The organism is Streptomyces sp. NPDC002054 (genome assembly GCF_040296685.1).
GTDB lineage: Bacteria > Actinomycetota > Actinomycetes > Streptomycetales > Streptomycetaceae > Streptomyces.
Genome location: NZ_JBEOXT010000022.1, coordinates 57672 through 115342, shown reverse-complemented (window position 1 = coordinate 115342; position 57671 = coordinate 57672). Strand labels below are relative to the sequence as shown.

Here is a 57671-nt window from a genome sequence, read left to right as displayed (position 1 = left end):
GGAGTCCCGCCCGGCCCGGCCCGCCGCGCCCACCTGTTCGGCGCTGATGGGCCGTACGACGAGGGACTCGACGGAGGCCACCGGCGCACCGGTGGTGTCCGCGAGGGCGAGGGACACCGCGCCTCCCGTGCCGGACCGGCTCAGCCGGGCCCGTACCGCCGAGGCGCCCGAGGCGTGCAGCGAGACACCGGTCCAGGAGAACGGGACCCCGGCGCCGCTCGTCTCCCTGGCGTCGCCGTCCAACGAGAACGCGTGCAGGACGGCGTCGAAGAGCGCCGGGTGCAGAGCAAACACCGAACCTTCGACGCCTTCGGGCAGGGCGACCTCCGCGTACACCTCCTCATCGAGCAGCCAGGCCGCGCGCAGGCCCTGGAACACCGGGCCGTACTCGAAGCCGGCCTCGGCGAACCGCTCGTACACCTCCGTCACATCGAGGGCTTGCGCTCCGGCCGGCGGCCAGGCCGCCGCTTCGAGCGGCGCGCCGGAGCGGGCGGGGCCGTCGGCGAGCACACCACTGGCATGGAGCGTCCACGGCTCGTGGGCACCTCCGGCGGCGGGCCGGGAGTGCACGGTGAGCGCTCGCCGCCCCGACGCGTCGGGCGCGGCCACGGCCACCTGCAGCTGCACGGCGCCGCCCTGTTCGGGCAGGACCAGCGGCGCGGCGAGGGTCAGTTCCTCGACGGTGGAGCAGCCGAGCTCGTCGCCCGCCCGGACGGCGAGTTCGAGCAGGGCCGTACCGGGTACCACCACCGAGCCCATGACCAGGTGGTCCCCCAGCCACGGGTGGGTGGCCATCGACAGCCGGCCGGTGAAGAGGAAGCCTTCGGATCCGGCCAGCTCCACCGCCCCCGAGAGCAGCGGGTGTTCGGCGGACCGAAGCCCGAGCGCCTCCGCACCGCCCCGGCCCGCGGGTGTCCCGGTGGGCCAGTAGCGGCGGTGCTGGAAGGCGTATGTCGGCAGATCCACCGACCGGGCACCGGTGCCGGCGAAGAGGGCGGTCCAGTCGACGTGCGCGCCGCTCACGTGGAGCCGGGCGAGGGCCTGGAGAACGGACTCTTCCTCGTCGCGGTTCTTGCGCAGGACGGGGACCAGCACGGTCGCATCGTCCTCGACGGATTCGGCGGCCAGGGCGGACAGGACTCCGTCCGGGCCCAGTTCGAGGAACCGGGTGACGCCGAGGCCGGCGAGGGTGCGGATGCCGTCGGCGAATCGGACCGTGTCGCGGACGTGGCTCACCCAGTACTCCGGGTCGCAGACCACGTCCGTGTCTGCGGTCATCCCGATCCGCGGGGTCTCGAACGACAGCTTCGACACCACGGCGCGGAACTCGTCCAGCATCGGATCCATCAGCGGGGAGTGGAAGGCGTGCGAGACGCGGAGGCGGGTCGTCTTCCGGCCCTGGGCCTCGAAGTGGGCGCCTACGGACTCCACCGCTTCCTCGGCGCCCGAGACCACCACGGCCGAGGGACCGTTGACCGCGGCGATCGACACCGACTCGTTGAGGAGCGGCAGGACTTCGTCCTCTGTCGCCGACACCGCCAGCATCGCGCCGCCCTCGGGCAGCGCCTGCATCAGCCGGCCACGGGCCGCCACCAGCGCGCACGCGTCGGCGAGGGAGAACACTCCGGCCACATGGGCCGCGGCCACCTCGCCGATGGAGTGTCCGGCTACGAAGTCGGCCTTGACACCCCAGGACTCGACGAGCCGGAAGAGCGCCACTTCCACGGCGAACAGCCCGGCCTGGGCGTACATCGTCTGGTTCAGCTCATCAGCGTCCTCACCCCAAATCACCTCCCGGACCGGCAGGTCCAGCTCCGCGCACACGGCATCGAAGGCCGCCGCGAACACCGGGAACCGGGCATACAGCTCACGCCCCATCCCGAGCCGCTGCGAACCCTGACCGGTGAACAGGAACGCGGTCTTGCCGCCCCGCGCCTGGCCCTGGATCACCTGCTCGCCGTTCAGTACGACAGCCCGGTGGGCGAAGACCGACCTGCCGAGGGTGGACAGACCCACATCAACCGGCCGCAGCCCCGACTCGTACACGTACGAGCGCAGGCGCGCGACCTGGTCGTACAGCGCGTCCTCCGTCTTGCCGGACACCAGCCACGGCACCACGGCCGGAGCGATCTCCGCTGCGGGCACGATCTCGGCCGCCTCGAACTGCTCCAGCACCACGTGTGCGTTCGTGCCACTGATACCAAACGAGGACACACCCGCCCGGCGCACCCGGCCCGACTCCGGCCAGCTCCGCTCCTCCGACAGCAGTTCCACATCACCCGCCGCCCAGTCCACGTGCGAGGACGGGGCATCGACGTGCAGCGTCTTCGGCACCATGCCGTGCCGCATGGCCATGACCATCTTGATCACACCGGCCACGCCCGCAGCCGCCTGAGTGTGTCCGATGTTGGACTTCACCGAGCCGAGCAGCAGGGGGAGTTCACGGTCCTGGCCGTAGGTCGCGATCAGGGCCTGTGCCTCGATCGGGTCACCGAGTGTGGTGCCCGTGCCGTGCGCCTCCACCACGTCCACGTCGGACGTGGACAGACCACCGCTGGCAAGCGCCTGCCGGATCACCCGCTGCTGCGAGGGACCGTTCGGGGCGGTCAGGCCGTTGCTCGCGCCGTCCTGGTTGACGGCGGAGCCGCGTACGACGGCCAGCACGCGGTGACCGTTGCGTACCGCGTCGGACAGCCGCTCCAGTACGACCATGCCCACGCCCTCGCCCCAGCCAACACCGTCGGCGGCCTCGGCGAACGCCTTGCACCGGCCGTCGGCCGCGAGGCCGCGCTGGCGGGAGAACTCGATGAACGTGGTCGGGGTCGACATCACCGTCACACCGCCGGCCACAGCGAGGGAGCACTCTCCCGAACGCAGGGCCTGCGCCGCGAGGTGCATCGCCACCAGCGAGGACGAACACGCCGTGTCCACCGTCACCGCCGGGCCTTCGAGGCCCAGGGCGTACGAGACGCGGCCGGAGGCGATGCTGCCCGCGCTGCCGCTGCCCTGGTGGCCTTCGAACTCCCGGCCGCCGAGCAGGTTGGCGTAGTCGCTGTACATGACACCGGCGAACACGCCGGTCTGGCTGCCGCGCAGTGAGACCGGGTCGATGCCGGACCGTTCCACCGCCTCCCAGGTCGTCTCCAGCAGCAGCCGCTGCTGCGCATCCGTGGCCAGCGCCTCACGCGGGCTCATCCCGAAGAAGCCGGGGTCGAAGTCCGCCGCTTCGGCCAGGAAGCCGCCGGAGCGGGTGTAGCTGGTGCCCAGGTGTTCCGGGTCCGGGTGGTAGAGCGACTCCACGTCCCAGCCGCGGTCGGCCGGGAAACCGCCCACGGCGTCCACGCCGTCGGCGACCAGCCGCCACAGGTCCTCGGGCGAGGACACGCCGCCGGGGAACCGGCAGGCCATGCCCACGATGGCGATCGGATCGTCCCCGACCGCTGCCGCTGCCGCCCGTACGGCGGGCAGCTGCTCGGCCGCGGCGGACTCGTTCCCGAACACCTCGTCGAGCAGGAAGCGCACCAGCGCGTCCGCGGTCGGGTAGTCGAACACCAGGGTGGCGGGCAGGCGCAGCCCGGTGGCCGCGTCGAGCCGGTTGCGCAGCTCGACCGCCATCAGGGAGTCGAAGCCCAGGTCCTGGAAGGCCCGGGCCGGGTCCACCTCCGCCACGCCCGCGTGTCCGAGTACGAGAGCGATCTGCGTCCGTACGAGGTCGAGCGCCGCCTCGTGGCGCGCCTGCGGGTCGAGACCCGCAAGCCGCCGGGTCAGTCCGGCGTCCGCACCGGCCGCCGCCGTCGCCGCGCGACGGGCGGGCTTGCGGATCAGGCCGCGCAGCAGCGCCGGGACCTCACCTCGCGCCCGGATGGCCGCCAGGTCCAGGCGGACCGGCAGGACCACCGGGTGCTCGGCCGCGAGAGCGGCGTCGAACAGGGCCAGCCCCTGCTCCGGTGCCAGCGGGGGCATGCCCGCACGCGTCATGCGCTCGGTGCCGGCCTCGGTGAGGGCGCCGGTCATACCGCCGCCCGCGCCGGCCCACGGCCCCCAGGCCAGGGAGGTACCGGGCAAGCCCAGGCCGTCCCGGTGCCGCGCGAGGGCGTCCAGGAAGGAGTTGCCGGCGGCGTAGTTGGCCTGGCCGGCGTTGCCGAAGGTGCCGGCCACCGAGGAGAACAGGACGAAGGCCGCGAGGTTGTGCCCCTTGGTCGCTTCGTGGAGGTTCCAGGCGGCGTCCACCTTGGGACGGAGTACGGCGGCCAGCCGGTCGCCGGTCAGCGAGGCGAGCAGCGCGTCGTCGAGCACACCGGCGGTGTGGACGACGGCGTGGACGCGGTGGCGGGCCAGCAGCCCGTCCACGGCGGTCCGGTCGGTGAGGTCGCACGCCTCCACGACCGCGTCCGCGCCCGCCTCGGCGAGCTGTGCGACGAGCTCCGCCACACCTTCCGCCTCGGCACCCCGTCGGCTGACGAGCAGCAGGCTGCGTACGCCGTGCTCGGCCACCAGGTGCCGGGCCACGGCCCGGCCCAGGCCGCCCGTACCGCCCGTGATCAGGACCGGGCCCTCGCCGTCCCACGCGGGGGCGGACGGGGCGGCGGGCTCTGCGACCCGGGCCAGCCGGGCTGCCAGCACCTGACGGTCACGGACCAGCAGCTGCGGTTCTCCGAGGGTGGCCAAGGACTTCAGTACCTCGTCGTCAGGCTCCTCTCCTGCCACGTCCACGAGGACGAACCGGTCCGGGTACTCCGACTGCGCGGACCGCAGCAGACCCCATACCGCCGCGGCGGCCAGGTCCTCTCCGGACACGGCGCCGCTGGTGACGAGGACCAGGGGCGAGTCGGTCGCGGGCCGCTCCTCCTGTACAAGCTCCAGCGCCTGCGCAGTCAGTGCGTGCACCGATCCGACGACATCGCCGGAGTCGGCCGCCGCATCCAACCGGAGCAGCTCCACGTCCGGCGCCGCGATGCCGGGAACCTCGACCGGTGCCCACTCCACCGCGAACAGCGCATCGCGCACCGCCGCACCCGTCTCGCCCAACTGCCGGTCGGACACGGGCCGTACGGCGAGCGAGCGGACGGAGGCGACGAGCGCGCCCGTGCCGTCCGCGAGTGCCACGGACAGGGACCCGTCACCGCTCGGGGTGAGCCGGGCCCGCAGGGCCGACGCACCGGTCGCGTACAGCGACACGCCGGACCATGCGAACGGCACTCCGCCGCCCGCCGTGTCTCCTGCTCCCGCCGCGGCGGCGTGCAGGCTCGCGTCGAACAGCGCAGGGTGCAGACCGAACACCCCGCCGTCCACGTCCTCGGGCAGGGCGACCTCTGCGTACACCTCCTCGCCGAGCCGCCAGGCCGCCCGCAGGCCCTGGAACACCGGGCCGTACACGAACCCGGCTTCGGCGAAGCGCTCGTACACCTCGGACACGTCCAGGGTCTCGGCGCCCGCGGGCGGCCAGGCCGCCGCGTCGAACACCGGTTCCGGGGCCGGGGCCACGGCGAGGAAGCCCTCGGCGTGGCGCGCCCACAGGGTGTCGGAGCCCGTGTCCGGGCGGGAGTGGACACTGACCGGCCGGCGGCCGGCGTCGTCCGGCTCGCCCACCCAGACCTGCACCTGTACGCCGCCCTCGGCGGGCAGCACCAGCGGCGCGGCCAGCGTCAGCTCCTCCACCGCCGCACAGCCGACCTCGTCGCCCGCCCGTATCACCAGTTCGACCAGTGCGGTGCCGGGCACGAGTACGGCGCCCATGACCGCGTGGTCCGCGAGCCACGGGTGCGACTGCACCGACAGCCGTCCGGTGAACAGGTGTCCGGCAGATCCGGCCAGTTCGACGGTACCGGTGAGCAGGGGGTGTTCCGCGGGCTTGAGGCCCACGGATTCCGCGCTGCCCGCGTAGGCCATGACCGCCGGCCAGAACCGCCGGTGCTGGAAGGGGTAGGTGGGCAGGTCGATGCGCCGGGCGCCCGAGCCCGCGTAGAAGGCGGACCAGTCGACCTTCACGCCGTGCGCGTGGAGGCGGGCCACGGCCTGCCGTACGGCCGACTCCTCGGCAGTGTTCCTGCGCAGTACGGGGACCAGGGCGGCACCGTCGGTGGCCGACTCCTGGGCCATGGCGGTGAGAACACCGTCCGGGCCCAGCTCCAGGAAGCGGGTCACGCCCAGGTCGGCCAGGGTGCGGATGCCGTCCGCGAAGCGGACCGCCTCACGGACATGGCTCACCCAGTACTCCGGGGTGCACAGCCGCTCGCTCTCGGCGAGGTCGCCGGTCAGGTTGGACACGACGGGGATCGAGGGCTTCGAGAAGGACAGCCCGGCCAGGACCGTGCGGAACGCGTCCAGCATCGGGTCCATGAGCGGGGAGTGGAAGGCGTGCGAGACCCGGAGGCGGGTCGTCTTCCGACCCTGCGCCTCGAAGTGGGCACGTACGGCTTCCACCGCTTCCTCGGCGCCGGACACGACCACAGCCGACGGACCGTTGACCGCGGCGATGGACACGGACTCGGACTCGCCCAGCAGCGGGAGGACTTCCTCCTCCGTGGCCTGGACGGCGAGCATCGCGCCGCCCTCGGGGAGCGCCTGCATCAGCCGGCCACGGGCCGCGACCAGCGCGCATGCGTCGGCGAGGGAGAAGACCCCGGCCACGTGGGCCGCGGCCACCTCACCGATGGAGTGACCGGCCACGAAGTCGGGCGTCACACCCCACGACTCGACGAGACGGAACAGCGCCACCTCGACGGCGAACAGGCCGGCCTGGGCGTACATGGTCTGGTTGACCAGATCCGCGTCCTCGCCCCAGACGACCTCCCGGACCGGGAAGTCCCACTCCGCGGACACCGCGTCGAAGGCCTCCGCGAACATCGGGAAGCGCGCGTACAGCTCACGCCCCATCCCGAGCCGCTGCGAGCCCTGCCCCGAGAACAGGAACGCCAAGGGTGCGGTGGTCGCGACGGCCGTGGCCGTCTCGCCGCGCGCCAGGGCTCCGAGGCCGGCCAGGAGCTGGTCCCGGTCCGCCGCGGGGAACGCGGCGCGGTGTTCGAGTGCCGCCCGGGTCGTGGCGAGCGAGTAGCCGAGATCGGCGGGACGGATCCCCTCGGTCTCGCCTACGAGCGCCAGCAGGCGCCCGGCCTGGGCGCGCAGGGCCTCTGCCGTCGCTGCGGACACCACGAGCGAGGCGGGGGCCTCGGGTTCGGACGCGGCGGCGGGGGCCGCCGGGGCCATCGGGGCCTCCTCGACGATCACGTGCGCGTTGGTACCGCTGATCCCGAAGGACGAGACTCCCGCGCGGCGCGTGCGCCGGCCGTCGCCGGCCCAGTCACGGGCCTCGGTGAGCAGCCGTACGTCACCCGCGGTCCAGTCGACCTCGTGGCTCGGCTCGTCCACGTGCAGGGTCGCCGGCAGGGCGTCGTGACGCATGGCCATGACCATCTTGATGACACCGGCCACGCCGGCCGCGGCCTGCGAGTGGCCGATGTTCGACTTGACCGAGCCCAGCCACAGCGGCCGGTCCGCCGGCCGCCCCTGTCCGTACGTCGCCAGCAGCGCCTGCGCCTCGATCGGGTCGCCGAGCGTCGTGCCGGTGCCGTGCGCCTCGACGACGTCGATCTGGTCGGCGGCGAGCCGCGCATTGGCGAGGGCCTGCCGGATCACCCGGCGCTGCGAGGGGCCGTTCGGAGCGGTCAGGCCGTTGGAAGCACCGTCCTGGTTGACGGCGGAGCCGCGGATCACGGCGAGCACCTGGTGCCCGTTGCGGACCGCGTCCGAGAGCCGCTCGACCACGAGGAAGCCCGCGCCCTCGGCGAATCCGGTGCCGTCGGCCGCCGAGGCGAACGACTTGCACCGGCCGTCGGAGGCGAGCCCGCCCTGGCGGCCGAACTCGGCGAACACACCCGGCGTCGCCATCACCGTCACACCGCCGGTCAGCGCCAGCGAGCAGTCTCCCTGCCGCAGCGCCTGCACCGCGAGGTGCAGCGCGACCAGGGAGGACGAGCAGGCGGTGTCGACTGCGACGGCGGGGCCTTCGAGGCCGAGCTTGTAGGAGACGCGGCCCGAGACCACGCTGCCGTTGCCGTCGCTGCCCGGGTAGTCGTGGTACATCACGCCGGCGAACACGCCGGTGCGGCTGCCCCGGAGCGAGGTCGGGTCGATGCCCGCGCGCTCCAGCGCCTCCCAGGCCAGCTCCAGGGTGATCCGCTGCTGCGGGTCCATGGCGAGGGCCTCGCGCGGTGAGATGCCGAAGAAGGCCGGGTCGAAGTCGGCCGCTCCGTCGAGGAATCCGCCGGTGCGCGTGTAGTACGCGTCCGGGCCGGTCCCGTTCGGGTCGCGCAGGGAGGACAGGTCCCAGCCCCGGTCGACGGGGAACGCGGAGATCGCGTCGCCGCCGGAGGTGACGAGCCGCCAGAGGTCCTCGGGGCTGGTCACGCCGCCCGGATAGCGGCAGGCCATGCCGACGATCGCGATGGGCTCGTGCCGATCGGCGGCGAGCTTGCGGTTGTCGGCGCGCAGCTGGGCGGTCTCGCGGCGGGCGGCGGCGAGCGCGGCCCCGTCTGCGTCCTCGGCAGTGTCCTGCTCCTGCTCTTCGGCGAGGTCTGCGGAAGTGATCCGGACCTCCGCGAGTTCCAGGAGGCTCTCCATCAGGCCGGCGTCACGCAGCCGGCTCGTCGGGATGGACCGGAGTGCCTCGCGGACCTCCTCCTCACCCGAGATCTCGCCGGTTCCGTTGCCCCCGAGGAGGGTGAGGAGGAGGTCGGTGACGGAGTCGGCATTGGGGTGGTCGAAGGCGAGGGTGGCGGGCAGTCGCAGGCCGGTCGCCTGGTTCAGGTGGTTGCGGAGCTCGGTCGCGGCGAGCGAGTCGAAGCCCAGCTCCTGGAAGGCCCGGTCCGCGCCGATCGCCTCGGCCGAGGCATGCCCCAGCACCGACGCGACCTGCGCCCGGACCAAGTGCAGCACCGTACGCCGCCGCTCCCCCGCCGACAGGCCGGACAGCCGGTCGTTCAGGGTCGGCTCGGCGCCGGCCGTGCCACTGCCGGCCGCCGCGGCCCGCCGTACGACGGGTGCAAGGCCGCGCAGCAGGGCGGGTACCTCGTCCTTGCGGCTGCGCAGAGCGGCCGTGTCGACCCGTACGGGGACGACGGTGGCGCGCTCGGACCGCAGGGCCGCGTCGAACAGGGCCAGACCGGCCTCGTGGGTCAGCGGCGGTACGCCCTGGGCGGCCATCCGCTTGCGGTCCACGTCGCGCAGGTAGGCGCCGAGTCCGCCGCCGACCTCCCAGAGGCCGAAGGCCATGGAGGTGGCGGGCAGGCCTTCGGCCGCCCGGTGTGCGGCGAGGGCGTCGAGGAAGACGTTCGCCGCCGCGTAGTTGCCCTGCCCGGCGGTCAGTACGAGACCGCCGGCTGAAGAGAACAGTACGAACGCGGCCAGGTCCATCTCCCGCGTCAGCTCGTGCAGATACCACGCGGCATCCGCCTTGGGGGCATAGACCGTGTCCACCTGCTCGTGCGTGAGCGCGGCCATGACGGCGCTGTCGCCGACGCCGGCGGCGTGGATGACGGCGGTCAGCGGACGCTCCGCGACGATCTCGGCGAGGAGTCCCGCGAGCGCCTCCCGGTCCGCCACATCACACGCGGTGATACGGACCACGGCGCCCAGCCCGGCCAGCTCGGCCGCCAACTCCTCAGCACCGGGGGCCTCAAGACCCCGCCGGCTGGTCAGCACCAAGTGCCGGACGCCGTACTCCGTCACCAGCCGACGGGCCACGACCGCACCCAGACCACCGGTACCACCGGTCACCAGCACCGAACCCTCGGCATCGAATGCAGGAACGCGGTCGGCCGCCTCCAGCCGGACCAGACGAGGCACCCACACCTCGCCCGCGCGCACCGCGGACTCCGGCTCACCCGTCGCCAGCGCATACGCCACGTCATCGACAGCCGCGCCCGGCTCCACATCCACCAGCACGAACCGGCCCGGGTTCTCCGCCTGCGCCGCACGCACCAGACCCCACACCGGAGCCTGCACGACGTCGAGCCCAGCATCTTCCGACACCGCGACCGCGCCACGCGTCACCACAACCAGACGGGACGCCGCGAAGCGCTCATCGGCCAGCCACGACCGCACCACGTCCAAGACCCGGTACGACACCACACGCATACCGGAGGGGACATCCGAGGCGACCTCGGCTGCGCAGTCCAGGACCACCACACCAGGCACCGAACCCTCCGCCGGCACCTCGCCCCAACGAACCCACGACTCGTCACGAGCAACCGCCGGAACAACCGACCAGTCGATCCCGAACAGCGGACTCCCGGAGGCCCCCAACTGCTCCGCAGAGACCGGCCGACTCACCATAGAGCCCACCGAGAGCACCGGCGTGCCGGTGACATCGGCGAGCGCCAGCGTCCAGCCGTCCTCGCCGACACGGGTCAGCCGCACCCGCACCTCGGCGGCGCCGACGGCGTGCAGCGCCACGTCGGTCCAGACGAACGGGATCGCGGTCTCGCCCGTGCTCGTCAGGATCGCCGCGTGCATCGCGGCGTCCAGGAGGGCGGGGTGCAGGCCGAACCGGCCTGCCGCGTCCCGCTCCTCCACCGGCAGCGCGACCTCGGCGAACAGCTCCTCGCCACGCCGCCACACCGCCCGCAGCCCACGGAACACCGGACCGTAGCCGAACCCGGCCCCGGCGAAGCCCTCGTAGGCACCGTCGAGGGACACCGGCTCGGCGCCGGCCGGCGGCCAGGCCGCCGCGTCGAACACGGCAGCTTCGACGGCGTCCGCGCTCAGCACGCCACCGGCGTGCCGGACCCACACCCCGTCCTGGTCCTCGTCCGGCCGGGAGTGCACGGTGACCTGGCGGCGCCCGGACTCGTCCGACTCACCGACCCACACCTGTACCTGTACGCCGCCCTCCACCGGCAGCACCAGCGGCGCCGCGAGCGTCAGCTCCTCCACCACCGCACAGCCGACCTCGGCACCCGCCCGCAGGGCGAGTTCGAGCAGCCCGGTGCCGGGCACCAGCACCGCGCCCATCACCGTGTGGTCCGCCAGCCATGGGTGTGTCCGGAGCGACAGCCAGCCCGTGAAGAGGTAGCCGTCGGCGGTGACGAGTTCCATCGCGGCACCCAGCAGCGGGTGATCCGCGGAGGTGACACCGACCGAGTCCAGGTCGGCTGCCCCCAGGGTCCCGTCCAGCCAGTAGCGCTGCCGCTGGAAGGCGTAGGTCGGCAGGTCGACGTGAGCGTTCTTGTCCGTGGCGCCGAAGAACTGCCGCCAGTCCACGGCGATTCCGGCTCCGTGCAGTGCGGCGAGCGCCGCGACCAAGGTGGCGGCCTCGTCCCGGCCCGCGCGCAGCACGGGCAGGGCGGGCGTGCCGTCCGAGCAGTCCCCGGCCATGCCGGAGAGGACGGCGTCGGGGCCCACCTCCAGGAAGCGGGTCACGCCCGCCTCGGTCAGCGTACGGATGCCGTCCGCGAAGCGGACCGCGTCGCGGACATGGCTCACCCAGTACTCCGGGGTGCACAGCCGCTCGGTTTCGGCGATCGCGCCGGTCAGGTTGGAGACGACCGGAAGGGTGGGCGCGGAGAAGGACAGCCCCGACACCACCACACGGAACTCGTCCAGCATCGGGTCCATCAGCGGCGAGTGGAACGCGTGCGAGACCCGAAGGCGGGTCGTCTTGCGGCCCTGCCCCTCGAAGTGCGCCCGTACTGCCTCCACGCCGTCCTCGGCGCCCGAAATGACCACCGAGGAGGGGCCATTGACGGCCGCGATCGAAACGGACTCGCCGAGCAGCGGGAGGACTTCCTCCTCGGTCGCCCGGACGGCGACCATCGCGCCGCCCTCGGGCAGCGCGTCCATCAGCCGGCCACGGGCCGCGACCAGCGCGCACGCGTCGGCCAGCGAGAACACCCCGGCCACATGGGCCGCGGCCACCTCACCGATGGAGTGACCGGCCACGAAGTCCGGCGTCACACCCCAGGACTCGACGAGCCGGAACAGCGCCACCTCGACGGCGAACAGCCCGGCCTGGGCGAACACCGTGCGGTTCAGCGCATCGGCGTCCTCACCCCAGACCACCTCCCGCACCGGCATGTCCAGGCCCGCGCACACCGCGTCGAAGGCTGCCGCGAACACCGGGAAGCGCTCGTACAGTTCACGCCCCATCCCGAGCCGCTGCGAGCCCTGACCCGAGAAGAGGAAGGCACACGTTCCGGCGCCCCGGGCAGATGCCGTGAAGACACCACCCGGCAGCGCAAGGTCTCCCGCGGCCAGTCCGCGCAGTCCCTCGGTCAGTTCCTCGCGTCCGGTGGCGACGACCGCCGCCCGCTGCTCCAGCGCGGTCCGCGTGGTCGCCAGCGCGCCGGCCGTCGCCGCCAGGTCCAGGCCCGGCCGGGATTCGACGTACGCGAGCAGGCGCGCGGCCTGCTCGCGCAGGGCCTCCGGAGTCGCGGCGGACACCAGCCACGGCAGTACGCCGGCCTCCGGTCCCGTCGCGGCCTCGGCCTCTGTCTGCGGGACCGAAGCTTCCGTGGCTGCCTGTTCCAGGATCACGTGCGCATTGGTGCCGCTGATGCCGAACGCCGAGACGCTCGCGCGGCGGGGACGGCCGGTCTCCGGCCACTCCACCGCTTCCCCGAGCAGCGCCACCGCGCCCTCGGTCCACTCCACGTGCGGCGAGGGCTCGTCCACGTGCAGCGTGCGCGGCAGCACGCCCTCCTGCATGGCCATGACCATCTTGATCACTCCCGCGACGCCGGCCGCGGCCTGCGCGTGCCCGATGTTCGACTTGATGGAGCCGAGGAGGAACGGCCGGTCCTCCGGCCGGTCCTGCCCGTACGTCGCGATGAGCGCCTGCGCCTCGATCGGGTCGCCGAGGGTGGTGCCGGTGCCGTGCGCCTCGACCGCGTCCACCTCGGCGGCCGACAGGCCGGCGGAGGCCAGGGCCTGGCGGATGACCCGCTGCTGCGAGGGCCCGTTGGGGGCGGTGAAGCCGTTGCTGGCGCCGTCCTGGTTGACCGCGGAACCGCGGATCACGGCCAGGACCCGGTGTCCGTTGCGCTGTGCGTCGGACAGCCGCTCGACGAGCAGTACGCCGACGCCCTCGGACCAGCCGACCCCGTCGGCGCTGCCCGCGAACGCCTTGCAGCGGCCGTCGACGGACAGGCCGCGCTGGCGGCTGAACTCGATGAACATGCCGGGCGTGGACATGACGGTCGCGCCGCCGGCCAGGGCCAGGGAGCACTCTCCCGCCCGCAGGGCCTGTACCGCGAGGTGCAGGGCCACCAGTGAGGACGAGCACGCGGTGTCCACCGTGACGGCCGGGCCCTCCAGGCCCAGCGTGTACGAGACCCGGCCGGAGACGACGCTGCCGCCGCTGGTGCCGGAAGGGTGCGCGCCGAGCGCGTAGTCGTGGTACATCACGCCGGCGAAGACGCCGGTGCGGCTGCCCTTGAGCGTGGCGGGGTCGATCCCGGCCCGCTCCAGGGCCTCCCAGGAGGTTTCGAGCAGCAGTCGCTGCTGCGGGTCCATGTACAGGGCCTCGCGGGGCGAGATGCCGAAGAAGGCCGGGTCGAAGTCCGCCGCCTCGTGGAGGAAGCTGCCGCGGCGCGTGTAGCTCTTGCCCTCCTTGCCGGGCTCCGGGTCGTACAGGTCCTCGATGTTCCAGCCGCGGTCGGCGGGCAGGTCGGAGACGGTGTCCCCGCCGTCCATCAGCAGTCGCCACAGTTCCTCGGGCGAGGTCACTCCGCCCGGGTAGCGGCAGGCCATGCCGACGATCGCGATCGGGTCGTCGTCGACGGGGCGCCGGTGTTCGGTGCCCCGTACGGCCGCGTCCGAGGTCGCATCGGTGGTGCCGAGGAGGGTGAGGAGGAGGTCGGTGACGGAGTCGGCGTTGGGGTGGTCGAAGGCGAGGGTGGCGGGCAGTCGCAGGCCGGTGGCCTGGTTCAGGTGGTTGCGGAGCTCGGTCGCGGCGAGCGAGTCGAAGCCCAGCTCCTGGAACGCCCGGTCCGCGCCGATCGCCTCGGCCGAGGCATGCCCGAGCACGGACGCGACCTGCGAACGCACCAGGTGCAGCACCGTACGCCGCCGCTCCCCCGCCGACAGGCCGGACAGCCGCTGCGTCAGCGAGGCAGCGGTGGCGCTGCCGGATCCGGCAGCCGCCCGGCGGGCGCGCCGCGGGGCGAGCCCGCGGAGCAGGGCGGGTATCTCGTCGGTACGGGAGCGCAGGGCCGCGGTGTCGACCGTGGCGGGCACGACGAGGGGCCGGGCGGAGCGCAGCGCCGAGTGGAAGAGATCCAGGCCGGTCTCGGCCGACAGGACGGGCAGGCCCTGGGCCGCCATCCGCTTGCGGTCCACATCGGTGAGGAGCGCGCCCATGCCGACTCCCGCATCCCACAGGGCGAAGGCCATGGAGGTGGCGGGGAGGCCTTCGGCCGCCCGCTGCGCGGCGAGGGCGTCCAGGAAGACGTTCGCCGCCGCGTAGTTGCCCTGCCCGGCGGTCAGCACAAGACCACCCGCCGAGGAGAACAGTACGAACGCGGCCAGGTCCATCTCCCGCGTCAGCTCATGCAGATGCCACGCGGCATCCGCCTTGGGGGCGAGGACGGCGTCGAAGCGGTCCTCGGTCAGGGCCCCGACGAGCGCGTTGCTGCTGATACCGGCGGCGTGGAAGACGCCGGTCAGCGGACGCTCCGCCACGGTCTCGGCAAGGAGTCCCGCGAGCGCCTCCCGGTCCGCCACATCACACGCGGCGATACGGACCATGGCACCGAGTCCGGCCAGCTCGGCCGCCAACTCCTCAGCCCCGGGGGCCTCAAGACCCCGCCGACTGGTCAGCACCAAGTGCCGTACGCCGTACTCCGTCACCAGACGACGGGCTACGACCGCACCCAGACCACCGGTACCACCGGTCACCAGCACCGAACCCTCGGCATCGAAGACCGGCACCACATCACCGGAGGAGTCCAGACGCACCAGCCGAGGCACCCACACCTCACCCGCCCGCACCGCGGACTCCGGCTCACCGGTCGCCAGCGCATACGCCACGTCGCCGACAGCCGCCCCCGGCTCCACATCCACCAGCACGAACCGGCCCGGGTTCTCCGCCTGCGCCGCACGCACCAGACCCCACACCGGAGCCTGCACGAGATCCAGCCCAACGCCCTCCGACACCGCGACCGCACCACGCGTCACCACAACCAGACGAGACGCCGCGAAACGCTCATCAGCCAGCCACGACCGCACGGCATCCAGCACCCGGTACGACACCGCACGCACACCGGAGGGAACATCCGACGTCCCGACCCCTGCTGCGCAATCCAGCACCACCACATCCGGCACCGGGCCCTCGGCCGGCACCTCCTCCCAACCAACCCACGACTCGTCACGAGCAACCGCCGGCACAACCGACCAGTCGACCCCGAACAGCGGGCTCCCGGAGGCCCCCAGCTGCTCCGCCGAAACGAGGCGGCTGAGCATCGAGCCCACGGACAGCACGGGCTGTCCGGCCGTGTCCGCCATCTGCAGGGACAGGCCCTCGTCGCCGACGCGGGTCAGCCGCACCCGGACCTCGGAGGCTCCGACGGCGTGCAGCACCACGTCGTTCCACGCGAAGGGCACGACGGTGTCGTCGCCGTCGCCCTCCAGCAGGCCTGCGTGCAGGGAGGCGTCCAGCAGCGCGGGATGCAAGCCGAACCGGCCTGCCGCGTCGCGCTCCTTCTCGGGCAGCGCGACCTCGGCGAACAGCTCCTCGCCGCGCCGCCATACCGCCCGCAGCCCGCGAAAGACCGGACCGTAGCCGAACCCGGCCTCCGCGAACCGCTCGTAGGCACCTTCGACGGGGACGACCTCCGCGTCCGCCGGCGGCCATGCCGCCGCGTCGAATCCGGCCGAGGCGTCCACGGCATCCGTGGTCAGCACACCGCCGGCATGCCGGACCCAGACCCCGCCGCCGGTTCCTTCGGTGCACGAGTACACACCGACCGTACGACGACCGGTCTCCTCCGGTGCCGACACCCGTACCTGCACCTGTACGCCGCCCTGCTCGGGCAGGGAAAGCGGTGCGGCGAGCGTCAGCTCCTCCACCACCTCACAGCCGACCTCGGCACCCGCCCGCAGGGCGAGTTCGAGCAGACCGGTGCCGGGCACCAGCACGGCGCCCTTGACGGTGTGGTCGGCCAGCCACGGGTGGGTCTGCCGCGAGAGACGGCCGGTCAGTACCGTCCCGTCCTCGTCGGCGAGGCTCACGAACGCGCTCAGCATCGGGTGCTCGGCCGCGCCGAGCCCCGCGAACCGCACGTCACCCGCACGCAGCACCACGCCGACGGGCCAGTACCGCTGCCGCTGGAAGGCGTAGGTGGGCAGCTCGACCCGGCGGGCGCCGGTCCCGGCGAACAGGGCGCTCCAGTTCGCACTCACGCCATGGACGTACAGCTCGGCCAGGGCGCGTACGGCCGTCTCCTCCTCGTCGCGGCCCTTGCGCAGGGCGCCGACGAACAGGGCGTCGGGCGCGGCGGACTCCTGGCCCATGGCCGAGAGCACGCTGTCGGGGCCGAGCTCCAGGAAGCGGGTCACGCCCGCCTCGGTGAGGGTACGGATGCCGTCCGCGAAGCGGACCGCGTCGCGGACGTGCCTCACCCAGTACTCCGGGTCACACAGCTCCTCCGCACCCGCCACCAGCGGAATCGCGGGCGAGGAGAAGGACAGACCGGAGACGACGGCACGGAACTCGTCCAGCATCGGGTCCATGAGCGGCGAGTGGAAGGCGTGCGAGACCCGAAGGCGGGTCACCTTGCGGCCGAGCCCCTCGAAGTGGGCCCGGACAGACTCCACCGCGTCCTCGGCACCGGAGACCACCACGGCCGAGGGACCGTTGACGGCGGCGATCGACACGGACTCACCCAGCAGCGGAAGGACTTCCTCCTCCGTCGCCGCCACCGCCAGCATCGCGCCACCCTCGGGCAGCGCCTGCATCAGCCGGCCACGGGCCGCGACCAGCGCACATGCGTCCTTGAGGGTGAACACTCCGGCCACGTGGGCCGCGGCCACCTCACCGATGGAGTGCCCGGCCAGGAAATCGGCCTTGACACCCCACGACTCGACGAGGCGGTACAGCGCCACCTCCACGGCGAACAGACCCGCCTGCGCGAACATCGTCTGGTTCAACGCATCCGCGTCCTCACCCCAGACCACATCCTGCACCGGCATGTCCAGGCCCGCGCACACCTCGTCAAAGGTCGCGGCGAACACCGGGAAGCGGGCGTACAGCTCACGACCCATCCCGAGCCGCTGCGAACCCTGACCAGTGAACAGGAACGCGGTCTTGCCGCCCCGCGCCTGGCCCTGGATCACCTGCTCGCCGTTCAGTACGACAGCCCGGTGGGCGAAGACCGACCGGCCGAGGGCGGACAGGCCCACGTCCACCGGCCGCAGCTCCGACTCCTCCGCGTACGCGCGCAGCCGCACGACCTGATCCTGAAGCGCGTCCTCCGTCTTGCCGGACACCAGCCACGGCACCACACCCGGAACGACGTCCGCAGCCGGCACGACACCGGTCGACGCGAACTGCTCAAGCACCACGTGTGCGTTCGTTCCGCTGATGCCGAACGAGGACACACCCGCCCGACGCACCCGGCCCGACTCCGGCCAGGCACGCTCCTGCGACAGCAGCTGCACATCACCCGCCGCCCAGTCGACATGCGAGGACGGCGCGTCCACGTGCAGCGTGCGCGGCAGCACACCGTGCCGCATCGCCATGATCATCTTGATGACGCCCGCCACACCGGCCGCAGCCTGCGCGTGCCCAATGTTCGACTTCAGCGAGCCCAGCCACAGCGGCCGGCCCTCCGGGCGGTCCTGGCCGTAGGTCGCGATCAGCGCCTGCGCCTCGATCGGGTCACCCAGCGTCGTACCCGTACCGTGCGCCTCCACCACGTCCACATCGGACGTCGACAGACCGCCACTCGCCAGCGCCTGGCGGATCACCCGCTGCTGCGAGGGACCGTTCGGGGCCGTCAGACCATTGCTCGCACCGTCCTGGTTCACCGCCGAGCCACGTACGACCGCCAGCACCCGGTGACCGTTCCGCACCGCATCCGACAGCCGCTCCAGCACGACCATGCCGACGCCCTCGCCCCAGCCGACACCATCGGCGGAATCCGAGAACGAACGGCACCGGCCGTCGGACGACAGACCACCCTGACGCGCAAACTCCACAAACGTCGTCGGCGTCGACATCACCGTCACACCGCCGGCCACGGCGAGGGAACACTCCCCCGAACGCAGCGCCTGTGCCGCGAGGTGCATCGCCACCAGCGAGGACGAACACGCCGTGTCCACCGTCACCGCCGGACCCTCCAGGCCCAGCGCGTACGAGACGCGGCCGGAGGCGATGCTGCCCGCGCTCCCGCTGCCCTGCTGGCCCTCGAACTCCCGGCCGCCGAGCAGGTTGGCGTAGTCGCTGTACATGACACCCGCGAACACACCGGTCTGCGAGCCGCGCAGCGACACCGGATCGATGCCGGACCGCTCCACCGCCTCCCACGTCGTCTCCAGCAGCAGCCGCTGCTGCGCATCCGTGGCCAGCGCCTCACGCGGACTCATCCCGAAGAACTCCGGATCGAACTCGGCAGCGTCGTAGAGGAAACCACCCGCCCGCGCGAACGACTCGCCCTCCACATCCCAACCCCGGTCCCCCGGGAAGGAGCCAACGGCATCCACGCCATCAGCCACCAGCCGCCACAGATCCTCCGGCGAGGTCACCCCACCCGGATAACGGCACGCCATACCCACGATCACAACCGGATCGTGGGCCGTCACGGCCTGGCGCACGGCCACCGGAGCGGCCTCGACCTCCTCCCCGAGGATCTCGTCGCGGACGAATCCGGCGAGCGCGTCCGCCGACGGGTAGTCGAAGACCACCGTGGCGGGCAGCCGCAGCCCCGTCACCGAACCCAGCCGGTTGCGCAGCTCAACCGCCGTCAGGGAGTCGAAGCCCAGGTCCTGGAAAGCCCGCGCCGGATCGACATCGGCCGCGCCTCCGTGCCCGAGCACCAGCGCGATCTGTGCGCGCACCAGGTCGAGCACGGCCCCGTGCCGCTCACCCTCGGCGAGGCCGGACAGTCTCGTCCGCAGTCCGGCCGCGTCGGCCGACCCCGTACGTATGGTGCGGCGCGCCCGGGTCCGGATCAGGCCGCGGAGCAGCGCCGGCACCTCGCCCAGCGCGCGGATCGCGGCCAGGTCCAGCCGGACCGGCAGGATCGCCGGCCGCTCGGCCGACAGCGCGGCGTCGAACAGCGCCAGGCCGTCCGCCACGGACAGCGGCGGCATGCCCAGCCGGGTGATGCGCTCGACCTCGGCGTCGGTCAGCGAACCGGTCATTCCGCCGGTCCGCGCCCAGGGGCCCCAAGCGAGGGAAACCCCGCGCAGGCCCGCGGCCCGCCGGTGCGCGGCAAGGGTGTCGAGGAAGGCGTTGCCGGCGGCGTAGTTCGCCTGCCCCGCGCTGCCGAATGCGGCGGCGACTGAGGAGAACACGACGAACGCCTCAAGGTCGCGTTCCTTCGTCGCCTCGTGCAGGTTCCAGGCCGCGTCCACCTTCGGCCGCAGCACGGCCGAGAGCCGCTCGCCCGTCAGCGAGCCGATCACCCCGTCATCGATCACGCCGGCGGTGTGGATCACTGCCCGTACGTCGTACCGGGCGAACAGGTCGTGTACGGCAGCGGGCTCGGCGACGTCACAGGCCTCGACCGCGACCCGTACGTCCTGCTGCTCCAGCTCGGCGACGAGATCCGCCGCACCGTCGGCGGCGTGGCCGCTGCGGCTGACAAGCAACAGGCTGCGTACGCCGTGTTCGGCCACCAGGTGCCGGGCGATCTCCCGGCCCAGGCCACCCGTACCGCCGGTGATCAGGACGGCACCCTCACCCGCCCAGGCGGGAGCGGTCTCCTGTGCGGCCTCGACCCGGGCCAGCCGCGCGGCGAGGAACCGGCTCTCCCGGACCAAGACCTGCGGTTCGTCGAGCGCCAGTACGGACTCCAGCAGACCGGCGGGCTCCTCGCCCTCCACGTCCACCAGCACGAACCGGCCCGGCTGCTCCGACTGCGCCGAACGCACCAAACCCCACACCGCAGCAGCCGCAAGATCCTCACCCGCGACCGCGCCACGGGTCACCAGCACCAGCCGCGACTCCTCCGGCAACTCCTGCACCAGAGCCAGCACCCGCGCCGACAGCGCATGCACCGACTCCACGACATCGCCATCGCCATCACCGGCCAGCCGGTGCACCACCACATCCGGCGACACCGCCACCGGCGCCGGCACCCGGACCGGCACCCACTCCACCCCGAACAGCCCATCGTGCGGCTGCTCGGCGGAGACCGGACGCACCGTGAGCGCCGTCACCGAAGCGACCGGCTCTCCCGCGGCGTCCGCCAGCGCCGCCGAGATCGCCCCGTCGGGCGTACGGGACAGTCGTACCCGCAGAGCAGACGCGCCTGAGGCGTGCAACGACACGCCGGACCAGGAGAAGGGCACGCCGCGTTCCCCGTCACCGACGAGCACGGCCGCGTGCAGGCCTGCGTCGAACAGGGCAGGGTGCAGTCCGAATCCGGTCAGGTCCGTGTCTTCCGGCAGCGCGACCTCGGCGTAGACCTCGTCGTCGAGCCGCCAGGCTGCTCGCAGGCCCTGGAACACCGGCCCGTACTCGAACCCGGCCTCGGCAAACCGCTCGTACAGCTCCGACACGTCCAGCGCCTCCGCGCCGGCCGGCGGCCAGACCGCCGTGTCGACGGCCGGGTGCGGAGCGGTGGCGGGCGCGAGCACGCCGGTGGCGTGCTGGATCCAGAGGGAGTCGTCCGCGCCGTCCGGGCGGGAGTGCACCGTCACCGTACGGCGGCCGAACTCGTCGAGCGCGCCCACCGCGACCTGCACGCGTACGCCGCCCTGAGCGGGCAGGGTGAGCGGCGCGGCGAGCGTCAGTTCCTCCACTGCCGGACACCCGGCTTCGTCACCGGCGCGGACGACCAGTTCGACCAGGGCCGTCCCCGGGACCAGCACCGCACCCATGACCATGTGATCCGCGAGCCACGGGTGGGTGGCCACCGACAGCCGTCCGGTGAAGAGGAAGGTGTCCGAGTCCGCCAGCTCCACGGCTGCGCCCAGCAGCGGGTGTTCGGCCGACTCCAGGCCTGCGAGCCGTACGTCACCGCCGCGTGCGAAACCGCCGCCCGTGGGCCAGTAGCGCTGGTGCTGGAAGGCGTAGGTGGGCAGCTCGACGGTGCGGGCGCCGGTGCCGGTGAAGAGGGCCGACCAATCCGTGGCGGCGCCGTTCACATGGAGCTCGGCGAGGGCCTGGAGGGCGGACGTCTCCTCGTCACGGTTCTTGCGCAGGAGAGGAACGAGGACGGCCGAGCCGTCCTCCGGCAGGGATGCGGTGGCCATGGCGGACAGGACCCCATCGGGGCCCAGCTCCAGGAACCGCGTCACGCCCTGCTCGTGCAGGGCCCGCACACCGTCGGCGAAACGCACCGCCTCGCGGACATGCCGCACCCAGTACTCCGGGTCACAGACCGGCTCGACCAGCGGGATCGTGGGAGTGGAGAACGACAGGCCGGAGACGACCGCGCGGAACTCGTCCAGCATCGGGTCCATCAGCGGCGAGTGGAACGCGTGCGAGACCCGCAACCGCGTGACCTTACGGCCCTGCGCCTCGAAGTGGGCCCGGACAGCCTCCACCGCGCCCTCGGCACCGGAGACCACCACGGCCGACGGACCGTTGACCGCGGCGATCGACACCGTCTCGTCAAGGAGCGGGAGGACTTCCTCCTCGGTCGCCGCCACCGCCAGCATCGCACCACCCTCGGGCAGCGCCTGCATCAGCCGACCACGCGCCGACACCAACGCACACGCGTCGGCGAGGGAGAACACCCCGGCCACATGCGCCGCGGCCACCTCACCGATGGAGTGACCAGCCAGGAAGTCCGGCTTGACACCCCACGACTCGACGAGACGGAACAGCGCCACCTCGACCGCGAACAGACCCGCCTGCGCGTACGTGGTCTGGTTGACCAGTTCCGCGTCCTCGCCCCAGATCACATCCCGGACCGGGACATCCAATTCCGCGCACACGGCGTCGAAGGCTGCCGCGAACACCGGGAAACGGGCATACAGCTCACGCCCCATCCCGAGCCGCTGCGAGCCCTGACCGGTGAACAGGAACGCGGTCTTACCGGCGCGTGCCTGGCCCTGGATCACCTGCTCGCCGTTCAGCACCACGGCCCGGTGGGCAAAGACCGACCGGCCGAGCGTTGACAGACCCACATCCACCGGCCGCAGCCCCGACTCCTCCGTGTACGAACGCAGGCGCGCGACCTGGTCGCGCAGCGCGTCCTCCGTCTTGCCGGACACCAGCCACGGCACCACACCCGGAACGGCGTCTGCAGCAGCCGGCACCACATCCGCCGACGCGAACTGCTCCAGCACCACATGCGCGTTCGTCCCACTGATACCGAACGAGGACACACCCGCCCGCCGGGCACGGCCCGACTCCGGCCAGGCCGTCCCGTCGGTCACCAGCTCCACCGCGCCCGCGCTCCAGTCCACATGCGTGGACGGCGCGTCGACGTTGAGGGTCTTGGCCACGATGCCGTGCTCCATCGCCATGACCATCTTGATCACACCGGCGACACCGGCCGCCGCCTGCGCGTGCCCGATGTTGGACTTCACCGAGCCGAGCAGCAGCGGGAGTTCACGGTCCTGACCGTAGGTCGCGATCAGCGCCTGCGCCTCGATCGGGTCGCCCAGCGTGGTACCCGTGCCGTGCGCCTCCACCACGTCCACGTCGGACGTGGACAGGCCGCCACTGGCGAGCGCCTGCCGGATCACCCGCTGCTGCGAGGGACCGTTCGGGGCCGTCAGACCATTGCTCGCACCGTCCTGGTTCACCGCCGAGCCACGCACGACCGCCAGCACCCGGTGACCGTTCCGCACCGCATCCGACAGCCGCTCCAGCACGACCATGCCCACGCCCTCGCCCCAGCCGACACCATCGGCGGAATCCGAGAACGAACGGCACCGGCCGTCGGACGACAGACCACCCTGACGCGCAAACTCCACAAACGTCGTCGGCGTCGACATCACCGTCACACCGCCGGCCACGGCGAGGGAGCACTCACCCGAGCGCAGTGCCTGCGCCGCCCAGTGCAGGGCCACCAGCGAGGACGAACACGCCGTGTCCACCGTTACCGCGGGGCCTTCGAAGCCGAAGGTGTACGACACGCGGCCGGAGGCGATGCTGGGCGCGCTGCCGTTGCCGCGGAAGCCGTCGAACTGCTTGCCGTCCAGCAGGGTCCGGTAGTCCGTGTACATGACGCCCGCGAAGACGCCGGTCTGCGAGCCGCGGAGCGAGACCGGGTCGATGCCGGCCCGCTCGATCGCCTCCCAGGACGTCTCCAGCAGCAGCCGCTGCTGGGCATCCGTGGCCAGCGCCTCACGCGGGCTCATCCCGAAGAACTCCGGGTCGAACTCGGCAGCGTCGTAGAGGAAACCACCCGCCCGCGCGAAGGACTCACCCTCCACATCCCAGCCACGATCCGCCGGGAAGGAACCAACCGCGTCCACCCCATCAGCAACCAGCCGCCACAGATCCTCCGGCGACGCCACCCCACCCGGATAACGGCACGCCATACCCACGATCACGACGGGGTCGTCCTCCGCGGCCACGGCCCGCGTCGGCAGCAGTGCCGCCGCCGCATCGGTCGTGTCGCCGCCGAACAGCTCGTCGAGCAGGAAGCCGACCAGCGCGTCGGCCGTCGGGTAGTCGAAGACCAGGGTCGCCGGCAGCCGCAGGCCTGCGGCCGTGCCCAGCCGGTTGCGGAGTTCGACGGCCATCAGGGAGTCGAAGCCGAGGTCCTGGAAGGCTCGCGTCGGTTCGACGGCGGTGGCGTCGGTGTGGCCCAGGACGAGGGCGACGTGCCCGCGTACAAGGTCGAGGAGCACCTCGCGGCGCTCGTCGGCCGTGAGGGCCGAGAGGGTACGCAGCAGACCCGCCGTAGCGGGCGAATCGGGAGCGTCGGAAGCCGCCGAACGCCGGTTACGGGTACGGGGCCGGACCAGCGCGCGCAGCAGGGCGGGTACCCCGTCCTGCGCCCGCATGGCCGCGAAGTCGAAGCGCACCGGGGCGACCAGCGAGGCGTCCGACCGCAGGGCGGCGTCGAAGAGCTCGGCGCCCTGCTCAGGGGTCAGCTCGGGCATGCCGGTGCGTGCGATGCGCTGGAGGTCGGCTTCGGTCAGGGTGCCGGTCATGCCGCCGTCCTGGGTCCACGGGCCCCAGGCCAGCGAGGTGCCCGGCCTTCCGGCGGCCCGGCGGTGCGCGGCGAGGGCGTCCAGGAAGACGTTTCCGGCGGCGTAGTTGGCCTGGCCGGGGCCGCCGAAGAGTCCGGAGACGGAGGAGAACAGGACGAAGGCGGCCAGGTCCAGCTCGCGCGTGGCCTCGTGCAGGTTCCACGCGGCGTCCACCTTGGGGCGCAGGACCGCCGACAGCCGCTCGGGCGTCAGTGCTTCGACCACACCGTCGTCGATCACACCCGCCGTGTGGACCACGGCCCGCACCGCATGACGGGAGACCAGGTCGGTCACCGCTGCCGCATCGGCCACATCGCAGGCCTCGACGCGGGCCTCGGCTCCCAGCCCGGCCAGCTCCGCGACCAGTTCGGCGGCGCCCTCGGCGGCCGGGCCACTCCGGCTCACCAGCAGCAGGCTGCGTACGCCGTGTTCGGCCACCAGGTGCCGGGCGATCACCCGGCCCAGGCCACCCGTGCCGCCGGTGATCAGGACCGTGCCCTCGCCCGCCCACTCCGGAGCCGTCTCCCGGACCGAGCCGTCGAGCCGGGTCAGCCGGGCGGCCAGCACCTCGCCGTCGCGCACGAGCAACTGGGGCTCGTCCACGGCCAGTACGGTCTCCAGCAGCCCGGTCTCGGGCTCCTCGCCCGCCACGTCCACCAGCACGAACCGGCCCGGGTGCTCCGACTGCGCCGACCGCACCAGACCCCACACCGCAGCCGCGGCCAGGTCCTCGCCGGACACCGCGCCACGGGTCACGAACACCAGCCGGGAATCGGCGGACCGCTCCTCCCCCAGCCACTCCTGCACCAGGGAGAGCGCCCGCGCCGACAGCGCGTGCACCGACTCCACCACGTCTCCGTCGCCCGAGAGCCGCGCCATGACGACGTCCGGGGACACCGCCACCGGCTCCGCCGCCCGGACCGGCACCCACTCCACGCCGTACACCGGGTCGCGGTCCGTCGTATGAGCGGCATCGACCGGACGCAGCAGCAGCGACTCCACCGATGCCACCGGCTCGCCGGCCGTGTCGGCCACGGCGACGGTGAGCGCTTCCTCGCGCGTACGGGTCACCCGCACGCGGACCGACGAGGCGCCGGTGGCGTGCAGCGACACGCCCTCCCAGGAGAACGGCACGACGCCGCGCGGCACCCCGTTGAACGCGGTGACGTGCAGCGCGGCGTCCAGCAGTGCGGGGTGCAGGCCGTAGGGGCTGCCGTCGACGCCCTCGGGGAGGGCGACCTCGGCGTACACGTCCTCGCCCTGCTGCCAGGCGGCCTTCAGGCCCTGGAAGACCGGGCCGTAGTCGAATCCGGCCTCGGACATGCGGTCGTAGAGGCCGGTCAGGTCGACCGGCTCGGCGCCGGCCGGGGGCCACGCGGCGTCCGGGGCGTCGAGGGCCACGGTCCGCTCGCCCGTCGCCAGTACGCCCGTCGCGTGCTGAAGCCAAGCCTGGTCGTCGGCTCCCTCACGGCGGGAGCGGATGGTCACCGTACGGCGGCCGTTGCCGTCGGCGGCGGCCACCCGCAGGTGCAGCTGTACGCCGCCCTCCTCGGGGAGGACGAGCGGCGCGGCGAGCGTCAGCTCCTCGACGGTGCCGCAGCCGACCTCGTCGCCCGCGCGGATGGCGAGCTCCAGGAACGCGGTTCCGGGCAGGAGGGCCGAGCCGCGCACCACGTGGTCGGAGAGCCAGGGGTGCGACCGGGCCGACAGGCGGGAGGTGAACAGCATGCCTTCGGCGTCGGACAGTTCGATGGAGGCGCCCAGCAGCGGGTGCCCGGCCATGTCGAGCCCGGCGGCCTGGACGTCACCGGCCGGTGCCGCGCCGGGGGTCGGCCAGTAGCGCTGCCGCTGGAAGGCGTATGTCGGGAGGTCGATGAGGCGCGCGCCCGTTCCCCGCAGCACCTCCGCCCAGTCCACGAACGTGCCGTCGACGAACATCCGGGCGGCGGCGGTCAGTGCAGCCGTCTCCTCGTCGATGCCCTTGCGCAGCAGGGGGACGAGGACCGCGTCGCTGTCTTCAGGCAGGCATGCAGCGGCCATGGCGGACAGGACCCCGTCGGGGCCGAGCTCCAGGAACCGCGTCACGCCCTGCTCGTGCAGGGCCCGCACACCGTCCGCGAAACGCACCGCCTCGCGGACATGCCGCACCCAGTACTCCGGGTCGCACAGCTCCTCGGAGGTGGCCACCATCGCCAGCTCCGGCTCGGAGAACGACAGCCCCGACACCACCGCGCGGAACTCGTCCAGCATCGGGTCCATCAGCGGCGAGTGGAACGCGTGCGAGACCCGCAACCGCGTGACCTTACGGCCCTGCGCCTCGAAGTGGGCCCGGACAGCCTCCACCGCGTCCTCGGCACCGGAGACCACGACCGCCGACGGACCGTTGACAGCGGCAATCGACACCGACTCGCCCAGCAGCGGAAGGACTTCCTCCTCCGTCGCCTGAACCGCGAGCATGGCGCCGCCCTCGGGCAGCGCCTGCATCAGCCGGCCACGGGCCGCCACCAGCACACACGCGTCGGCAAGGGAGAACACCCCGGCCACATGCGCAGCAGCCACCTCACCGATGGAATGACCGGCCACAAAGTCCGGCTTGACACCCCAGGACTCCACCAGCCGGAACAGCGCCACCTCCACGGCGAACAGACCCGCCTGCGCGAACATCGTCTGGTTCAACGCATCCGCGTCTTCACCCCAGACCACATCCCGCACCGGGACATCCAGCTCCGCGCACACCGCGTCAAAGGCCGCCGCGAACACCGGGAAACGGGCATACAGCTCACGCCCCATCCCGAGCCGCTGCGAGCCCTGCCCGGTGAACAGGAACGCGGTCCTGCCTCCCCGCGCCACGCCCTCCGCCACCGGCTGCGTGCCACCCAGCAGCACCGCACGGTGGCCGAGCGCGGACCGGCCGGCCGCGAGGGTCAGGGCTACGTCGGCCGGGCGCGGCCCGGACTGCTCCACGTACGCGTGCAGGCGCGCCGTCTGGTCCCGCAGTGCCTGCTCCGTCCGGCCCGTCAGGACCCACGGCACCACACCCGGCACCGCCAAGGGCCCGTCCGTCCCGGTCTCCGGCTCCGCCGGGGCCGGTTCGGCCTGTTCCAGGACCACATGGGCGTTCGTGCCGCTGATGCCGAAGGCGGAGACCGCCGAGCGGCGCGGGCGGCCGGTGGCGGGCCAGTCGGTCCGCTCGGTGAGGAGTTCGACGGCGCCCGCGCTCCAGTCGACGTGCGAGGTCGGCTCGTCCACGTGCAGGGTCCGGGGCAGGACGCCGTGCCGCATCGCCATGACCATCTTGATGACGCCGGCGACACCGGCCGCGGCCTGCGCGTGCCCGATGTTCGACTTGATGCCGCCGAGCAGCAGCGGCTGGTCCGCCGGCCTGCCCCGGCCGTAGGTCGCGAGCAGTGCCTGGGCCTCGATCGGGTCGCCCAGCGTGGTACCGGTGCCGTGGGCCTCGACGGCGTCGATCTGGTCGGCGGTCAGCTGCGCGTTGGTGAGCGCCGCCTGGATGACGCGCTGCTGGGAGGGTCCGTTGGGGGCGGTGAGGCGGCTGCTGGCGCCGTCCTGGTTGACCGCCGTGCCCCGGACGACGCCGAGCACCTGGTGGCCATTGCGGCGGGCGTCCGACAGTCGCTCCACGAGCAGGACGCCGACGCCCTCGGCCCATCCGGTGCCGTCGGCGGCCTCGGCGAAGGGCTTGCAGCGGCCGTCGGCGGCGAGGCCGCGCTGGCGGGAGAACTCGGTGAACAGGCGGGGGGTCGGCATGATCGCGACGCCGCCGGCCAGGGCCATGGTGCATTCGCCGGCCCGCAGGGCGCGTACGGCCAGGTGCAGGGCGACCAGGGAGGAGGAGCAGGCGGTGTCGACGGTGACGGCCGGGCCTTCGAGGCCGAAGGTGTAGGAGATCCGGCCAGACAGGACGCTGACCGCGCCGCCGGTCAGCAGGTGGCCCTCGGTTTCGGCGGTCTGCTTGGCGAGGGAGCCGTAGTCGGTGTCGGCGCCGCCGATGAAGACGCCGGTCTCGGTGCCGCGCAGGGCGGCGGGGCTGATCTGGGCGTGTTCGATCGCCTCCCAGGAGGTTTCCAGCAGCAGTCGCTGCTGCGGGTCCATGGCGAGGGCCTCGCGCGGGGCGATGCCGAAGAGGTCGGCGTCGAACTCGGCGGCGGCGTCGAGGAAGCCGCCGTGGCGTACGTAGCTCTTCCCGGGGGTGCCCGGGGTGGGGTCGTAGAGCGCTGCGGTGTCCCACCCGCGGTCCTCCGGCAGGTCGCCGACGGCGTCGGTGCCGTCGGCGACCATCCGCCACAGGTCCTCGGGGGAATGGACTCCGCCGGGGAACCGGCAGGCCATGCCCACGATGGCGATCGGCTCGTTGTCCCGGGCCTCGACGGACTCCAGCCTCTGCTTGGTGCGCCGCAGGTCTGCGGTGACCTTCTTGAGGTAGTCGCGGAGCTTGTCTTCGGAGGAGGGGCCGGCCTTGGGTGCCATGGGTGGGAAAACCTCGCAGTCGGGAAAAGGTGGTACGCGTGGTGCGGTGATCGGTGATCGGCCTGCTCGGTACGGTCGGCCGGCCGGTTCGGTCAGGAGAGGCCGAGTTCCTTGTCGATCAGGTCGAAGATCTCGTCGTCCGTCGAGGCCGCTTCGAGGTCGGCGTCGGCGTCGGTGCCGTCCGTGTCCCCGTCGTGGGCGTCCTCAGCGGCGGCGTCGAGCTTCCATTGCAGTGCTTTGAGGCGGGCGGTCAGGCGGGCGCGGCTGTCGGCGTCCAGCGCGGAGGCCGCGCCGGCCGTCACGGCCTGTTCCAGGTCGTCGAGTCCCGGCAGGAGGGAGATCTCCGGCTGCGCGCCGTCGGCGGATGCCAGTTGTGTGCGCAGGTGCCGGGCGAGGGCCAGCGGGGTCGGGTGGTCGAAGACCGCTGTCGTCGGCAGCCGGAGCCCGGTCTCGGCGTTCAGGCGGTTGCGCAGTTCCACGGCGGTGAGCGAGCTCATGCCCAGGTCGAGGAAGCCGCGTTCGGCCTCGATCGAGGCGGGCGAGCCGTGGCCGAGGACGGTGGCGACATGGCCGGTGATCAGCTGGAGCAGCAGCGTCTCGCGCTTGGCCTCGCCGAGTCCGGCCAGCCGCTGCGCGAAGCCGCCCTCGTCGCCGCCGTCGTGCCGGGTCCCGTCCGCCGGGGTGATGGCCCCGGGTGTGCTCGCGGACCTCCGTATGACCGTCCGTACGGGGGCGAGTCCGCGGAGCAGTGCCGGCGTACGACCGCCGGCCGCGAAGGCCCGCGGGTCGAGCCGTACGGGTACCAGGAGGGCACGGTCGACGGCCGCGGCGGCGTCGAGCAGGCCGAGTCCTTGGTCTGCCGAGAGCGGCAGCATTCCTGAGCGTTCGAAGCGGGCGACATCCACGGGGGACAGCCTGGACGTCATTTCACTGGAATCTCCCCAGTATCCCCACGCGAGGGAGACGGCGGTGAGGCCCTGGGCCCGGCGCCGGTGGGCGAGGGCGTCGAGGAAGGAGTTGGCGGCGGCGTAGTTGGCCTGGGCGGGACCTCCGATGACTCCGGCGAAGGAGGAGAAGAGGACGAAGGCGGACAGTTTGGTGTCCCGGGTCAGCTCGTGCAGGTGCCAGGCGGCTTCGGCCTTCGGGCGCCATACGCGGTCCAGGTCCTCGGTGGTGAGGTTCTCCAGGAGGCCGTCCTGGAGGACGCCGGCCGCGTGGACCACGGCGGTGAGCGGGTGTTCGGCCGGGACGGCGGCGAGCACGTCGGCGAGGGCGTCGCGGTCGGCCGCGTCGCAGGCGGCGATGGTGACGGCCGCCCCCATGCGGGTGAGTTCTTCGCGCAGTTCCTCGGCGCCCGGGGCGGCGAGGCCCCGGCGGCCGGTGAGCAGCAGGTGCCGGACGCCGTGCTCGGTGACCAGGTGGCGGGCGACGAGGGCGCCGAGGGTTCCGGTGCCGCCGGTGATCAGGACGGTGCCGTCGCCGTGCGTGTCCCACTCCCAGACCGGGAGGCCTGCGGGGTCCTGCGGGGGTGCGGTGCGGCGGAGCCTCGGCACGGTCACCGTGCCGGTGCGCAGGACGAGCTGAGCTTCGTCGGCGGCTGCGGCTGCCGCGACGGCACCCGGCAGCGCCTGCTCGGAGGCCGGGTCGCCGTCGGTGTCGACGAGCAGGAACCGGCCGGGGTGTTCGGCCTGGGCGGAGCGGATGAGGCCGTGGACGGCTGCGTCGGTGAGGGCGGCGTCCTGGCCCGGGGTGACGAGGACCAGCCGGGAGTCCGCGCAGCGCGGATCGGCCAGCCATGCCTGGGCGAGGCGCAGCATCTCCCGTACGGGGCTGTTGTCGGCGCCGTCCTCGCGGTCGGCGGACGCGGGCAGGCGCAGCAGCACCGTGCCTGCGAAGGGGGACGTGTGGTCGGCGTCGGCTGCCAGGGCCTCCGTCAGGGCGGGCAGGCCGGTGAAGGTCTGCGTGTCGGCGGCGGTCGGTTCGGCGAGCACGGCCGGGGCCCACTCCGGCTCCGTCCAGGCGGTTTCGAACAGTGCCTGGGGGTGTCGGGGAGCCGTGGCCGGTGTGGTGAGGGCGTTCGCCGTGAGGACGGGCGCGCCCGTGGCGTCGGCGGCGGTCAGGGACAGGGTGCCGTCCATGCCGTCCTGGGCGGGGGTGATCCGTACGCGCAGGAGGGCGGCGCCGGTGGCCGTGAGGTTCACCGCGCGCCAGGCGGCGGGCAGTTCGAGTCCGCCGGACCGGGACCGGGTGGCCGTCATGGCCAGCAGGGTCTGGAGCAGGGCCGGGTGGATCCGGAAGCCGGACGCGGTCGCGTGCTGGTCCTGGGGCAGGGCTACTTCGGCGAGGGTGCTGCCGTCGGGGGTGGTCCAGAGCGCGCGGACGGTGCGGTGGAGCGGGCCGGGGTCGTAGCCGCCCTCGGCGAGGACGGCGTACAGCTCCTCCAGCTCCTCGGGGTCGGCCGGGCGGGCGTCGTGCGGCGGCCAGGCCGTCGCGTCGAACGGCTCGCCGGCGGCCACGGCCGCTTGGAGCAGTGTGCCGGTGGCGTGGCGGGTCCAGTCCGCGTCGGCGGCGGTCCGGGCGTGGACCGTCAGCGGGCGGGTGCCTGCCTCGGCCGCGCCCACGGTCAGCTGGATTTCCGCGCTGCCGTCCTCGGGAGCGGCCAGCGGGACCAGTTCGGTGAGTTCCCCGATCGTCGCGCAGCCGGCTTCGTCGGCGGCCCGGACCGCCCAGTCGAGCAGGGCGGTGCCGGGGACGACGGCGGAGCCGTACACGGTGTGGTCGGCCAGCCACGGGTGGGTGGCGGCGGCGATCCGGCCGGTGAGGAGGAGGGATCCGTCCCCGTCGGCGAGCCGGACGACGGTGTCCAGGCCGGCGGGATCCGCCGGGCGGTCGGCTGCCGTGGCCGGGGCGGGGGCCGCGTCGAGCCAGTAGCGGCTGCGCTGGAAGGCGTACGTGGGCAGGTCGGCCGCCCGGCCGCCGTCCAGGATGCCGCTCCAGTCGACCCGTACGCCGTGCACGTGCGCCTCGGCGAGGGAGGTCAGCAGCCGCTCCGGGCCGCCGTCCTCGCGGCGCAGTGAGCCGAGGGCCAGCGCGTCCGTCTCGGCGGCGGCGATGGTGTCCTCGATGGCGGCGGTCAGCACCGGGTGCGGGCTGGACTCGACGAACACGTCGTGGCCCTGGGCGAGGAGGGTGCGCAGGGCGTCCTCCAGGCGGACGGTGCGGCGCAGGTTCTCGTACCAGTACGAGGCGTCCAGGGCGGTGTCGGAGCCGATCCACTCGCCGGTGAGGGTGGAGAGGAACGGGATGGCGGGTTCGCGGGTCTCGATGCCGGCGAGGTCGGCGAGGACGGTCTCGCGGATGCGCTCGACCTGCGCGGAGTGGGAGGCGTAGTCGACGGGGATCCGCTTGGCGCGTACGCCGTCCCGGGTGCAGGCGTCGACGAGGGCGTCGAGGGCGTCCGACTCGCCGGAGACCACGACGGAGCCGGGGCCGTTGACCGCCGCCACGGAGATCCGCTCGCCCCAGGACGTGAGGCGGGCGAGGACGTCCTCGTGGGAGGCGGCGACGGAGACCATGCCGCCGTGGCCGGACAGGCCGGCGGCGATGGCCCGGCTGCGCAGGGCGACCACGCGGGCGCCGTCCTCGAGGGAGAGGGCGCCGGCCACGCAGGCGGCGGCGATCTCGCCCTGGGAGTGGCCGACGACCGCGGCCGGGCGGACGCCGTGGGCCTGCCAGACCTCGGCGAGGGCGACCATGACCGCCCAGAGGGCGGGCTGGGCGACGTCGACGCGGTTCAGCGACGGGGCGGTCGGCTCGCCGCGCAGTACGGCGGTCAGGGACCAGTCCGTGTGCGGGGCGAGGGCCTGCTCACAGGCGGCGATCCGAGCGGCGAACTCCTTTGATGCGTCGAGGAGTTCGGCGCCCATACCGGCCCACTGGGAGCCCTGGCCGGGGAAGACCAGGACGGTCCTGCGGTCGCGGCCGGAGGTGTGCCGGCCCTGGACGAGTCCGGGGGCCGGGGTGCCGTCGGCGAGCGCGCCCAGCGCGGCCCGCAGGGCATGCGGCTCGGCGGCGGTGACGACCGCGCGGTGCTCGAGGACGGCCCGCCGGGTGGCGAGGGAGGCGGCAAGATCGAGCGGCGCGGCCTGGCTCCCGGCGGGGGTGTCGAGATGAGCGAGCAGCGCGGCAGCCTGCCCCCGCAGCGCGGCTGCGCTCCGCGCGGACAACAGCCAGGGCAGGGCCGCGGCTGCGGACTCCGCGTCCGCCGCCGCGGAGGTGGCCCGGGCCGGGGCCGGAGCGGCCTGCGCGCCCGCCGCCTCGGAGGCGTCCGGGGTCGAAGCGGCCTCGGCCGTGCCGAAGGCTTGGGCCGATGCGGCTGCGGCCATGCCGGGCGCCTGCGCCGATGCGGCTTCGGCCGGGCGGCCGGCGGCGGAGGCCACAGCCGCCTCCGACGTGCCGGGCACGGCCGACGCAGCGGTGTCACCGGTCCCGGCCGGGGCGGCGGCACTGGCGGTCGCGCCGGAGCCGGGGAGCGAGGCGGACGGAGCGGCCGAGCCGGTCACCGCGTCAGGGCACTGTTCCAGGATTACGTGCGCGTTGGTGCCGCTGATGCCGAAGGAGGAGACGCCGGCGCGGCGCGGGCGGTCGGTGGAGGACGGCCAGGCGGTGGCTTCGGCCAGGACGCTTACCGCGCCCGCCGACCAGTCCACGTGCGGGGTCGGCTCGTCGACGTGCAGCGACTTCGGCAGCGCGCCGTGCCGCATGGCGAGCACCATCTTCATCACTCCGGCGACACCGGCCGCGGCCTGGGTGTGCCCCAGGTTGGACTTGACGGAGCCGAGCCGCAGCGGCCGGTCCGCATCCCGGTCCTGGCCGTAGGTGGCGAGCAGGGCCTGGGCTTCGATCGGGTCGCCGAGCCGGGTGCCCGTGCCGTGTGCCTCCACCGCGTCGATGTCGGCTCCGGTCAGGCCGGCGCTCGCCAGGGCCTGGCGGATGACCCGCTGCTGGGAGGGGCCGTTGGGGGCGGAGAGCCCGTTGGAGGCTCCGTCCTGGTTGACGGCCGAGCCGCGTACGACGGCCAGCACCTGGTGGCCGTTGCGTACGGCGTCCGAGAGGCGTTCGAGGACGAGCAGGCCGGAGCCTTCGGAGAAGCCGGTGCCGTCGGCGGCAGCCGAGAAGGGCTTGCAGCGGCCGTTGGCGGCGAGTCCGCGCTGCCGCGAGAAGTCCACGATGATCACCGGGGAGGACATGACGGTCACACCGCCCGCCAGGGCGAGCGAGCATTCACCGGCCCGCAGCGCCTGCGCAGCCATGTGCAGGGCCACCAGGGAGGAGGAGCAGGCGGTGTCGACGGTGACGGCCGGGCCCTCCAGGCCGAGGGCGTAGGAGACACGGCCGGAGACGACGCTGACGGCGTTGCCGGTGTTGACGTATCCGGCGAGCGCCTCGGGGATGTCGGCTCCGCGGCTCATGTAGTCGCTGGAGGACAAGCCGGCGAAGACGCCGGTCCGGCTGCCGCGCAGCGACCTGGGGTCGATGCCGGCCCGCTCCACCGCCTCCCACGCGGTCTCCAGCAGCAGGCGCTGCTGCGGGTCCATGACGGTGGCCTCGTTGGGGCTGATGCCGAAGAAGTCAGCGTCGAACTCGGCGGCGTCGTGCAGGAATCCGCCGTCGAGGGTGCGGGAGGCGTCCGGGTGGTCAGGGACGGAGTCGTAGAAGTGCTCCAGGTCCCAGCCGCGGTCCGTGGGGAAGCCGCCGATGGCATCGGTGCCGTCGGCCAGCAGGGTCCACAGGTCCTCGGGCGAGCGGACGCCGCCCGGGTAGCGGCAGGCCATGCCGACGATGACGACGGGGTCCTCGTCCGTGACAGCCAGGGTCGTGGCCGCCTCCGCCGCGGGTGCGGCGTCGGTCAGCAGGCTGCCGAGGTGTTCGGCGAGGGCGACGGGCGTCGGGTGGTCGAAGACCAGGGTGGCGGGCAGCCGCGACCCGGTCGCGGTGGCAAGGCGGTTGCGCAGCTCGACGGCGGTCAGCGAGTCGAAGCCGAGGTCACGGAAGGCCTTCCCGGCGTGGATCAGGCCGGCGTCGGCGTGGCCGAGTACGGCGGCTGCGTACGTGGTGACGAGGTCGACCAGTACGGTCTGCCGTTCGGCGGCGGGCAGCGCGGCCAGCCGCTGCTGCAGGCCGCTGCCGGCGGCGGTGCCCGGTCCTGCCTCGACGGTGCGCCGGGTGGCCGTGCCCCGGAACAGGGCCCGCAGGATCGACGGCAGTGCCTCGGGGGCGCGGCGGCGCAGTACGGCGTTGTCCAGGCGCTGCGGTACGAGCAGCGGCCGGCGCGCGGCGAGCGCCGCGTCGAACAGCGTGAGCCCGTCGCGGGTCGCGAGCGGCAGCGCGCCGCTGGACCGGGCCCGGCCGCGGTCGCCGTCGTCGAGGTGTCCGGTCATGTCGCTGGCCTGGGCCCACAGGCCCCAGGCGAGGGAGGTGGCGGGCAGGCCGGCGGCTTGGCGGTGGCGGGCGAGCCCGTCCAGGAAGGTGTTGGCGGCGGCGTAGTTGCCCTGCCCGGCGTTGCCGAAGGTTCCGGCCGCCGAGGAGAACAGGACGAAGTCGGCAAGGTCCAGGTGCCGGGTCAGCTCGTGCAGGTTCCAGGCCGCGTCCGCCTTCGGGCGCAGTACGGTCCGCAGCCGCTCGGGGGTGAGGGAGGTGACCACGCCGTCGTCGAGCACACCGGCGGCGTGTACGACGGCGGTCAGCGGGTGGGCGTCACTGACGGAGCCGAGCAGCGCGGTGAGCGCCGTACGGTCGGCGGCGTCGCAGGCGGCGAGGGTGACCTCGGCGCCCAGCTCGGCCAGTTCGGCGCGGAGTGCGGCGGCGCCGGGGCTGTCCGGGCCGCGGCGGCCGGCGAGCAACAGGTGCCGTATGCCGTGTTCGGTGACGAGGTGGCGGGCGAGCGCGCGGCCGAGTTCTCCGGTGCCGCCGGTGATGAGGACGGTGCCCTCGGGGTTCCACGGGCGGGGCACGGTGAGGACCACCTTGCCGGTGTGGCGGGCCTGGGAGACGTACCGGAAGGCGTCCTGGGCGTGGCGGATGTCCCAGGCGGTGACCGGGAGCGGGTGCAGGGCGCCCTGTTCGAAGAGGGCGACGAGCTCGGTGAGCATCTCGCCGATCCGCTCGGGGCCGGCCTCGGTCAGGTCGAAGGCGCGGTAGAAGGCGCCGTCGTGGTCGCGGGCGATGTCGGCGGCGTCACGGATGTCGGTCTTGCCCATCTCGATGAGCCGGCCGCCGGGCGCCAGGAGGCGCAGCGAGGCGTCGACGTACTCGCCGGCGAGGGAGTTGAGGACCACGTCCACTCCCCGGCCGCCGCTCGCCGTGCGGAAGGCGTCCTCGAAGTCGAGGGTGCGGGAGGAGGCCAGGCGGTCGGCGGGCAGGCCGTCGGCCGCGGCGCGCAGCAGGCGCTGCTTGGGCTCGCTGGCGGTGCCGTAGACCTCGGCGCCCCAGAGGCGGGCGAGCTGGGTGGCGGCCATGCCGACGCCGCCGGCGGCGGCGTGGACGAGGACGGATTCGCCCTCGGTGAGGCCCGCGAGGTCGCGCAGCGCGTAGTACGCGGTGAGGAACACCACGGGCGCGGCGGCGGCCTGGGCGAAGGTCCAGCCCGCCGGCATACGGGTGATGACGCGGCGGTCGGCGACGGCAAGGGGGCCGAAGCCGCCCGCGACCATCCCGAAGACGCGGTCGCCGACGCGCAGGCCGGTGACGTCGGGGGCGGTCTCGACGACGAGGCCGGCGGCCTCGGAGCCGAGGAATTCGGCGCCGCCGGGGTACATGCCAAGGGCGTTCAGGACATCGCGGAAGTTGAGTCCGGCGGCGCGGACCTCGATCCGGACCTGGCCGGGTTCGAGCGGCGCGGTCGCCTGCGGGGCGGGCAGCAGGGCCAGGTGGTCCAGGCTGCCCTTCTCGGGGATGTCCAGCCGCCAAGGGGCTGCGCCGCCATCGGGAGCGGTGAGCGCGCCGGAGGCGTGGGTACGGGTCAGGCGGGGTGCGTACGCGGCCCCCTGGCGCAGCGCCAGCTGGGGCTCGCCCGCGGCGGCGACCGCCTGGGGCAGGGCGCGCCAGGAGGCGGGGTCGTCGTCGAGGTCGGCGAGGACGATCCGGCCGGGGTGCTCGGTCTGGGCCGAACGCAGCAGGCCCCACAGGGCGGAGCCGGGCAGATCGGTGACATCACCGCCGGGGTCGGGGGTGACGGCGCCTCGGGTGGCGACGACCAGCCGGGTCGCGTCGAACCGCTCGTCGGCCAGCCACTCCTGGAGGGTGGCGAGCACCTTTTCCAGGACGGCGGCGGCCTGTGCGGCCGGGTCGGCCGCACGCCTCGGACGGGCTCCGGCGGTCGCGCCGGGCACGGAGCCCGACCCTCCATCGCCGACCGTGTGGGCGGCGGAAGCGTCGGCCGTCGCGCCGGACCCGGCGGCCCGGAGGGCCGTCGTGCCGTCTGGCGCCGACCCGGCCGCCGGGGCGGCGGTGATGGTGCCGCCGGTGTCCGCGGACGGGGCCTCAGCGGCGCCGTCGGCCGCGTGGGTGGCGGAGTTCTCGGCGGGCGCGCCGGACGTGAAGCCCAGGCCGGCCTCGTCGGCGTAGAGCAGCACCGCGTCCGGTGTGCCGGTCTCGGGCAGGGAGGCCGCCAACGCGGCCAGGCTGTCCCAGCGGGCCAGGGCGGCCCCGCCCTCGGTGAGGGCGGCCACCTGCCCGGTCTCGGAGCCGAGGATCGCCCAGCGGGCAGCCCCGGCCGAGCCGGTCGGACCGGCCTGTGCCGTCGCGGCCGTCGAGTCGGGCGAAGCAGTCGACGCGGTCGGGGCCGTTGCCAGCGGGGTCCACTCCAGGTGGAACAGGGCTTCGCGGACCGTACGGGAGGCCGCGTCGGCGGCGCCGAGTGTGGCGGCCGTGACCGGGCGTACGGCCAGCGCGTCGATGGTGGCGACCGGGCGGCCGAGCGGGTCGGCCATCAGGACCGACACCGCGCCGGGTCCGGCGGGCCGCAGCCGGACCCGCAGGGCGGTGGCGCCGGTGGCGTGGAGGGTGACCCCGGTCCAGGAGAAGGGCAGACCGGTGCTGCCGTCCGCGTTGCTCAGCAGGCCGAATCCGGCCGCGTGCAGGGCCGCATCCAGCAGAGCGGGGTGGATCCCGAAGCAGGCGGCGTCCGCCAATCCCCCCTCGGGCAGGGCCACTTCGGCGTACACGTCCGCGTCGAGACGCCAGGCCGCCCGCAGGCCCTGGAACACCGGGCCGTACTCGTAGCCCTCGGCGCGCAGCGACGCGTAGTAGCCGTCGACCGCCGGGACCGGCTCGGCCCCGCGCGGGGGCCAGACGGCGAACGCCTCGGCGGCGGGTTCCGCGCCGGGCGCGGCGAGCGTGCCGTCGGCGTGGTGGGTCCACTCCGCTTCCGGCGCGTCGTCGGGCCGGGTGTGGACGGTGACGGTCCGCAGCCCGGAGGCGTCGGCGGCGCCGACCGCGATCTGCACCTGGATGCCGGCGCGTTCGGGCAGCAGGACGGGCGCGTGCAGGGTCAGTTCCTCGACCCGGCCGCAGCCGAGCTCGTCACCGGCCCGGACGGCCACCTCGACAAGCGCGGCGCCGGGCACGATGACGGTGCCGCCGACCGCGTGGTCGGCCAGCCACGGGTGGCTGCGCAGCGACCAGCGGGCGGTGGCGACGAGCTCGTCGCCGAGGGCGAGCGGCAGCGTGGCCCCGAGCAGCGGGTGGTCGAGGGAGCCGAGCCCCGCCGAGGCGACGTCCCCGGCGCCGCCGGTGGCCGGGCGCGGCCAGTAGCGGCGGTGCTGGAAGGCGTACGTGGGCAGGGGCGTCGGGGTGCCGGGGCGCGGGATCCCGGCGGTCTCGAAGAAGGCGTCCCAGTCGATACGGGTGCCGTGGTTGCGGGCGTCGGCGAGGGACAGCGTGAACCGGGCGAGGCCGCCCTCGTCGCGGCGCAGGGTGCCGGTGGCTGCCGCGGCGGAGCCGGTGGCCTCGATGGTCTCCTGCACTCCGGTCGTGACGACGGGGTGCGGGCTGACCTCGATGAACACGCGGTGGCCGGCGTCGAGCAGGGCGCGGGTGGCCTGTTCGAACTCGACGGTGCCGCGGAGGTTGGCGTACCAGTAGGCGGCGTCGAGCCGGGTCGTGTCGACGGGGGCACCGGTGACGGTGGAGTAGAGGGGGATGCGCGCGGCGCGGGGTGCGACGGGTGCGAGGACGGTGCTCAGCTCCTCCTCGATGCGGGCCACCTGCACGGAGTGCGAGGCGTAGTCGACGGGGATCCGCTTGGCGCGGATGCCGTCGCGGGCGCAGGCGTCGAGGAGGGCGTCCAGGGCGTCGGGCTCGCCGGAGACCACGACGGAGGAGGGGCCGTTGACGGCGGCGAGGGAGAGCCGCTCGCCCCAGGGGGCCAGCAGGGCGCGTACCTGGTCGGCGGGCCGGGCCACGGAGACCATGCCGCCCTGCCCGGACAGGGCGGTCAGGGCCTGGCTGCGCAGGGTGACGACGCGGGCGGCGTCGTCGAGGGTGAGGGCGCCGGCCACGCAGGCGGCGGCTATCTCGCCCTGGGAGTGGCCGACGACGGCGGCGGGGCGCACGCCGTGCGCCTGCCACAGCTCGGCGAGGGACACCATGACGGCGAACAGCACGGGCTGGACCACGTCGACGCGGTCGAATCCGGGGGCGCCGTCGGCTCCGCGCAGGACGTCCATGAGGGACCAGTCGGTGTACGCGTCGAGGGCGGTGGCGCATTCGGCCATGCGGGCGGCGAACACCGGTGAGATGTCGAGCAGTTCGAGCGCCATGCCGGGCCACTGAGAGCCCTGGCCGGGGAAGACGAAGACGGTGTCGCCGTCGCTGTCGGCGGCGCCTTCGAGGACGGCGGGCGATGCCTGGCCGCTGCCGTTGCCTTCGGCGAGGGCGTCCAGGCCGGCGAGCAGGGTGGTGGCGTCGGCGGCGACGACGGTGGCGCGGTGCGACATGGTGGTACGGGCCGTCGCCAGCGCGTGCGCGACCCCGGGCAGCTCGGCGCCGTCGCGCAGGTGCGCGGCGAGCCGTTCCGCCTGCGCGGCCAGCGCCTCCGGGGACTTGGCGGACAGTACGTAGGGCAGGGCGGGGAGCGGCTCCGGCCGGCCCCCTCCGAGGGCAGGCTGCGGGTCGGCCGCCTCCAGGATGACGTGGGCGTTGGTGCCGCTGATGCCGAAGGAGGAGACGCCCGCCCGGTGCGGGCGGTCCACCGCCGGCCAGGCGGTGGGGGCGGCGAGGAGTTCGACCGCGCCCGCCGACCAGTCCACGTGCGGGGACGGCTCGTCGATGTGCAGGGATTGCGGCAGCATGCCGTTCCGCATGGCCAGGATCATCTTGATGACGCCGGCAATGCCGGCAGCGGCCTGGGTGTGGCCGATGTTGGACTTGACCGAGCCGAGCAGCAGCGGCCGGTCGGCGTCACGGTCCTGCCCGTACGTGGCGAGCAGCGCCTGCGCCTCGATCGGGTCGCCGAGCCGGGTTCCGGTGCCGTGTGCCTCCACCGCGTCGACCTCGTCGGCGCCCAGTCCGGCGTCGGCCAGGGCCTGCCGGATGACGCGCTGCTGGGAGGGCCCGTTGGGGGCGGTCAGGCCATTGCTCGCGCCGTCCTGGTTGACGGCGGAGCCGCGCAGCACGGCCAGGACGGTGTGGCCGTTGCGGCGGGCATCGGAGAGGCGTTCCACCAACAGCAGGCCCACGCCCTCGGCCCAGCCGGTGCCGTCGGCGGCTCCCGCGAACGGCTTGCAGCGCCCGTCGGGTGCGAGACCGCGCTGCCGGGAGAACTCCACGAACATCTGCGGGGTCGACATGACGGTGACACCGCCCGCCAGGGCGAGAGTGCATTCGCCGCGGCGCAGCGCCTGCGCGGCCAGGTGCAGGGAGACCAGCGAGGAGGAGCAGGCGGTGTCCACGGTGACGGCCGGGCCTTCGAAGCCGAAGGCGTACGACACCCGGCCGGAGACCACGCTGGCCGCGTTGCCGGTCATCAGGTGACCGGTGACGTCGTCCGGGGCGGTGCCGAGGACCTGTTGGTAGTCCTGGAAGTTGGAGCCGACGAACACGCCGGTCGCGGTTCCACGCAGGGTGTCGGGGGCGATGCCCGCCCGTTCGACGGTCTCCCACGCCGTCTCCAGCAGCAGCCGCTGCTGCGGGTCCATGGCGAGGGCCTCGCGCGGCGAGATCCCGAAGAAGTCGGCGTCGAAGCCGGCCAGGCCGGTGAGGAAGCCGCCTTCGCGGACGTAGCTGGTGCCCTGGTGCTCCGGGTCCGGGTGGTAGAGGCCTTCGGTGTCCCAACCCCGGTCCGTGGGCAGGTCCGAGACCCCGTCACCGCCCCGGGCGAGCAGCTCCCAGAACTCCTCCGGGGAGCCGATGCCGCCGGGGAAGCGGCAGGCCATCGCCACGATGGCGATCGGTTCGTCGGCCTCCGCCCGTACCGCCACTGCGGAAACGGCCGTGTGCCCGTCCAGCAGCTCGGCGCGCAGGTGTGCGGCCACGGCGGCTGTGGTCGGGTGGTCGAACAGGAGCGTGGCGGGCAGGCGTACGCCGGTGACGGCGGTGAGCCGGTTGCGCAGCTCCACGGCGGTCAGGGAGTCGAAGCCCAGTTCACGGAAGGCCCGGTTGACGTCGACGGTGCCCGCGGAGGCGTGCCCGAGGACGCGAGCGATCTCCTCGCGGAGCAGGTCGGTCAGGACGCGTTCCTGCTCTGCTGCGGTCGCCAGGCCGAGCAGACGCTCACGCAGCGGCGAGGTCCCTCCACCGGCCTGCTGCGCAGTCTGCTCCAGCCGGCTGCGCACCTCGGGCAGGTCGCCGATGAGCGGGCTGGGCCGCGCAGCCGTCAGGGCCGGGGCGAGGGTGTCCCAGTCGATGTCGGCGACGGTCACGCAGGCCGCGCCGCGTACGAGGGCCTGCTGCAGGGCAGCGAGGGCGAGTTCGGGCGCCATCGGGGCCATGCCGCTGCGGCGGATCCGGTCGGCGAGGGCGTCACTGCCGGCGGCCATGCCGGCGTCGGCCCACGAGCCCCAGGCCACCGAGGTGGCGGGCAGTCCGGCGGCGCGGCGCTGCTCGGCGAGGGCGTCGAGGTAGGCGTTGGCGGCGGCGTAGTTGGCCTGTCCGGCGTTGCCGAGCACACCGGCGATGGAGGAGAACAGCACGAACATCGACAGCTGCGACGACCCGTCCTGCGGGTCACGGGTGAGTTCGTCCAGCAGCCGGGCGGATTCCGCCTTGGCACGCAGCACGGTCTCGAACCGCTCACCGGTCAGCGCGTCCAGCACGCCGTCGTCGAGGACACCGGCGGCGTGGACGACACCGGTCAGCGGAAGCTCGGCGGGGACGTCCGCGAGGAGCGCGGCGAGCGCGTCGCGGTCGGCGGTGTCGCAGGCCGCGATGGTGACCCGGACGCCCGAGGCCTCCAGCTCGGCGGCCAGTTCGGCCGCGCCTTCGGCCGCCGGGCCCCGACGGCTGGTCAGCAGCAGGTGCTCGGCGCCCGCGCCGGCCAGCCAGCGGGCGACACGGCCGCCCAGGGCGCCCGTACCGCCGGTGACGAGGACGGTGCCGCGCGGGGCGGTCCACGGCTCCGTGCCACGGGCGGGGACGACGCGGGCGAGGCGCCGCGCGTACGTGACGGAGGCCCGTACGGCGATCTGGTCCTCGGCCGTGCCCGCGCCGAGCACGCCGGCCACCCGGGCCGCGAGGTCGCGGCCGTCGAGAGCAGCCGGGAGGTCGATCAGCCCGCCCCAGCGCTGCGGGTACTCCAGCGCCGCGACCCGGCCCAGACCCCAGGTCTGGGCCTGCACGGGCGCGGCCGGCGGCTGCGTGCCGTCGACGGACACCGCACCGCGGGTCAGGCACCACAGGGGCGCCTCCGCTCCGGCGGCCTCCAGGGCGCGCAGCAGGTCGGCGGTGGCGAGGAGCCCCTGCGGGACCGCCGGGTGGGCGGGGTGCGGGCGTTCGTCGAAGGAGAGGAAGGACAGGAGGCCGGACACCGGTCCGGAGGCAGCCAGGGCCGTAGCGACGGCATCCGCCAGGAGGTCCGCACCTTCGGCGGCGGGCACGACGAGCCGCTCGACACGCGCGCCGAGATCGGTCAGGGCGGCGAGCAGCCCGGCGAGGGAGTCGTCGTCCGCCGCGTGGTCGGGTACGACGGCCAGCCAGCCGGAGCCGGAGGGCAGCGCGGTGGCGGAACCGTCGAGGACGGCGGTCCAGGTGGTCCGATAGGCCCAGGCCTCGGTTGCGGCGCGGGTGCGCCGGTGGGCGCGCCAGGCTCCGAGGACGGGGAGCAGGTCGTCGAGGGATGCCTGGGCGGGAGCGCCTTCGATGCCGAGTACGGCGGAGGCGGCGGCGAGGTCACCGCGTTCCGCGGCCTCCCAGAAGGCGGTCTCCACCGCGTCGACGGCGATCGGGGAACTTCCGGTGACACCACCGGTCGGGGGCCAGTAGCGCTGGTGCTGGAAGGCGTAGGTGGGCAGCTCGACCGGACGGGCATCGGTGTCGGCGAAGAACGCGGACCAGTTGACCTTGGCGCCGTGGACGTAGAGCTGGGCGAGGGCCTGGAGGGCGGAGGTCTCCTCGTCGCGGTTCTTGCGCAGGAGGGGCACGAGGACGGCCGATCCGTCAGTGACGGTCTCGGCGGCCATGGCGGACAGGACCCCGTCGGGGCCGAGCTCCAGGAACCGCGTCACGCCCTGCTCGTGCAGGGCCCGCACACCGTCCGCGAAACGCACCGCCTCGCGGACATGCCGCACCCAGTACTCCGGGTCACAGACCGGCTCGACCAGCGGGATCGTGGGTGCGGAGAACGACAGGCCGGAGACAACCGCGCGGAACTCGTCCAGCATCGGGTCCATCAGCGGCGAGTGGAACGCGTGCGAGACCCGAAGGCGGGTCACCTTGCGCCCCAGCCCCTCGAAGTGGGCCCCTACGGACTCCACTTCCTCCTCCGCGCCGGACACGACCACGGCCGACGGACCGTTGACCGCGGCGATCGACACGAACTCGCCCAGCAGCGGGAGGACTTCCTCCTCCGTTGCCTGAACCGCCAGCATGGCGCCGCCCTCCGGCAGCGCCTGCATCAGCCGGCCACGGGCCGCCACCAGCACACACGCGTCGGAAAGGGAGAACACCCCGGCCACATGGGCCGCGGCCACCTCACCGATGGAGTGACCGGCCACGAAGTCCGGCTTGACACCCCAGGACTCCACCAGCCGGAACAACGCCACCTCGACGGCGAACAGACCTGCCTGCGCAAACATCGTCTGGTTCAGCGCATCGGCATCCGCACCCCAGACCACATCCCGCACCGGGACATCCAGCTCCGCGCACACCTCGTCAAAGGCCGCCGCGAACACCGGGAAACGGGCATACAGCTCACGCCCCATCCCCAGCCGCTGCGAACCCTGACCCGTGAACAGGAACGTCGTCTTCCCGCCCCGCGCCTGGCCCTGGATCACCTGCTCGCCGTTCAGTACGACAGCCCGGTGCCCGAAGACCGACCGGCCCAGCGTGGACAGACCCACATCCACCGGCCGCAGCCCCGACTCGTCCACGTACGAGCGCAGGCGCGCGACCTGGTCGTACAGCGCATCCTCCGTCTTGCCGGACACCAGCCACGGCACCACACCCGGAACGACGTCCGCAGCAGCCGGCACCACATCCGCCGACGCGAACTGCTCAAGCACCACATGCGCATTCGTGCCACTGATGCCGAACGAGGACACACCCGCCCGCCGGGCACGCCCCAGCTCCGGCCAGGCACGCTCCTGCGACAGCAGCTCCACATCACCCGCCGCCCAGTCCACATGCGAGGACGGCGCAACCACATGCAGCGTGCGCGGCAGTACACCGTGCCGCATCGCCATGATCATCTTGATGATGCCCGCGACACCGGCCGCAGCCTGCGCGTGACCGATGTTCGACTTCAGCGAGCCCAGCCACAACGGCCGGCCCTCCGGCCGGTCCTGACCGTAGGTCGCGATCAACGCCTGCGCCTCGATCGGGTCACCCAGCGTCGTACCCGTACCGTGGCCCTCGACCACATCCACATCCGCCGACGAGAGCCCTGCGCTCGCCAGCGCCTGCCGGATCACCCGCTGCTGCGAGGGCCCGTTCGGCGCCGTCAGGCCATTGCTCGCACCGTCCTGGTTCACCGCCGAGCCGCGTACGACCGCCAACACCCGGTGCCCGTTCCGCACCGCATCCGACAGCCGCTCCAGCACCAGCATGCCCACGCCCTCCGACCAGCCGACACCGTCGGCCGTGTCGGCGAAGGAACGGCAGCGGCCGTCCGGGGACATCACGCGCTGGCGGGAGGACTCGACAAAGGTGTTCGGGGTGGCCATGACGGACACGCCGCCGGCCAGCGCGAGGGAGCACTCCCCCGCCCGCAGGGCCTGGGCGGCCCAGTGCAGGGCCACCAGTGAGGAAGAGCAGGCCGTGTCCACCGTCACCGCGGGGCCTTCGAAGCCGAAGGTGTACGACACGCGGCCGGAGGCGATGCTCGGGCCGGTGCCGTTGGCGCGGAAGCCGTCGAACTCGGTGGCGGTGAGAAGGTTGGCGTAGTCGCTGTACATGACGCCCGCGAAGACGCCGGTGCGGCTGCCGCGCAGCGACACCGGATCGATGCCGGCCTGCTCCACCGCCTCCCAGGTCGCCTCCAGCAGCAGCCGCTGCTGGGCGTCCGTGGCCAGGGCTTCGCGCGGGCTCATGCCGAAGAAGTCGGCGTCGAACTCGGCCGCGCGGTGCAGGAATCCGCCCTCGCGGGAGTAGGTGGTACCCGTGTGCGCCGGGTCCGGGTGGTACAGGCCGTCGGTGTCCCAGCCGCGGTCACCCGGGAAGCCGGTGATCGCGTCGGTCCCGTCCGAGACCAGTCGCCACAGGTCCTCCGGGGACTCGACGCCTCCGGGGTAGCGGCAGGACATGCCGACAATGACGACGGGGTCCTCGGTGAGGGACGCCGCGGCCCGCGGGGCGGGCAAGGCATCGGTTTCGGCGTTCGCTGCGAACAGTTCGTCCAGCACGAAGCGTACGAGCGCCTCGGCGGTCGGGTAGTCGAAGACGACGGTGGCGGGCAGCCGCAGTCCGCTGACCGCGCCGAGCCGGTTGCGCAGCTCGACGGCGGTCAGGGAGTCGAAGCCGAGGTCCTGGAAGGTGCGGGACGCGTCGACGGTCTCGGAGCCGGCGTAGCCGAGGACGAGCGCGATCTGCGCGCGGACGAGGTCGAGCAGCGCCTCGCGCCGCTCGTCCGGGCCGAGGCCGGTCAGTCGCTGGAGCAGCGCGGAGGCGGCTCCCGAGCCGGTGTTGACCGCCCGCCGGTTCCGGGTACGGGGCCGGATCAGCCCGCGCAGCAGCGCGGGAATCTCGCTCTGGCCCCGCAGGGCGGCAAGGTCCAGCCGGGCGGTGAGTGTGAGGGCACGGCCGCCGGTCAGTGCCGCGTCGAACAGGGCGGTGCCCTGGTCCGGGGCGAGGGCCGGCATGCCGGTACGGGCGATGCGCAGGAGGTCGGCTTCGGAGAGCGTGCCGGTCATACCGCCGGCCTGGCTCCACGGCCCCCACGCCAGGGACGCGGCTGGCAGGCCCGCCGCCCGGCGGTGCGCGGCCAGCGCGTCCAGGAAGGCGTTGGCGGCGGCGTAGTTGGCCTGGCCGGGCCCGCCGAACAGGCCGGACGCGGAGGAGAAGAGCACGAAGGCGGTGAGATCGAGGTCCCGGGTGGCCTCGTGCAGGTTCCAGGCAGCGTCCGCCTTCGGCCGCAGGACGGCCGACAGGCGTTCGGGGGTCAGCGAGCCCACCACGCCGTCGTCGATGACACCGGCCGTGTGCACGACGGCCCGCACCCGGTGCCGGGCGAAGAGGTCGGTCACCGCAGCGGCATCGGCCACGTCACATGCCTCGACAATGGCCTCGGCGCCCAACGCGGCGAGCTCCGGAACGAGTTCGGCGGCACCCTCGGCGGCCGGGCCGCGCCGGCTGACCAGCAGCAGGCTGCGTACGCCGTGTTCCGTCACCAGGTGCCGGGCCAGGACCCGGCCCAGGCCACCGGTTCCACCGGTGATCAGGACCGTACCCTCACCCGCCCACACCGGGCCCGGCTCCGTGGCGCCGGCCCGGGTGACCCGCGGCGCAAGCAGTTCGCCGTCCCGCACGAGCAGCTGCGGCTCGTCCACGGCCAGTACGGACTCCAGCAGACCGGCGGGCTCCTCGCCCGCCACGTCCACCAGCACGAACCGGCCCGGCTGCTCCGACTGCGCCGAACGCACCAGACCCCACGCGGCGGCAGCCGCCAGATCCTGGCCCGACACCGCACCCCGGGTCACCAGCACCAGCCGCGACTCCTCCGGCAACTCCTGCACCAGGGCCAGCAGCCGCGCCGACAACGCGTGCACCGACTCCACAACATCGCCTTCGCCGGCCAGCCGGTGCACCACCACATCCGGCGACACCGCCACCGCAGCCGGCACCCGGACCGGCACCCACTCCACCCCGAACACCGGGTCCCGGTCCGCCGTACGAGCGGAATCGACGGGACGCAGCAGCAGTGAGCCCACCGACATCACGGGCTCGCCCGCCGTGTCGGCGACGGAGAGGGCGACCGAGTCCTCGCCCGTGCGGGTGACCCGGACCCGGACCGACGCGGCGCCGGAGGCGTGCAGGGACACGCCCTCCCAGGAGAACGGCACCACGCCTTCCTCGATGCCGTTGTACGCGGATACGTGCAGCGCAGCGTCCAGCAGGGCCGGGTGCAGGCCGAACGATTCGGCCTCCCCCGCCCGCGCGTCCGCTTCCGGCAACACCAGCTCGGCGTACACCGCCTCGTCCTTGAGCCAGGCGGCGCGCACACCCCGGAAGAGGGGTCCGTAGTCGAAGCCGCCGGCCGCCATCCGGTCGTAGAGGCCGCTCAGGTCGAGCGGTTCGGCGCCGGTGGGCGGCCACTCGGAGCTGTCGAACGGGGTGGTCGCCGCACCGTTGGAGAGCACACCGGTGGCGTGCTCGGTCCACGGCTCTTCCGGGTCGTGGCCGGGCCGGGAGTGGACGTTCAGGGTCCGGCGCCCGGTCCCGTCCTGCTCCCCCACCCAGATCTGCACCTGCACGCTGCCGTGCTCCGGCAGGATCAGGGGCGCGGCCAGGGTGAGTTCGTCCACCACGTCACAGCCGACCTCGTCGCCCGCCCTGAGGGCGAGTTCGAGGAACCCGGTGCCCGGCAGCAGCACCGCGCCGTTGATGACGTGGTCCGCGAGCCAGGGGTGGCTCTGTACGGAGAGCCGGCCGGTGAGCAGGAAGCCGTCGGACGCCGCGAGTTCGACGGCGCCGGTGAGCAGCGGGTGGTCGGCGGACTGCAGGCCGAGTGCCTCGGCGCCGGCGCCGGTCGTCCGGGCCTGCAGCCAGAACCGCTCGTGCTGGAAGGCGTAGGTGGGGAGGTCGGTCCGGGTGGCGCCGAGCGGGGCGAAGAAGGCGGCCCAGTCGATGTCCACGCCGCCGGTGTGCAGCCGGGCGAGCGCCTGGACGAGCGAGGTCTCCTCGTCCGTGCCCTTGCGCAGGGCGGGTACCAGGACGGCGCTGTCGCCGCTGCTCACGGTGTCGGCGGCCATGGCGGACAGCACGCCGTCCGGGCCGAGTTCCAGGTACGTGGTCACGCCCAGGTCCACGAGGGTGCGGACGCCGTCGCCGAACCGGACCGCCTCGCGGACATGGCGCACCCAGTAGTCCGGGGTGCACAGTTCCACGGTCGAGGCGAGCTGTCCGGTCAGGTTGGAGACAAGCGGAAGGGTGGGCACGCCGAAGGACAGGCCCGCCACGACCGCGCGGAACTCCTCCAGCATCGGGTCCATCAGCGGGGAGTGGAAGGCGTGCGAGACCCGGAGGCGGGTCACCTTGCGGCCGAGCCCCTCGAAGTGGGCGCGTACGGCTTCCGCCGCTTCCTCGGCACCGGAGACCACCACGGCCGACGGACCGTTGACGGCGGCAATGGACACCGACTCGCCCAGGAGCGGGAGGACTTCCTGCTCGGTCGCCTGGACGGCCAGCATCGCGCCGCCCTCCGGGAGCGCCTGCATCAGCCGGCCACGGGCCGCGACCAGCGCGCACGCGTCGGCCAGGGAGAACACCCCGGCCACGTGGGCAGCGGCCACCTCGCCGATGGAGTGCCCGGCCACGAAGTCCGGCTTGACACCCCACGATTCGACGAGACGGAACAGGGCCACCTCCACGGCGAACAGACCCGCCTGCGCGAACACCGTCTGGTTCAACGCATCCGCGTCCTCACCCCAGACCACCTCCCGCACCGGCATGCCCAGGCCAGCGCACACGGCATCGAAGGCCGCCGCGAACACCGGGAAATGGGCATACAGCTCACGCCCCATCCCCAGCCGCTGCGAACCCTGCCCCGAGAACAGCACGGAGAGGGGGCCCTTGCCCGCGAGGGCGGTCATCCCCTCGCCTTCCGCGAGGGCGTCCAGGCGGCTGAGCAGACCGGCGCGGTCCCCGGCCACGATCGCGACCCGGTATTCCAGCGCAGTGCGGGTGGTGGCGAGCGAGAAGGCGATGTCGGCGGCGTTCGACTCCGCACGGTCACGGACGTGTGCGGCGAGCCGTGCCGCCTGGGCGCGGAGCGCCTCGGCGGTCTTCGCCGACAGCACCCACGGCAGCACCCCGGAGGCATCAGCCCCGCCGCGCGTCGTGGTGGGCGCGGTCGCCGGCTGTTCGAGGATCACATGGGCGTTGGTGCCGCTGACGCCGAACGAGGAGACGGCCGCCCGTCGCGGCCGGTCCTCGCGCGCCGGCCAGGCGGCCTCCTGGGCGAGCAGCCGTACGCTGCCGGCCGTCCAGTCCACGTGCGGGGACGGCTCGTCGAGGTGCAGGGTCCCGGGCAGGATGCCGTGCCGCATGGCGAGCACGGTCTTGATGACGCCCGCGACACCCGCCGCGGCCTGCGTGTGGCCGATGTTGGACTTCATCGAGCCGAGGAGCAGAGGCAGGTCCGCCGGGCGTCCCTGGCCGTACGTGGCCAGCAGGGCGGTGGCCTCGATGGGGTCACCGAGCCGGGTGCCGGTGCCGTGCGCCTCGACGGTGTCCACGTCGGCGGGCGCGAGGCCGGCGTCGGCCAGGGCCCGCCGGATGACGCGCTGCTGCGAAGGCCCGTTCGGCGCCGTCAGGCCGTTGCTGGCGCCGTCCTGGTTGACGGCGGAGCCGCGTACGACGGCCAGCACCGGGTGCCCGGCCCGCAGCGCGTCGGACAGCCGCTCGACCAGGATGACACCGGCGCCCTCGCTCCACGCGGTGCCGTCGGCGGCAGCCGAGAAGGGCTTGCAGCGGCCGTCGGCGGCCAGGCCGCGCTGGCGGCCGAACTCGACGAACATCTGCGGGGTGGACATGACGGTGACACCGCCGGCCAGCGCGAGCGTGCACTCGCCGCGGCGCAGCGACTGCACCGCCAGGTGCAGGGCGACCAGGGACGAGGAGCAGGCGGTGTCGACGGTGACGGCCGGGCCTTCCAGACCCAGCACATACGAGATGCGCCCGGAGGCGACGCTCACGGTGTTGCCGGTGAGCACGTGGCCGGCGACTTCCTCGCGGATTCGTCCGGGTCCGGCGGTGGCCGCGGTGTCGTAGCCGCCGTGCCCGGCGCCGATGAACACGCCGGTCTGGGTCCCGCGCAGGGTGTGCGGGGAGATACCGGCGCGCTCGACCGCCTCCCAGGCGGTCTCCAGCATCAACCGCTGCTGCGGGTCCATGGCGAGGGCCTCGCGCGGGGAGATGCCGAAGAAGCCGGGGTCGAACTCGCCCGCGCCGTGCAGGAAGCCGCTCTCGCGCGGGTACACGGCGCCCCCCGCACCTCCCTCGCCACCCGCATCAGCGCCTCCGTAGAGGCCTTCGAGGTCCCAGCCGCGGTCGGCGGGGAAGGCGGAGACGGCGTCGATTCCGCCGCGCACCAGCTCCCACAGCTGCTCGGGCGTGTCGGCGCCGCCGGGGTAGCGGCAGGCCATGCCGACGATGGCGATGGGCTCCCGGCTCTTCTCGTGTACCTCTCGCAGCTGCTCGCGCGTCTCGTCAAGGTCCGCGATGGCCCGCTTCAGATAGTCGCGAAGCTTCTGCTCGTTCGACATCAGGATGTCAACCTCTCGAGGTGAGATGCCGGGGTTTCCCGCACAGTCTCACCAGCGCCGACTGCGGTTTTCCCTAAAGGAGTGCCGCGGCGGCAGGACATGAGGGCGCACCGGACACCATGGGGAAGGGTGTCCGGTGCGCCGGTTCGGGGAGGTTGGCTCGGGTCAGCCGCGGTCGGTGCGAGCGTGCGCGGTGAGCCACTCCTCCATGATCTGTGCGGTCTGTGCCGAGTCCTCGCGGATCATCGACAGGTGGTCGGCGTCCACGGGCCGCTCGTGCGCTCCGGCGACCAGGGGCGGGCGCTCCGCCGACGGCTGCTGTTCGATCGGCCGGTTGTCGGCTCCGAACAGCTGCTTGGCGCACTTCACCAGGAGCACGGGGGCGCTGCTGGGCTGTACCTGGAGGCGGCTGAGCAGGACCATCCAGCGGCCCATGGCGGACAGCCGGGCGCTGGTCAGTCGGACCACCGAGCCCTCGGCCGAGCCGGCGGGGGTGCCCGCGTTCGCGAAGTTGAGCCGCATCATGCCCTGGTAGTCGACGCCTTCGTCGTCGTTGTGCTGGAAGCTGTACGTGTCCAGCAGCACCACGGCGGCGGGCTTGATGCCCCAGGTGTGTTCCATCAGTCCGGCCGCCGCGTAGGCGAAGGAGCCGCCGGAGGAGTGGCCGACGAGGACGAACGGTTTGCCCTCGGCCGCCCGCAGGGCGCTTTCGGCGATCACCCGTGTTGCGGCTTCCGGGGTGGCGGGCAGCCGTTCCCCGGTCTCGAAGCCGACCAGGGGCAGCGCCGCCACCTGGCGCTTGCCGCGGAAGTGCGCGGCCAGCCGGGCGTACTGGTGGATGCCCGCGTTGGCCGTGGGCGCGCTGACGCAGATCAGCCTGGGGGCGGCCGGACCCTCGGCGAGGGTGGAGGCGTAGGGCAGGTCCTCCAGTTCGGCCGAGGCCTCGTAGGTGGGGCGGAGTGCGGCCACGGCGACCAGCATGTGCTGGGCCTCGGCCACCTTGCCGTCGGCGAGGGCGTCGGTGAACAGGCTTTCGAGGGAGCCGGGTTCGGGCTCTCCGGACGGCAGGCCCAGGGTGGCGCCGACGGCCGTGCCGTCCTCGGTGCGGACCTGCTGGGCGAGTTCGCCGCGCAGCCAGCCGGCCAGGTCCGCGGGCGTCTTGTTGTCGAAGACGACCGTCGCGGACAGGCGCATGCCGGTGCTGGCGGCGAGCTTGTTGCGCAGTTCGACGGCGGTCAGCGAGTCGAAGCCGAGCTCGTAGAAGTCCCGGTCGGCCTCGACGGCGTCGGCCGATGCGTGGCCGAGCACGGTCGCGGCCTCGCTCCGCACCAGGTCGGTGAGGAACCGGAGGCGGTCCTTCTCACTGAGCGCGAGGAGCTGACGGGTGAGGTCGGCTGCGGTGTCCTTGCCGCCCGCGGTGTTGGCGGCGGTGCGCCGGGCGGTACGGACCAGGCCCCGGAACAGCGGGGGGACCTCGCCCTGCGGGCGCATGCCGCCGCCGGTCAGCCCGATCGGGATGACGAGCGGTTCGGCGGAGCCGAGGGCGGCCTCGAACAGGGCGAGGCCCTGGTCGATGGTGAGCGGGGGCATGCCGCCGGACTGCATGCGCCGCATGTCGGTGTCGCTGAGCTCGCTGGTCATGCCGTCGTCCTGGACCCAGGGGCCCCAGGCCAGGGAGGTGCCGGGCAGTCCGAGGGCTGCGCGGTGGTCGGCGAGGGTGTCGAGGAAGGAGTTGGCGGCGGCGTAGTTGCCCTGGCCGGGGCTGCCCATGATGCCGGCGATGGACGAGAACGTCACGAAGGCGGCCAGGTCGAGGTGGCGGGTGAGGTCGTGCAGGTGCCAGGCCGCGTCGACCTTCGGCCGCAGGACGTCCGACAGCCGTGCGGGTGTCAGTGAGGTGATGATGCCGTCGTCCAGGACACCGGCCGTGTGGATCACGGCGGTGAGCGGGTGCGCGGCCGGGATGCCCGCGATCAGGGCGGTCGCGGCCTCCAGGTCGGCGGTGTCGCAGGCGGCGACGGTGACGGTGACGCCCGAGGCCTCCAGCTCGGCGGCCAGTTCGGCGGCGCCGGGCGCGGCCGGGCCGCGCCGGCTGGTGAGCAGCAGGTGCCGGACGCCGCGGGCGGCCAGCCTGCGGGCGAGGTGGCGGCCGAGGGCGCCGGTGCCACCGGTGATCAGGACGGTGCCCTCGGGGTTCCACACGGGCGGCATGGTGAGCACCGTGCCGTCCAGGGGGCCGCCTTCCGGGGTGCGGGCGCGCAGGGCGGTCCGGGCGTGCCGGATGTCGTACGCGGCAACCTGGCCGGCCGGGGTGGCGGCGGCCTGTTCCCAGGTCCAGCCGTCGGGGACGGGCGCGAGCCCGTTCTCCGCCAGGACGGCGGCGGGGGCGATGGCCACCGGCTCCAGGCTCATCACCCGGTCACCGGCACGCAGGCCGTGCACGCCGGGTCCGGTGGCGCTGACGGTGCCGGCGATCCGGGCGGCCGGGCCGTCGGTGGCTTCGCCGGTGAGACCGGCGGCCACGACGGCGACGCGTACCTCGCCGTCGGTGAGCGGCCGTGCCGCATCGGGGCAGGGCTCCAGCCGCAGGTCGTCGGCCGCGTCGCCCTCGGGCAGGGCCAGCCGCCACCCCGCTCCCGCGGGCGGCAGCAGGCTCGGGGCGGTGGCCAGCCGGGCGAGCCTGCCGACGCGCAGCACCCCGTCGCGTACCGCGAACTGGGCCTCGCCCGCGGCGAGCGGGCCGGCGAGCCGGGTGAGGGCGTCGGCGACGTCGGTGTCGTGTTCGGTGTCGAGGAGGACGAACCGGTCGGGGTGCTCGGAGTTCGCCGAGCGCACCAGGCCCCAGGCGGCACCGCCGGTGAGGTCGGTGACGGTGTCGCCGTCGGTGGCGCGGATCGCCCGGCGGGTGACGAAGACCAGCCGGGAGGCGGCGAACCGCTCCCCGTCCAGCCAGTCCTGGACCAGGGCCAGTACCTGCCCGGTCAGCGCGTGTACGGCCGCGGGCACATCGCCGCCGGTGCACTCGGGCAGCGGTACGACGACCAGCTCCGGCACCTGCGCGCCGGGCGCGGCGAGTTCGCCGAGGGTGGTGGCGCGGGCGCCGAGGCGGTAGGGGTCGCCGGCGCCGAGCGCGAGGGCGCCCGGTGCTCCGGTGGACGTGCTCTCGGTGGCCGTGCTCTCGGTGTCGGCCGGGATCCACTCCACGTGGAACAGCGGCTCGCGGGCGGTGCCGGTCCCGGCCTCGGCGGCGGCCAGGGTGACCGACGCGGCGGACAGGACGGGGGCGCCTTCGGCGTCGTAGGCGCCGAGGACGACGGTGTCCTCGCCGGACCGGGTCAGGCGGACCCGCAGCACCGAGGCGCCGCCGGCGTGCAGGGTGAGGCCCTGCCAGGCCGCGGGCTGCGGCAGCTGGTCCTCGTCGCCGAGGCCGAGCAGGGCGGCGCCGTGCAGGGCCGCGGCGGACAGCGCCGGGTGCAGCCCGAAGTACCGGGCGTCGTCGGCGGCCTCACCGGCCAGCCGTACCTCGGCGAACACCTCCTCGCCGCGCAGCCACGCGGCGTGCAGGCCCTGGAAGACGGGCCCGGGTGCGCCGTCGCCGTAGAAGCCGTCGAGGTTCACGGCCGCGGCGCCGGCCGGCGGCCACACCAGCGGGGCCGACGGCGCGGTGAAGGGCTCGGCGGTCAGGATGCCGAGGGCGTGCCGGGTCCACGGCTCGTCGGGGGCCGCGTCGCCGGGGCGCGCGTAGCAGGCGACGGTGCGGTTTCCGCTGTCCTCCTCGGGGGCGCCGACCCAGACCTGGATGACCGGTTCGGCGCTGCCGTCGAGCGGCAGCGGTGCGGTGACGGCGAACTCCCTGAGGTGTCCGCAGCCGACCTGGTCGCCCGCCTGGACGGCGAGTTCGAGGAAGGCGGTGGACGGGAAGTGGGCGGGCCCGCCGGTGTGGTGGTCGAGCAGCCAGGGGTGGACGCGGAGCGAGAGCCTGCTGGTGAACAGCACGCCGTCGGCTCCGGCGAGCGGGACGGCCGCGCCGAGCAGCGGGTGTGCGGCGGGCACCAGGCCTGCCGAGGTCACGTCCCCGGACAGGGGCGCGGGGCGCGGCCAGTACCGGTCGTGCTGGAAGGCGTACGTGGGCAGGTCGGTCGTACGGGCGCCGGTGCCGTCGAAGAGCCGCGGCCAGTCGAGGTCCACGCCGGTGACGTACAGCCCGGCCAGGGCGGTGACCAGGGCCGTCTCCTCGGGCCGGTCGGCCCGCAGGCTGGATACGCAGACGCACTGGCCGGCGTCCTCGCCGAGGCTCTGGGGGGCCAGGGCGGCGAGGGTGCCGTCGGGGCCGACCTCCAGGAAGGCGGAGGCCCCGGCCTCGCGCAGGGCGCGCACGGCGTCGGCGAAGCGGACCGTTTCGCGGACGTGCCGGACCCAGTACTCGGGGTCGCGGAGCTGCTCGGCTCCGGCCTCGGCGCCGGTGAGGGTGGAGACGAGCGGGATCTCCGGCTCGGCGACGGCCAGGCCGGCCACGACGGTCCGGAACTCGTCCAGCATCGGGTCCATCAGCGGGGAGTGGAAGGCGTGCGAGACCCGCAGCCGCCTGGTCCTGCGCCCCATCCGTTCGACCTGGGCCCGTACGGCCTCCACCGCGTCCGCGGCGCCGGAGACGACGACCGAGGACGGTCCGTTGACGGCGGCGACGGCCACCCGCGCGGTGAGCAGCGGGCGGATTTCGTCCTCGGTGACCTGTACGGCGGCCATCGCGCCGCCTTCGGGCAGGGCCTGCATCAGCCGGCCCCGGGCGGCCACCAGCGTGCACGCGTCGGCCAGCGTGAACACCCCGGCCACATGGGCGGCGGCGATCTCGCCGACGGAGTGGCCGGCGACAAACTCGGGGCGTACGCCCAGGGAGGCGAGCAGCCGGAACAGGGCCACCTCCACGGCGAACAGCCCGGTCTGGGCGTAGGCCGTCCGGTCGGCCGCCTCGGCGTCGGTTCCCCAGATCACCTCGCGCAGCGGTTGCTCCAGGTGGGGGTCGAGCTCGGCGCACACGGCGTCGAAGGCGTCGGCGAACACCGGGAAGCGGGCATACAGTTCGCGGCCCATGCCGAGTCGCTGTGCGCCCTGCCCGGAGAAGAGGAAGGCGGTGGTGTGAGTGGCGGCCTCGCCGCGGGCGGCCTCCGTGCCGTCGACGAGCACGGCGCGGTGCGCGAAGGCGGTACGGGCGGTGGCGAGGGAGTGGCCGACGTCCAGCGGGTCACGGCCCTCGGCGTGTGCCGTGAGGCGGGCGAGCTGCTCGTCCAGGGCGGCGGAGGTGGCGCCGGACACCGGCCACGGCACCGTGGCGGGCCGCACGGACGGCGCCTGGGGGGCTTCGGCCGGGGATTCCTCCGGGGTCCCGGCGGGCGGGGCCTGCTCGATGATCGTGTGGGCGTTGGTGCCGCTGATGCCGAACGAGGACACACCGGCCCGCCGGGGGCGGTCCGTCTCCGGCCACGGCCGGGCCTCGGTGAGCAGGTCGATGGCCCCAGCCGTCCAGTCGACGTGGGTCGAGGGCTCGTCGATGTGCAGCGACTTGGGCAGGACGCCGTGCCGCAGCGCGAGGACGGTCTTGATCACACCGGCCACGCCGGCGGCGGCCTGGGTGTGCCCGATGTTGGACTTCAGCGAGCCGAGCAGCAGCGGCTTCTCCGGGTCGCGGCCCCGGCCGTAGGTGGCCAGCAGGGCCTGTGCCTCGATGGGGTCGCCGAGGGCGGTGCCGGTGCCGTGGCCCTCGACGGCGTCCACGTCGGCGGGGGTCAATCCGGCCGCGGCCAGGGCCTGGCGGATGACGCGCTGCTGGGAGGGGCCGTTGGGGGCGGTGATGCCGTTGGAGGCGCCGTCCTGGTTGACGGCGGAGCCGCGTACCAGCGCCAGGACCTCGTGCCCGTTGGCGCGGGCGTCGGAGAGGCGTTCCAGGACGAGCATGCCCACGCCCTCGGACCAGTTGGTGCCGTCGGCGGCGTCCGAGTACGCCTTGCAGCGGCCGTCGGCGGCGATGCCGCCCTGGACAGTCATGCCCGCGAAGCCGACGGGGGTCGCCATCACGGTGACACCGCCGGCCAGGGCCAGCGAGCACTCGCCGGCCCGCAGCGCCTGGGTGGCCGAGTGCAGGGCCACCAGGGAGGAGGAGCAGGCGGTGTCGACGGTGACGGCGGGACCCTCGAGGCCGAGGACGTAACTGATGCGCCCGGACAGCACGCTGGAGGCGAGGCCGGTGCCGGCGTGGCCGCCGATGTCCTCGCGGGAGCTCATCATCAGCGTCGCGTAGTCGAGGCCGTTGGTGCCGACGAACACGCCGGTGCGGCTGCCGTGCAGGGAGTCCGGTGCGATGCCGGCCCGCTCGACGGCCTCCCAGGAGGTTTCCAGCAGCAGGCGCTGCTGCGGGTCCATGGCGAGGGCCTCGCGCGGGGAGATCCCGAAGAAGCCGGCGTCGAAGTCGGCGACGCCGGGGACGAATCCGGCTTCCAGGGTGGCGCTGCGACCGCGTCCGTCGCGGTCGCCGGCGCTGAGGGTCTTCAGGTCCCAGCCGCGGTCGGTGGGGAAGGGTTCGATGCCGTCACCGCCGGTGGAGACCAGGTGCCACAGGTCCTCGGGGGTGCGGACGCCGCCGGGCAGGCGGCAGGCCATGCCGACGACGGCGATCGGGTCGTCGTCGAGTGCGGCGCGGTGCGCGATGGCGCCTGTGCCGTCCGGCCGTTGCTCGTCGAG

General features: G+C 73.8%; 2 protein-coding genes and 1 pseudogene (2 of these 3 cut by a window edge). All 3 read right to left on the bottom strand.

Annotated features, from left to right (window positions below; translation table 11 throughout):
• Positions 1-28803, bottom strand: partial view of an SDR family NAD(P)-dependent oxidoreductase gene (locus ABT123_RS21570; protein WP_351316998.1) — the 5' portion only. The gene continues 1890 nt to the left of window position 1, outside the view; the window shows 28803 of its 30693 coding nt (coding positions 1-28803); it begins with the start codon at positions 28801-28803; its stop codon lies off the left edge, out of view.
• A 92-nt stretch (positions 28804-28895) separates the two neighbouring features.
• Complete coding sequence (locus ABT123_RS21565; RefSeq protein WP_502971010.1) at positions 28896-50939, bottom strand: type I polyketide synthase; 22044 nt, start codon at positions 50937-50939, stop codon at positions 28896-28898.
• Between the two features lie 162 nt (positions 50940-51101).
• Positions 51102-57671: pseudogene (locus ABT123_RS21560) on the bottom strand (type I polyketide synthase) (its annotated part continues 9360 nt past the right edge of the window); the annotation flags it as partial.